Origin of the sequence: Massilia sp. LC238 (assembly GCF_000735635.1) — a bacterium.
In the GTDB taxonomy this organism is placed as follows: domain Bacteria; phylum Pseudomonadota; class Gammaproteobacteria; order Burkholderiales; family Burkholderiaceae_D; genus Telluria; species Telluria varians.
On sequence record NZ_JNNN01000023.1, the window covers coordinates 1 to 46,477 of the forward strand.

At 68.8% G+C, this 46,477-nt stretch carries 33 protein-coding genes; 18 read left to right on the forward strand and 15 right to left on the reverse strand.

The genetic code is table 11. The features are described 5' to 3' along the window. Positions 1–47: 47 nt before the first annotated feature. From FG94_RS04960 to FG94_RS04975, 4 genes are all read left to right on the forward strand, one after another. The gene (locus tag FG94_RS04960; protein ID WP_373964695.1) at positions 48–1,133 is read left to right on the forward strand and encodes an RNA-guided endonuclease InsQ/TnpB family protein; all 1,086 of its coding nucleotides are present in this window, start codon (positions 48–50) and stop codon (positions 1,131–1,133) included. Between the two features lie 307 nt (positions 1,134–1,440). Then, a complete protein-coding gene (locus tag FG94_RS25800; RefSeq protein ID WP_161783939.1) occupies positions 1,441–4,248 on the forward strand; it encodes a PAS domain S-box protein in 2,808 nt (935 codons plus the stop codon). A gap of 91 nt (positions 4,249–4,339) precedes the next feature. Next, positions 4,340–6,598, forward strand: a complete 2,259-nt coding sequence (locus FG94_RS25805) for an ATP-binding protein (RefSeq protein WP_051996206.1) — start codon at positions 4,340–4,342, stop codon at positions 6,596–6,598. Positions 6,599–6,631: 33 nt separating this feature from the next. Then, complete coding sequence (locus FG94_RS04975; RefSeq protein WP_036207892.1) at positions 6,632–7,582, forward strand: 2-hydroxyacid dehydrogenase; 951 nt, start codon at positions 6,632–6,634, stop codon at positions 7,580–7,582. Between the two features lie 3 nt (positions 7,583–7,585). Here the strand turns inward: FG94_RS04975 and FG94_RS04980 are convergent, their stop codons facing one another. From FG94_RS04980 to FG94_RS05010, 7 genes are all read right to left on the reverse strand, one after another. Then, a complete protein-coding gene (locus FG94_RS04980) occupies positions 7,586–8,560 on the reverse strand; it encodes a glycoside hydrolase family 43 protein (protein ID WP_036207894.1) in 975 nt (324 codons plus the stop codon). Positions 8,561–8,569: 9 nt separating this feature from the next. Continuing rightward, a complete protein-coding gene (locus FG94_RS04985; protein WP_161783940.1) occupies positions 8,570–11,371 on the reverse strand; it encodes a TonB-dependent receptor in 2,802 nt (933 codons plus the stop codon). Positions 11,372–11,513: 142 nt separating this feature from the next. Beyond that, on the reverse strand, positions 11,514–12,530 hold the full coding sequence (locus FG94_RS04990; RefSeq protein ID WP_036207900.1) for a LacI family DNA-binding transcriptional regulator: 1,017 nt from the start codon (positions 12,528–12,530) through the stop codon (positions 11,514–11,516). Positions 12,531–12,559: 29 nt separating this feature from the next. After that, positions 12,560–13,666, reverse strand: coding sequence for an ABC transporter ATP-binding protein (locus FG94_RS04995; RefSeq protein ID WP_036207903.1), 1,107 nt, complete (start codon positions 13,664–13,666; stop codon positions 12,560–12,562). A gap of 24 nt (positions 13,667–13,690) precedes the next feature. Further along, positions 13,691–14,524 (reverse strand): carbohydrate ABC transporter permease, encoded by an 834-nt coding sequence (locus FG94_RS05000; RefSeq protein ID WP_051996208.1) that lies wholly within the window; start codon positions 14,522–14,524, stop codon positions 13,691–13,693. Then, positions 14,521–15,405, reverse strand: coding sequence for a carbohydrate ABC transporter permease (locus FG94_RS05005; RefSeq protein ID WP_036207905.1), 885 nt, complete (start codon positions 15,403–15,405; stop codon positions 14,521–14,523). Before FG94_RS05005 ends, FG94_RS05000 begins: the two co-directional genes overlap by 4 nt. Positions 15,406–15,413: 8 nt before the next feature. Further along, positions 15,414–16,709 carry an extracellular solute-binding protein gene (locus tag FG94_RS05010; RefSeq protein ID WP_229445860.1) on the reverse strand — a complete coding sequence of 432 codons (1,296 nt, stop codon included), beginning with the start codon at positions 16,707–16,709 and terminating at the stop codon, positions 15,414–15,416. Between the two features lie 135 nt (positions 16,710–16,844). Between FG94_RS05010 and FG94_RS05015 the strand changes: the two genes are divergently transcribed. Next, positions 16,845–17,846 (forward strand): DMT family transporter, encoded by a 1,002-nt coding sequence (locus tag FG94_RS05015; RefSeq protein ID WP_036207908.1) that lies wholly within the window; start codon positions 16,845–16,847, stop codon positions 17,844–17,846. On the opposite strand, the gene FG94_RS05020 is transcribed toward FG94_RS05015, so the two are convergent. Beyond that, the gene (locus FG94_RS05020) at positions 17,769–19,583 is read right to left on the reverse strand and encodes a family 43 glycosylhydrolase (protein WP_051996210.1); all 1,815 of its coding nucleotides are present in this window, start codon (positions 19,581–19,583) and stop codon (positions 17,769–17,771) included. The genes FG94_RS05015 and FG94_RS05020 overlap by 78 nt on opposite strands. Before the next feature lie 316 nt (positions 19,584–19,899). On the opposite strand from FG94_RS05020, the gene FG94_RS05025 reads away from it, so the two are divergent. Genes FG94_RS05025 through FG94_RS05040 form a run of 4 tightly spaced genes read left to right on the forward strand, consistent with a single transcriptional unit; the run spans position 19,900 to position 30,210 of the window. Next, complete coding sequence (locus tag FG94_RS05025) at positions 19,900–22,164, forward strand: TonB-dependent receptor (protein ID WP_036207911.1); 2,265 nt, start codon at positions 19,900–19,902, stop codon at positions 22,162–22,164. A 56-nt stretch (positions 22,165–22,220) separates the two neighbouring features. Next, positions 22,221–25,766 carry a hybrid sensor histidine kinase/response regulator gene (locus tag FG94_RS05030; protein ID WP_267872326.1) on the forward strand — a complete coding sequence of 1,182 codons (3,546 nt, stop codon included), beginning with the start codon at positions 22,221–22,223 and terminating at the stop codon, positions 25,764–25,766. Further along, on the forward strand, positions 25,763–26,716 hold the full coding sequence (locus tag FG94_RS05035) for a diguanylate cyclase (protein WP_036207914.1): 954 nt from the start codon (positions 25,763–25,765) through the stop codon (positions 26,714–26,716). Before FG94_RS05030 ends, FG94_RS05035 begins: the two co-directional genes overlap by 4 nt. Positions 26,717–26,763: 47 nt before the next feature. Beyond that, positions 26,764–30,210, forward strand: a complete 3,447-nt coding sequence (locus FG94_RS05040) for a hybrid sensor histidine kinase/response regulator (protein ID WP_036207918.1) — start codon at positions 26,764–26,766, stop codon at positions 30,208–30,210. A gap of 13 nt (positions 30,211–30,223) precedes the next feature. Here FG94_RS05040 and FG94_RS05045 read toward each other — a convergent pair whose 3' ends face one another. Both FG94_RS05045 and FG94_RS05050 read right to left on the reverse strand, forming a co-directional pair. Then, entirely contained in the window at positions 30,224–31,291 is a 1,068-nt protein-coding gene (locus tag FG94_RS05045) for a hypothetical protein (RefSeq protein WP_152570850.1), read from the reverse strand. 98 nt (positions 31,292–31,389) lie between these two features. Then, a complete protein-coding gene (locus FG94_RS05050; protein ID WP_036207924.1) occupies positions 31,390–31,992 on the reverse strand; it encodes a DedA family protein in 603 nt (200 codons plus the stop codon). A 161-nt stretch (positions 31,993–32,153) separates the two neighbouring features. On the opposite strand from FG94_RS05050, the gene FG94_RS05055 reads away from it, so the two are divergent. After that, positions 32,154–33,119 carry a LysR substrate-binding domain-containing protein gene (locus FG94_RS05055; RefSeq protein WP_051996212.1) on the forward strand — a complete coding sequence of 322 codons (966 nt, stop codon included), beginning with the start codon at positions 32,154–32,156 and terminating at the stop codon, positions 33,117–33,119. Here FG94_RS05055 and FG94_RS05060 read toward each other — a convergent pair. From FG94_RS05060 to FG94_RS05070, 3 genes are all read right to left on the reverse strand, one after another. Next, complete coding sequence (locus FG94_RS05060) at positions 33,098–34,039, reverse strand: class I SAM-dependent methyltransferase (protein ID WP_051996214.1); 942 nt, start codon at positions 34,037–34,039, stop codon at positions 33,098–33,100. The two genes, FG94_RS05055 and FG94_RS05060, sit on opposite strands and share 22 nt — an antisense overlap. 97 nt (positions 34,040–34,136) lie before the next feature. Further along, positions 34,137–34,520 carry an OsmC family protein gene (locus FG94_RS05065; RefSeq protein ID WP_036207926.1) on the reverse strand — a complete coding sequence of 128 codons (384 nt, stop codon included), beginning with the start codon at positions 34,518–34,520 and terminating at the stop codon, positions 34,137–34,139. 50 nt (positions 34,521–34,570) lie between these two features. Beyond that, on the reverse strand, positions 34,571–35,272 hold the full coding sequence (locus FG94_RS05070) for a pirin family protein (RefSeq protein ID WP_036207968.1): 702 nt from the start codon (positions 35,270–35,272) through the stop codon (positions 34,571–34,573). 240 nt (positions 35,273–35,512) lie between these two features. Here FG94_RS05070 and FG94_RS05075 point away from each other — a divergent pair, with 240 nt between their 5' ends. The 3 genes from FG94_RS05075 (at position 35,513) to FG94_RS05085 (ending at position 38,548) form a co-directional block, all read left to right on the forward strand. Next, a complete protein-coding gene (locus FG94_RS05075) occupies positions 35,513–36,034 on the forward strand; it encodes an ankyrin repeat domain-containing protein (protein ID WP_036207928.1) in 522 nt (173 codons plus the stop codon). Between the two features lie 101 nt (positions 36,035–36,135). Further along, entirely contained in the window at positions 36,136–38,037 is a 1,902-nt protein-coding gene (locus FG94_RS05080) for a bifunctional diguanylate cyclase/phosphodiesterase (RefSeq protein WP_051996216.1), read from the forward strand. A gap of 55 nt (positions 38,038–38,092) precedes the next feature. Beyond that, positions 38,093–38,548, forward strand: a complete 456-nt coding sequence (locus FG94_RS05085) for a hypothetical protein (protein ID WP_036207930.1) — start codon at positions 38,093–38,095, stop codon at positions 38,546–38,548. On the opposite strand, the gene FG94_RS05090 is transcribed toward FG94_RS05085, so the two are convergent. Beyond that, complete coding sequence (locus FG94_RS05090) at positions 38,514–39,056, reverse strand: GNAT family N-acetyltransferase (RefSeq protein ID WP_229445861.1); 543 nt, start codon at positions 39,054–39,056, stop codon at positions 38,514–38,516. The genes FG94_RS05085 and FG94_RS05090 overlap by 35 nt on opposite strands. A gap of 157 nt (positions 39,057–39,213) precedes the next feature. Between FG94_RS05090 and FG94_RS25810 the strand changes: the two genes are divergently transcribed. From FG94_RS25810 to purU, 5 genes are all read left to right on the forward strand, one after another. Next, positions 39,214–40,413, forward strand: coding sequence for a sensor histidine kinase (locus FG94_RS25810; RefSeq protein ID WP_051996218.1), 1,200 nt, complete (start codon positions 39,214–39,216; stop codon positions 40,411–40,413). Beyond that, complete coding sequence (locus FG94_RS05100; protein WP_027863960.1) at positions 40,410–41,156, forward strand: LytTR family DNA-binding domain-containing protein; 747 nt, start codon at positions 40,410–40,412, stop codon at positions 41,154–41,156. The genes FG94_RS25810 and FG94_RS05100 overlap by 4 nt, the downstream gene beginning before the upstream one ends. 106 nt (positions 41,157–41,262) lie before the next feature. Further along, entirely contained in the window at positions 41,263–43,005 is a 1,743-nt protein-coding gene (locus FG94_RS05105; RefSeq protein ID WP_036207935.1) for a histidine kinase famiy protein, read from the forward strand. A 4-nt stretch (positions 43,006–43,009) separates the two neighbouring features. After that, positions 43,010–43,366 carry a response regulator gene (locus FG94_RS05110; protein WP_036207938.1) on the forward strand — a complete coding sequence of 119 codons (357 nt, stop codon included), beginning with the start codon at positions 43,010–43,012 and terminating at the stop codon, positions 43,364–43,366. Between the two features lie 231 nt (positions 43,367–43,597). Further along, the gene (gene purU, locus FG94_RS05115; RefSeq protein ID WP_051996220.1) at positions 43,598–44,506 is read left to right on the forward strand and encodes a formyltetrahydrofolate deformylase; all 909 of its coding nucleotides are present in this window, start codon (positions 43,598–43,600) and stop codon (positions 44,504–44,506) included. A gap of 177 nt (positions 44,507–44,683) precedes the next feature. On the opposite strand, the gene FG94_RS05120 is transcribed toward purU, so the two are convergent. Next, the coding region (locus tag FG94_RS05120; RefSeq protein ID WP_307188113.1) for an ABC transporter ATP-binding protein/permease at positions 44,684–46,477 on the reverse strand (1,794 nt) is incomplete at its 5' end.

A 46,477-nucleotide genomic window follows, 5' to 3' on the forward strand; every position in this document is an offset into this window, starting at 1 on the left:
CGGGAAAGGCTGGTTAGCCTCCTGAAAGACGAACGGCCCGGCCGCAAATGCGACCGGGCCGTCAAGGCAGCGCCGAAGCGCTATGCCGTTCGAAAGGTCAAGAAGCTACCTTAACTGAACGGCATTACCGCTGCCGCGATGCGTTCTACCTGGCCAATGACAAGTTCCGGATCAAGGGAAGCACTGCCGTGCTGCCACGGGTCGGCCAGGTGGCGCTGCGCGAAGCGCTGCGATGGCCCGGGCGCATCCTGGGCGCCAGCGTCGCGCGCCAGGCGGACCACTGGTTCTTGTGCCTCCAGGTCGAGGTGCCCGACCCGGCGGCGCGCCTGCCGCGCACCGGCCACGGTATCACCGGCGTCGACCTCGGCGTGAGCGCCGCCGCCACCCTCGCCAGCGGCGAGAAGATCGCGGCGCCGCGTCCCCTCAAGGCCGCGCTGCGGCGCCTGCGCATCCGCAGCCGGCGCCTGTCGCGCAAGCTGGAGGCCGCAAAGGCACTGGCCGGGATCGCGGGGCGGATCCTGAAAGGCACACGGCTGCCCGTGTCGAAGAACCGCACCAAGGGAGCGAAGGCGCTGGCGCGCCTGCAAGCCCGTATCGCGCGGGTGCGCCAGGATTTCACCCACAAGCTCACGACGCGCCTGTGCCGCGAAAACCAAGCGGTGGCGATCGAGGACCTGAACGTGGGCGGCATGCTGGCCAACGCCAGGCTAGCCCGCGCGATCTCGGATGTCGGCTTTTACGAGGTCCGTCGCCAGCTGCTGTACAAGGCTACGCGCTACGGCACCCTGATCGTGCTGGCCGAGCGCTGGTATCCGTCCAGCAAGCTCTGTTCGGGCTGCGGGGCACGCAACGCCGCCCTGGCCCTGGGCGAGCGCGCCTGGACATGCGCCGGCTGCGGCGCGTACCACGACCGCGACGTCAACGCGGCCATCAATTTGCAACGGCTCGCCACCGGCGCCCTCGCGGCGGCAACGGCGCTACCCGTGGCGAGTCCGGCGGCGACGCCGGGCACTGCCGCCGGCCAGGTGCCGGCGGGAGGCGGGAAAGTCACGCCTGTCAGGCACGAGCACGGTCAGCAGGACGGCTCGGGGCAGGAAGAAAACGCTGCACACTTTTGTGCACGTTTTTGCTAGCAGTGGTTCGACAGCGTGTTCAAGCTCGCTTGGGCGGCCGGCAAGTCAGGCCGACTTGCGGGCAAGCGAGCTTTCGCGGCAGTGGACCGCCAGCAGCGCCCTTGATTACCGCCCTGGCGGCCTGCGCAGATGAACGCGGCCACCGCCGCGGTATCGACTGAACAAGGTCCGGGCGCTGACACGAAAAGTTGTCTATACGAGTGTCGTAATTTCGCTTGGGCTGGGCAGTTTCCGCACGGAAATGGTTATACTCCGCCCGTGGCCAGCAGGCCCGCATCCCACCAGCAGCGGCTGCGCCGCGACATTCTTGACTACCTTGGATAATTCCACCTCCTCGCCGGACGGGCTGGCCGCGCTCGCCGAAGAGAATTCGGCCCTGATCGATAACGCGCTCGACCTGATGGTCGTGTTCGACCCGGACGGGCGCGTGCTGCGCGTGAACGCCGCGGCGCGCGCCCTGCTCGGCTACGAGCCGTGCGAGCTCGTCGGCCTGCATTTCAATGACCTGATCCATCCGGAGCAGCACGCGCAAGCGCTCCATATCGAGGACGGCCTGCGGACCAGGGATCCGGCGCGCCCCGACATCGTGGTGCGCCTGCGGCGCAGGGATGGCCGCGAGATCCAGCTGTCGGTCGCCGCCCGCTGGTCGGAAGCGCACCAGCGCACCTTCGTCATCGCGCGCGACGTCACCGGCCAGCAGGAGGCGCGCGCCGCGCTGGAGCGTTCCGAAGCGGCGCTCAACAGCATGCTGGAGAGCATCGGCGATGCCTTTTTCGCCATCGACAGCGACTGGCGCCTCACCTATGCCAACCAGAAGGCAGGCGACTTCGTCGGCGTCGACGCGGCCGGCGCCATCGGGCATCCCCTGCTGGAGATCGCCCCGGAACTGCTGCAGTCCGACAGCTTGTCACGCTACCAACTGGCGATGGCGACCCGCCAGCCGGATACCTTCGAGACCTTCTGGGTGCCGCGCCAGGTCTGGCTCGAAGTGCGCGTGTATCCGCATGCGGACGGCATCTCGGTCTACTTCCACGAGATCACCGCCAGGCGCGAGGCCGAACACCGGCTGCGCAAGAGCGAGCAGCGGTTCCGCAAGCTGTTCAACCAGGCCGGCGACAGCATCATGATCGTCGACGGCGCGCTGCGCATCGTCGCGGTCAACGACCAGGCCTGCGCCCGCTTCGGTTACCGCCGCGAGGAGTTCCAGGGCATGCTCGCCACCGACATCAACTTCGGCTTCACGGAAGGGCGCGCGCTCCTGGCCGGCCTGCGCGCCGGCCAGGCCCAGTTGCTGCGCACCGACAAGCGCTGCAAGGATGGCAGCGTGTTCCCGGCGGAAGTGCAGATCTCGCGCTTCGACGACGAAGGCGAGGAATTCTTCCTGGCCGTGATCCGCGACCTCAGCGACCGCGCCGAGGCCGAGCGCCAGCTGCGCGAGAGCGAGCAGCGCTTTCGCGAGGTCATCGAGATGACCCCCGCAGGCTACCTGCTGGCCAGCCGCGACGGTCTGCTCCTGGACGTGAACCCGGCACTGTGCGCGCTGTCGGGCTACCCGCGCGAGATGCTGCTCGGCTTGCGCCTGGCCGAGCTGTTCGTGTCCTTTCCGCTGGCCTCCCTGGAAACCGGGGACGAGCGCCCCGCCACGGTGCAGGGCGTGGAGGCCGTGCTGCGGCACCGCCATGGCGTCGACATCCACGTGCTGTTCAACGGTACCATCAAGCGCGACGCCAACGGGCGCGCGCTGTCGCTCACCGGCTTGATGACCGACATCACCGGACGCAAGGCGGCCGAGAGCCGCCTGCAGGAACTGGCCACCCACGACACCCTGACCGGCCTGCCCAACCGCGCCCTGCTCGGCGAGCGCGTCCAGCAGATGCTCGATGCCTGTCCCTACGGGTCGCAGGTCGCGGTGATGTTCCTCGACCTCGACCGCTTCAAGGAAGTCAACGACTCCTTCGGCCACGAGATGGGCGACGTGCTGCTGTGCGAAGTCGCCGCCCGCCTGCGCCGGGTGATCCGACCGACCGACATCATCGCCCGCCTCGGCGGCGACGAGTTCGTGGTGGCCGCGCATTGCGCCAGCGGCCAGAAGGCCGCGGCCAGTATCGCCGACAAGCTGCTCGACCTGCTCACCGCGCCGGTCAAGATCGGTGGCATCGACGTGATCGTCGGCGCCTCGATCGGCATCAGCATGTACCCGCAGGATGCCCAGACCCGCGAAATCCTGTTCCAGACCGCCGATACCGCGATGTACCGCGCCAAGAACGCCGGCCGCAACCGCTACCGCTTCTTCGAGCCGGAAATGACGGTGGCCACCCAGGCGCGCATGGCGCTCGAGGTCTCGCTGCGCCCGGCGCTGGCGCGCGGCGAGTTCGAACTGCACTACCAGCCGCGCTACGCGCTGTGCGCGGCCAGCCCGGGCGGGATCGCCCTGTACGGCATGGAGGCGCTGGTGCGCTGGAACCACCCCGAGCGCGGCCAGGTCCCGCCGCAGCAGTTCATCGGGATCGCCGAGGAGACCGGGCTGATCGTGGGCATCGGACGCTGGGTGCTGGAAGAAGCCTGTCTGCGCACGCGCGAGTTAATGAAAGAAAGCGGGCGCAAGATGGTGGTGTCGGTCAACGTGTCGGCGCGCCAGCTGGCCCAGGCGGCGTTTGCCGCCGAGGTGCGCGAGATCCTGGCGAGAACCGGCCTGAAGCCCGACTGCCTCGAGCTCGAGCTGACCGAAAGCGCCCTGATCGAGGACATTGAGCACACCGCCGCGGTGCTGCGCGAACTCAAGCGTCTCGGCGTCAAGCTCGCGGTCGACGATTTCGGTACCGGCTATTCGAGCCTGGCCTACCTGCGCCGTTTCCCGATCGACGTGCTCAAGCTCGACCGCTCCTTCCTGATGCAGCAGGACGAGAACGTGGCCACGGTCGACTTCGTGAAGGCTTTCGTCGACATGGCGCACGCGCTCGGCATGGCCGTGGTGGCCGAAGGCGTCGAGACCGCCGAGGTGCTGGCCTTCCTGCGCGCGGCGCATTGCGACCAGGCCCAGGGCTACTACCTGGCGCGTCCGATGCCGCTGGCGCGGCTGCGGGCCCTGGTCGGCGGGCACGCCGGCGCCGCATGAACGCACCGGGGCAATTTTCCGGCCAACAAGACGGACAAGGTATGATGGCAATTCCCCACCACTGCTGCTGCGCAGCTCCGGAATCGACGACATGAACAGGACCGCCGGCAGTACCCGGATCTCCACCCAACTGATGCTCGTGTTCGCGGCGCTGGCCCTGGCGATCGTGCTGGTGCTGGCCCTGGTCCTGAACCGGCTCGCGACCGAACGATCGGAAGACGAGCTCGGACACCAGTTCGCGGAAATCGCCCTCCAGACCACCGACAAGCTCGACCGCACCCTGTTCGAGCGCTACCGCGAAGTGCGCCTGCTGTCGATCCAGGCCGGGCTCGCAGGCGGAGGCCTCGACGTGGCAGCCAAGCGCCGCTTCCTCGAGGAGATGCAGAAGACCTATCCCTACTACGCCTGGCTCGGCATCACCGACCCCGACGGCCGGGTGCTGGTCTCCGCCAACCGCCTGCTGGAAGGCGCGGACGTGTCGGCGCGACCCTGGTATGCCAACGCCTTCAAGGGCAAGCACCTGACCGACGTGCACGAGGCTGTGCTGCTCAGCAAACTCCTTCAGCCCGCCGGCGGCGAGCCGATGCGCTTCATCGACATCGCCTTTCCCTACCGCGACGCGGCGGGCCGGGTGGCGGGCGTCCTGGGCGCCCACCTCAGCATCGACTGGGCGCGCGACATCGAGCAGTCGGTCATGCGCCCGCTCCTGACCCGGCGCCGCCTCGAGGCGCTGGTGGTGGGGCCGGAGATGAACGTCATCATCGGTCCCGCGCAAATGGTCGGCACGCGCCTGGTCCCTGGCGGCAAGGGCCTGGCAGGCACCGGGCAGAACGGCTACGCGGTCGAGAGCTTCGGCGACGGCAAGACCTACCTGGTGGGCTACAGCCGCAGCCAGGGCCATAGTTTCGCGCCCGGACTCGACTGGACCGTGCTGGTGCGCCAGGAAGCCAGCGAGGCCTATGCGCCGATCGCCGAGTTCCGGCGCCAGGTGATCGGCATCGGCCTGGTGATCGCGCTGCTGGCGGCGCTGCTCGCCGCGCTGCTGGCGCGGCGCATCTCTCAGCCGCTGGGCGTGCTGGCCGAGACGGCGCGCCGCATCGAAGCCGGCGAGATCCAGGACATCGAGGACGTGCGCGGCGGCTACCGCGAGATCGGCATGCTGCGTATCGCGCTGCGCTCCCTGATCGTCAAGCTGCAGGCCAACGAAGGCGCCATGCGCCAGGCCGCGCGCCGCAAGGACGAATTCCTGGCGACGCTCGCGCACGAACTGCGCAACCCGCTGGCGCCGATCTCGGTCGCCGCCGAACTGCTGTCGCTGGCGCCGCCCGACGCCGCCCAGCAAAAGCGCTACGGCGCCATGATCGGGCGCCAGGTACGCCACATGACCGACATGATCGACGACCTGCTCGACGTCGCGCGCGTCACGCGCGGCGAGATCAAGCTGGACCGGCGCCCCACCAGCCTGCAGGAAGTGGTGGCGGAAGCGGTCGAACAGGTGATGCCGCTGGTGAGCTCCAAGAAGCACCTGCTGGCGCAGGCGATCGCGCCGGCGCCGGTCCTGGTGCCGGGCGACCGCACCCGGCTGGTGCAGGTGGTCGCGAACCTGCTGAACAATGCGGCCAAGTATACGCCCGAGGGCGGGCGCATCGACCTGGTCCTGTCGATCGACGGCGGCCGCGCCCGCCTCAGGGTGCGCGACAACGGCATCGGCATGTCGGCCGACCTGATCGAGCACGCCTTCGAACTGTTTACCCAGGAAACCCGCAAGACCGACCTGAGCCTGGGCGGCCTGGGCGTCGGCCTGGCGCTGTCGAAGCAGCTCGTGACCCTGCACGAAGGCGAACTGACGGTCAGGAGCGCCGGCCAGGGCATGGGCAGCGAATTCACCGTGTCGCTGCCCTTGTTGGACGAATTTGCGCCTCCCTCCACGCCCGGGCAAGCGCGGCCGGCGCCTGCCGAGGCCCCGCCAGGCGGCCTGGTGCTGATCGTGGACGACAATACCGACGCGGCCGACACTCTCGGCCTGCTGGCTTGCTCGCTCGGCCACGAGGTTTTGGTCGAATACGGCCCGCTGGCGGCGCTGGAACGCGCGCGCCTCCGCCCACCCCGGATCTGCCTGCTGGACATCGGGATGCCGGTCATGGACGGCTACGAACTCGCCGGCCGCCTGCGCGCCCTGCCCGGAATGCGCGATGCACTGCTGGTTGCCGTCACCGGCTACAGCCAGGAGGACGACCGCAGGCGTGCGCTGGGGGCGGGCTTCGACGAGCATCTCGCCAAGCCGGTCGACATCGAGCGCCTGAGCGCCCTGCTGGCGGCACGGTCGCGGCCGGCGGCGGAAACGGTGTAGGATGCGCCAGGTGCACATTTGGACAGGAAGGCGATGAAACCGGAAATCGCGGTGCTTGGAAACGTATGGCCAGACGCAGCCTTGTCTGCGCTGGCGCTTGAATTCACTTGCCATGTGATCGGACGCATGTCGCCCGCCGAGCAGGCGCGCTTCTTCGACGGCGCAGCGAGCCGCGTGCGCGCGGTGCTCACCAGCGGCACCGTCGGCATCGATGCAGCCACCGCGGCGCGCTTCCCCGGTCTCGAGATCGTGGCCGTGCACGGGGTCGGGCTGGATGCCGTCGACCTGCCGGCGATGGCGGCGCGCGGCGTCGTCGTCACCAATACGCCGGACGTGCTGACCGAGGACGTGGCCGACCTCGCAGTGACCCTGCTGCTCACGGCGTCGCGGCGCCTGCTCCAGCTCGACCGCTACGTGCGCGCCGGCCACTGGCCGGAGAAACGCCCCTTGCTGCCCTCGCGCAGCCTGCGCGGCAAGACCGCCGGCATCTACGGCTACGGCCGTATCGGCCAGGCCGTCGCCAGCCGCCTGCGTGGCTTCGGCATCGATATCCGCTATTTCCAGCGCAGCGAAGGGCCGGAGCCACGGCTGCGCAGCGCCTCGCTGCGGGAACTGGCCGGCGCCAGCGACTACCTGGTGGTGTGCACGCCGGGCGGGCCTGACACCCGGCATGCCGTCGACGCGGCGGTGCTCGAGGCGCTCGGACCGGAAGGCATCCTGGTCAATATCGCACGCGGCAGCGTGGTCGACGAAGTGGCGCTGGTCGAGGCGCTGTCCTCCGGGCGCCTGGGCGCGGCCGCGCTCGACGTTTTCGAGGACGAGCCGCAGGTGCCGGCGGCCCTGTGCGCCCTCGACAGCACGGTGCTGAGCCCGCACGTCGGCAGCCTCACGGTCGAGGCGCGCCTGGCGATGCGCACGCTGTGCTTCGACAACCTGCGCGCGCACTTCGCGGGTAGGCGAGTCCTGAGCCCGGTGTTGGCCTGAGCGCTACAACACCAGTCCCGCCGGCGCCGGCTGGCGCGTAAAGGTTGGCCCCGCCGTGGTCGGGCGGCCGCCGTCCCACACCAGGCGGTCGATGCACATGCGCCGCCCCGTCATGGCGGTGTCCCAGGCGTGGTACACGATCCAGTCCTGGCTGCCGTCCGGCGAGGTGGTGAAGGAATTGTGGCCCGGGCCGATCACGTTCCCGGGGCGCGAACGCATCAGGAGGGCCTCGTCGCTGCCCTCGGGCCGGGTGAATGGCCCCAGCGGATGGTCCGCCACCACGTAGCTGAGCCCATAGTTTTCCTTTTCCCAGGCGCCGCCGCTGTAGAAGCAGTAGTACTTGCCGCCGTGGATCAGCACCGAGGCGCCCTCCACCGTGTGCCAGTCGTAGACGGCGTCGTACATCGCCCGCTGCTTCTTGAACAGGTGCCAGTCGGCGTGCGGGCGCGCCACCGTGCGCGGCTCGCCCGCCAGGCGGTCCATCCTTGCCAGGCGGTCGACCACGATGCCGGTGCCGATGCGGTGGTCGTCCTCCAGGTCGAGGAAGTCGACGCAGTAGTACAGATACCACTGGCCGTCCTTGTCACGGAACGGATGGGCGTCGATCGAGAATTGCAGGTTCGGCACCAGCAGCACCCCCTGGTCGACGAATGGACCGACCGGATTGTCGGCCACCGCCACCCGTAGCTTCTGGTGCTTGCCCTCGACGTCGCCGCGCGAGTAATACATCCAGAACTTGCCCTCGCTAAAAGCCACTTCCGGCGCCCAGAAGTGGTCATTGCCCGGATCGGCCGGCGCCGAGATCGCATAGCCGGCGCGATGCCAGTCGACCAGGTCGTTCGACACCAGCACCGGAAAGCGCCCGCCGCCGGGGCCGTCGGGGGCGGTGCCGTAGGCGTAGTAGCGGCCTTCGTGCTTGAGCACGAAGGGGTCCGCCATGATCTCCGGATAGACCGGGTTACAGTAAGTCTTCAGCATCGGGCCCCCTTACATTTGATAGCGCAGGCTCAGGCCATAGGTGGTCGGGTTGTAGCGGATGTCGCGCGGACGGATCGGGTCGCCCAGGTAGCTCTCGTAACGCTCTTTAGTGAGGTTGATCGCGTCGAAGTTCAGCGTCAGGTTCGGCGTGATCGCGTAGCCCAGGCTCAGGTCGACGTAGGTCGAGGCCTTGACGATGCGGTCCTGGCCGAAGCGCGGCTCGGCGATCTGCTCGACGTACTTGCCGCGCAGGGTCGCCGCCAGGCGGCCGGTCCAGCCGCCGTATTCGTAGAGCAGCGCGAAGTTGTAGCTGCTCTTCGCCACGTCGATGAGCGGCGTGGTGCGGTACTCCCCGGCCGCGTTGCGGGTCTGGTTCTCGCCGTCGGTCCAGGTGTAGTTGAACTGCGCACCCAGGCCGCTCCAGGCGCCCGGCAGGAAGTCGAAGAATTTCTGGATCCCGAATTCGGCGCCCTTGAGCTTGCCCTTGCCCGAATTCTGCGGACGCGTCACCCGGTAGTTGACGCCGTTGATGGTTTCGTTCCCCTCCATGCGCTGCAGGTAGCCGTCGATATCGCGGTGGAACAGGGCGATCTGGGCGAAGCCGTTGTCCTCGAAATAGTACTCGAGCGTGGCGTCGCTGTTGATCGATTCGGTCGGCGAGAGCTGCGGATTGCCCGCCGAGCCCGTGCCCGGCGCATTCACGGTCGGCGGAATCAGCGACAGCGCAGGGTTCAGGTCGGTGAATGCCGGCCGGGTGATGGTCTTGCCGATGCTGATGTGCGACTGAAGGCGATCGGTCCAGTTCAGCACGGCCGACACGTTCGGCAGGAAATTGGTTTCGTCGCTGTCCTCGTTGATCGGGGTGATGGTGTCGCCCACGCGCAGGTTGCCTTCCAGCTTGCGGTCGACCTTGACCAGGCGCCCGCCGACGTTGCCGGTCACGTCGACCGAGCCCAGCTGCGCCTTCCAGCGCGCGCCCAGGTGCAAGGTGGCGGTCCGCTCGCGCTGCTCGAACAGGCGCATCGGGTCGTCCGCCACGCGGCCGGCCGGCTGGCCATAGAAGGCGCGCACCTGGTCGGCCTGGTCGATCAGGAAGTCGCGCGAGGGGGTGTACCACGGGCCACCCAGGCGGTCCAGGCCCGGCACCAGGCTCTGGAAGGACGGGCCGAGCGCCGCCACCGGCGACGGGCGTACGCCGCCCGGCAGGTCGTTGGCGCGTTCGCCGCCGTGGAAACTCACGTCGCGGTTGGACAAGCGGATGCCGCCGGTCAGCGCGGTGATGAAACCGTCACCCAGGCGGTACACGGCGTCGGTCCGGAACTGGGTCTGCTTGCCGCGCGACTCGCCCCAGTTCTGCACCATGCCGCGCAGGACGAACTGGTTGGGGTCGCGCAGCGCATTGCTGCTGGTGGGGGTGGTGATCGCGTTGTAGCCGCCATGGCCGTCGCGGCCGTAGGTGTAGACCGAGGAGCTGGCGCCCGGGATCTGCTGGTCGACGATCACGGTGTCGTTGACGTAGTCCGAACGGCTGAAGGCCAGGTTGCTGTCCACCGACAGTGGGCCCTCCCGGTACTTGGCGGCGAAATTCAGGTAGTGGGTGGCAGTGTGCTCCTTCACGCCCCAGGTGCTGGTGGCGGTGTACGGGTCCCAATCGTAGGGGCCGCCGAAGCGGGCGGCGGGCGCGCTGGCGGCCTGGATCGGGCAGATCACGCCGGCCGGGGTGTTGCAGTAGTCGCCCTGCGGCGCCAGCACCACGTTGGTCAGGCGCGGCGTCCAGGTCGCGATATTGAGGATGTAGTCGACTTCGTTCCTGGTGCCGTAGCCGGTGCCCAGGTACTGGGCGGACACCTCTGTCTGGGGATTGACTTTCCACTGGAGCGCGGCATGGACGCTGCCGCGCTCGCGGTCGCCCGCGTTGTAGATGCCGCCGATGTTGGGCAGCTCGCCCAGCCGGTCGCCCGGGCGCAGCGGCGCGATCGGCTGGTCGTCGTTCAGGCGGGTGGCGGTGCCGTCCTGGCTGACGGAGAAGATGCGGTCGGGCCGGTCGACCCACTGCACCGGCATGGCCCAGTTTTCCTTGTTGTAGGCGACGTCGACCAGCACGCCGATCTCGCCGACCCCGGTCGCCCAGCGCTTGCTCATCAGGATGCCGCCGCCCGGATTGGTCTTTTCCTTGCGTGCTTCGCTGCCCTCGACATACTGGCGCCGCCCCTCCAGGAAGCCGCTGACGGTATAGCCTTTGAAGTCGAAAGGCGCGCGCAGGCGGACGTTGACGGCGCCGGCGATGCCGCCCTCGAACTGGTTGGCGGTGGCCGACTTGTACACGTCCAGCCCGGCGATCGACTGCACCGGCAGGTCCTGGTAGGACAGGCGCCGGCCGGTGCCGGTAAAGATCTCGTTGCCCTCGAAGGTGGTGGCCACGTCCGGCAGGCCGCGGATGATCACGCTGCTGGTCTCGCCGCGGTCGCGGCCCACCTGCACGCCGGCGATGCGCTGCAGGGCGTCGCCGGCGGCGCGGTCGGGGAACTTGCCGATGTCGTCGGCGTTGATCGAGTCCACCACCTGCTCGCTGTCGCGCTTGATCTGCTCGGCGGAGCGGATGCTGCTGCGGATGCCCGCCACCGTCACCGTGGCGATGCCGCCACCGGCCGGAGCGGGCGCCGCCGCGGTGCTGTCGGCGGTCGGCTGGCTGGCCTGGTCCGACTGGGACTGGTCAGTGTTCCGGGTCGTTTCCTGGGCGGCGGCGAAGCCGATGTGGGCGCTCAACAGCATGACGGCCGCGCAGACTGGCCGGACTTTCAAGGTGCTCATCGAGGTCTCCTGGGTCGATGGCCGTGCCTGCGTCCTGGGGCGGACGGGCCGGCCGATATTCGTGTCGTTATTAGTCATAATTTATGACCAATATGACAAAAGCTATCCGATTTCGCACCGCGATGGCGCACTCGAGACCGCTTCAGAACAGGCCGCGCGAGGCCACCGATTCGCGCGCCACCAGAGGGCAATCCATCTTCATGGAGGTACGCCGGGCGATGCCGCCGTGCAGTTGCGCAATCAAATTTTCTGCTGCCCAGCGCCCCATTTCGTAGTTTGGTAACAACACTGTGGTGAGCGGAGGCTGGGTATAGCGGGCGATATCCTGGTCGTCGTAGCCGACCACCGACACCTGAGCCGGCACGTCCATGCCCAGTTCGCGCACCGCCTCGATGGCGCCGACGGCCATCAGGTCGTTGGCGCAGAACAGCGCGCTCGGCGGATCGGGCAAGGCCAGCAGCGCCTGGGCGTGCGCGTGGCCGCTGCTCACCTGCCAGTCCCCTTCCCGTACCAGTTGCGCGTCGAACGGGATGTCGCGGCTCGACAGGGCCTGGCGGTAGCCTTTCAGGCGTTCGGCGGCGGCCTCGATCCAGCCTTCGCCGTTGATGAAGCCGATGCGCCGGTGGCCGGCCTCGATCAGGTGCATGGTGGCGGCATAGCCGCCCAGTACCTCGCTCGGCACCACCGAGGAGAACTGGCGCTCGCGCCTTTCCTTCTGGTGGCAGTTCAGGAGCACGGTCGGCACCTGCGCCAGCAGCGCCGGCACCGTCACCGCGCGCGTGAAGATGGTGGCGTAGACCACGCCCAGCAGCGCGGGGTCAAGCAGCACGCGGGCCAGGATCGCCCCTTCGTACTCCGGATCGTTGCGGGTGGCGTACACCGAGAGCAGGCAGTCGTGCTCCCAGGCGCCGTCGCGGGCGCCGTCGATGGTGGTCATCGCATGCGGGCTGGTGGACAGTTCGTCGGTGAGGTAGACCACCAGGTTGCGGGCCTGGGCCGGCGCAGGATGGCCCAGGCGCTCCACCGGATAGCCGATTTCGCGCGCGATGCGCAGCACCTTGTTGCGCGTCGCGCTCGATACCTTGGCGCCGCTCATGTGGTTGATCACCAGCGACACGGTGGACTGCGACACCCCGGCCAGCTTGGCGATGTCGGTCATGGTGGGCCGCCGCGTGCGGCTCGGATCGCTCATGCCGGCAGGGGCGCGCGCGGCAGCGCGGCGCCGTCGGCATCGAACAGGTGGCCGTGGCCCGGCTCGAAGGCGAGCGTGACGCGCTCGCCGCGCCCGGGGCACGCGCTGTCGGGGCGGCACTTGAGCGCGACCATCTCCGCCAGGCCCTGGACCTGGGCGTAGACGATGGTGGAGTCGCCCAGGTATTCGACCAGGGCCACCGTGGCGGGAATGCCGCCCCCATCGATTCCTTCCAGGCGCAGGTGTTCGGGGCGCACCCCCAGCGTCACGGGAGCGCCGGGCGCGGCGCGCCCCGCATCCGCTGCCACGTCGACGAGTGTGCCGCCGGCCAGGCGCACGTGCACCGCCGGCCCCTCCTCGCCCGCCAGCATCCCCGGCAGGAAGTTCATGCGCGGCGAGCCGAGGAAACCGGCCACGAACCGGTTGGCTGGACGCTCGTACAGCTCCAGGGGCGTGCCGGCCTGCTCGATGCGGCCGCCGTTGAACACCACGATCTTCTGGCCCAGGGTCATGGCCTCGACCTGGTCGTGGGTCACGTAGATCATGGTGGCGCCCAGTTCCCGGTGCAGGCGCGCCAGTTCGACCCGGGTCTGGCCGCGCAGCGCCGCATCCAGGTTGGACAGCGGCTCGTCGAACAGGAAGACCTCGGGTTTGCGCACGATGGCGCGCCCGATCGCGACGCGCTGGCGCTGGCCGCCCGACAGCGCCTTGGGCCGGCGCTCGAGCAGGTGGCCGATCTGCAGGATCTCGGCCGCGCGCCCGACCCGCTCGGCGATCTCCGCGCGCGGCACGCCGGCCAGCTTGAGGGCGAAGCCCATGTTCTCGGCCACCGTCATGTGCGGGTACAGCGCATAGCTCTGGAACACCATGGCGATGCCGCGCCTGGACGGCTCGACGTCGTTGCAGACCCGTCCGCCGATTTCCACCGTGCCGGAACTGACGTCTTCCAGGCCCGCGACGATGCGCAGCAGGGTCGACTTGCCGCAGCCCGAGGGACCGACCAGCACCACGAACTCGCCGTCGGCGATGTCCAGGTCGACGCCCTTGATGACCAGGTTGTCCTCATACTGTTTCGTGATGCCCTGCAGGCGCACTGATGACATGGATTCTCCGCTTGATTACCAAACCTACCCTTTTAATCCCGTGGCCGCCAGGAAGCCGTGCGTGACGCGGCGCTGGAACAGCACGTACGCGAGCGCCACCGGCAGCGCGCCGATCAGCGCCGCCGCCATCAGCTGGGCGTAGCGCACCCCGAAGGCGTCGTAGGTCTGGGTCAGGCCCAGCGGGATGGTCATCATGTCGTTCGAGGTGACGATGATGAAGGGCCACAGGAAGTTGTTCCAGGCGCCGATGAAGGTGACGATCGCCATCGCCCACACGATGTTCCCCGATACCGGCAGGTACACGCTCCACAGGATGCGCAAGGGGCCGGCGCCGTCCATCACGGCCGCTTCGCGAAAATCGGCGGGAATGGCGTCGAAGAACTGCTTGAACACGTAGATCACCACCGGCGCCACCACCTGGGGCAGCACGATGCCGGCGTAGCTGTTGATCAGGCCGAGCTGGTTCATCATCCGGAACAGCGGCACCAAGAGCGCCTCGAAAGGCACCAGGAAGGCCAGCATGGTGATGGCGAACACCAGGCCGCGCCCCCTGAAGCGCAGCTGGGAAAAGGCATAGGCCGCCATCAGGGACAGCGCCATGGTCACGATCGTCACCAGGAGCGCCACCAGGGCGCTGTTGAACAGCCAGCGCCCGACGTTGCCGGCGGCGAGCACCTTGGCGAAGGCTTCCAGGGTCCAGTCCTGCGGCAGCCAGTGGAATACGGCGGACACCGTTTCGTGCTCGGGCCGCAGCGCGGTGCTCATGGCCCACAATAGCGGCGCCACCCACATCGCCGCCAGCAGCAGCGCCGCAAGCGCCCCGATCACGGTCCACCCCATGTTTCCGCGCGCCTTCATGCATCCCTCCGCGCCAGCCAGCGCACGAAGCCGGCCTGGGCCAGCGACAGCGCGATCACGATCGCCACGAAAGCCACCGCGATGGCGGCCGCGTACCCCGCATCGCTCTGGGTGAAGGCGGTCTCGTACATGTAGTGCAGGGTGACCCGGGTGGTGTTGAACGGTCCGCCGGTGGTCATGATGTAGGTCTGGCCGAAGATCTTCATCGAGGCGATCAGCTGCAGCACCAGCGCCATCCCGACCACCGGGCGCAGCGCCGGCCAGGTGATGGTGCGAAACAGGGTGAAGCCGCGCGCGCCGTCCAGGCTGGCGGCCTCGTACAGTTCGGCCGGGATGTTGCGCAGGCCGGCCAGGAACATCAGCATGTTGAAGCCCACGGTCCACCAGATGGTGCCGATGGCGACCATCGGCATGGCCCAGGTCAGGTCGGCGAACCAGGCGCGCTGCATGCCGAGCACGTAGTTCACTACCCCCGACGACGGCTGCAGCATCCAGTCGGCGATCAGGGTCATGACCGAGATCGGCAGCACATAGGGCAGGAAGAAGGCGCCCTGCAGCCAGCCGCTCGCCCGGGTGAAGCGGTTCACCAGCAGCGCCATGAGCAGGCCGAGGGCGGTCAGCGGAATCACCGTCAGCAGCGCGAAGTAGAAGGTGTTGCCGACCGCGGCCCAGAACGAGGGGTCCTGCACCAGCGTGACGTAGTTGTCGATGCCGATGAAGGCATTGGTGCGCGTCAGGCTGCTCTCCGTCAGGCTCATGTAGAAGGTATCGAGCGCCGGCAGGAAAAAGAACAGCAGGAAGGCGAGCGCGAAGGGTGCCAGCAGCATCGCCGCCGGCAATCCATCGCCGCGCCTGGCCTGGGTCGAACGGGCAGATGCCATGCTGGCTCCTAATAGCGCGGCGGGCGCTTCTTGATCATGCGCGCCGCCTCGGTTTCGAACATGCGCAGGGCCTGCGCTGGCGTGAGCTGCGACGACAGCGCCGCCGGCAGGTACTTCGAGGCCATCGCCTCGAGCGGCCCGGCCGCCCCCATGTACCAGGCGTCCGGGTCATAGATCACGTGGCGCGGCACGTCTGCATACAACCGGTTCGGCATCAGGGCCTGGGCAGCGGGCGACTCCGCCACCGGCCGGTAGGCCAGCACGTGCCCGCCCTCGGCCCAGCCGAACGAGTTCTTGCTCACGAACGCAATGAAGCGCATCACGGCGCGCTCTTTTTCCGGCGACATGGGCCGCCCCTCGTTGGCGGGAATGGCGAAGGCGTGCGAATCGGCCCAGACGCTGTCGTTGCCGTACATGCGCGGCAGCGGGACGATGCCGTATTCGAAGCCGAGGGTGCCGCTTCTCGTTGCGCGCACCATCTCCGGCACCTCCCACACGCCGTTGATCATGAAGCCGGCGTTGCCGCCCATGAACTGGCTGGTGGAGGCCGCGTAGTCCAGGCCCGGCTGGGCGTATCCCTGCTGGAACCAGCGCGCCACGCGCGCCAGCGAATCGGCGCCCACCGGGCCGTAGGCGAAGCGCCCGTTCTGGATCAGAGGCGCGTTGCGCTGCGCCAGCATCGAGATCCACAGGCGCCAGATCGCATAGGAACTCTGGCTGCTTTCCATCGTCATGCCGGGCCGCCCGGTGGCCTGGCGCACCGCGCGGAAGGCGTCGTCCAGCGCGTCGATGCCCTGGATCGGCTTGAGCGCGCCGGACGCGTCGAGCAGGCCGGCCTGTCCGACCAGCGTCTTGTTGTAGTACAGGACCAGCGGATGCAGGTCGAGCGGGATCGCATAGGTGCGGCCCAGGTGCTGGGATTTCTGCCACTGGCGCGGATAGAAGTCGCCCGGGTGCAAGCCGCTTGCCGCCAGCGCCGAGGGAGCGATCGGGCGCAGCACGCCGCCGCCGGCCAGGTTGGTCATGCGCGACAGGTGCACGGTGGCGATGTCCGGCCCGGCGCCGACCACCGACGAGGTGATCAGCTTGGTGTAGAAGGGTTCGCCCCACTTGAGCGTGGTGCTGGTGACGCGCACCTCGCGCTGGCTGGCATTGAAACGCTCGACCAGCGCCGACATGCGCGCGCCGTCGCCGCCGCTCAGCAGCGTCCACATGCGCACCTCGATCTGCGCTTTGGCGGACGTGGGCGCGCACAGGGCGCATGCGATCGCCGCGCCGGCGAGGCGCACCGTGAATGAGGTCAAGCCTGTCTCCTGGGTCGTTCTCGTTGGGGTGCCACTGTTTTTATCATTAATACTAGCAAATAATTATTAACAAGGGCTGTCCTGTAGGCATCAGACCCGAGGGTGTAGAATCCTTGCTTTGCTTGTGGGTCGGGTATGTGGATCGGAGTGTTGTGCGGCCTGCTGGCCGGGGCGATGTGGGGCCTGGTGTTCATCGTGCCGGAGATGCTGGGCGCCTTCTCGCCGCTGGAGCTGGCGGTCGGCCGCTACCTCGCCTATGGCGCGATGGCCTTCGCCCTGCTGCTGCCGCGCCTGAAGTCCCTGTTCGCCACCCTCGTCCCCGCCGACTATGCGGCGCTGGTGCGGCATGCGCTGGCCGGGAACATCGTGTACTACATGCTGCTCGCGGCAGGCGTGAAGTACGCCGGCCTTGCTCCGACCTCGCTCATCATCGGCATGGTGCCGGTGGTGGTGACGCTGCTGGGCCGCAAGGACCACGGCGCCCTGCCGCTTCGGCGCCTGGCGCTGCCGCTGCTGCTGGTGGCCGCGGGCATCGCCTGCATCAATGTCGACAGCTTCCTGCATGCCGGCCCGGCGGCGTCCGCGGGCGAGATCGCGCTGGGCGTGGCCTGCGCCGCCGGCGCCCTCCTGTGCTGGAGCTGGTACGCCCTCGACAACGCGCGCTACCTGAAGCGCAATCCGCAATTCTCCAGCGCCCAGTGGTCGGCGCTGTACGGGCTGTCCACCGGCGTGATCGCCCTCCTCATCGGCGCCGCCAGCTGGCTGTTCTCCGAGCCGGTTCCGGCCACGCCCGCGCGCGACTGGCAGCTGTTCTGGACCTGCAATGCCCTGCTGGCGCTGGGCGCCTCGGTGATCGGCAACCAGCTGTGGAACGTCGCGAGCCGCCGCGTGGCGGTCACCCTGTCCGGCCAGCTGATCCTGTTCGAGACCCTGTTCGCCCTGCTCTACGGCTTCCTGTACCGCGCCCAGGGCCCGCGCGCCCTGGAGCTGGCGGCGATCGTGCTGCTCGTCGCGGGCGTGACCTGGTCGGTGCACGCCCATGCCGGCAAGCGGGACGCGTCAGGGCGGGAGGCGCTCGACCCGGACTTCGCCGAAGATGACGGCATGGCCGGCGCCGCCCATCGCCACCAGACCTAGCCGGAGCTTGCTGCCCAGGCGGTGGGTCCAGGTGCTGCCGCCCACCCAGTTCCCGCCTTCTGCCATCGACCAGGCGGTATAGCGTTCTTCCTTCCCCGCGCGCCGGATGTCGATGCGCAGCCAGGTCCACTCGCCCGGCGTCCCCGCCACCGTGTTGCCGTAGCGTGGATAGCCGCGCTCCACCGGCGCCAGTTCCTTGCCGAATTCCACCTGGCGCAGCCCGTCGTGGGCCAGCTCCACCAGCTTGACGTAGTTGTCGTCGTCGCGCATCACGACCAGGCCGCCCTGTACCGGCCTGGCGCAGCAGTCGAGCGGCGCATCGAGCCGGATGCGCGCCACGATGCGCAGGTCGCCCTCGGGCAGCGCCGTGGCCAGTACCGCAGCGGTGTTGGTGTCCACGTGCAGGTCGGTCTGCCGGGTGGCCATGCGCAGGCCCGGGTGGCCGGTGGACCAGCTGCCGGCGGCCTGCGGACGGATCCAGCTCCAGCGCGGGTCGAGCCGCGCCCCGTCGAAGCGCTCCGTCCAGAGCCGCGTCGCCGCCGTGGGCGATGCGGCCGGCACGGGCGGCGCTGCCGCGGCCTGTCCGGCCACGATGCTTGGCGCGCGCTGCGGCGTGTCCGACGGGCCCGCGCCGCGGTTGATCAGCGGCCAGCCGTCCACCCAGTCGATCCGGTCGAGCAGCAGCGGGCGGCGGGTCAGCTTGTCCTCGACGCTGAAATAGCTCTGGTTGCGGTCGACCGCATGGTAGAAGGTCCACCACTGGCCGGCCGCGTCCTGGAACACGGTATTGTGGCCGGGGCCCACCCAGCGGTTGCCGTTCTGGGCCAGCACCGGCGTGCCGCCCACGCGCGCGGCTGCCATGTCGTTTCCTTCGCGGTCGAGGAAAGGCCCCTCGGGACTGGTGGCGCGGCCGACAAAGAGGGCATAGCCGGTCAAGGGTCCGCGGCAGCAGTCGGTGCTCGAGGCGAACAGGTACCAGTAGTTGCCGGCCTTGACCACCTCGGCGCCCTCGTAGCGGTTGGCGGCGCCGATCCGCACCGGGTCGCCCTCGACCCGCAGGCCGTCCTTCGAGAGGCGCTGCACGAACAGCCCGCCGCCATAGCTGCCGTAGTACAGGAAGCGGTCGCCCTGGTCGTCCTCGACCACGTCGGGGTCGAAGGTCCAGTGGAAGTTGCAGCCGGCGCCGGCGCGGCGCGGCGGCACCACCAGGCGCTCTGCGGGGCGCCAGGGTCCGGCCGGCGAAGCGCTGGTGGCGACCGCGATCCCGCTGTCCGACTCGCAGCCCTTTTCCGGACTGTGGCGGTCGGCCACGTCGGTGACGGTGAAGTACAGGTAATAGCTGCCGTTCTGGTACACCGGCTCCGGCGCCCACAGGCCGGACTTCGGCCCGGCCAGGCCAGGCGGGCGCTGGTCGAAGGAATCGCGCACGAAATACCAGTTGACCAGGTCCACCGAGCGGTAGACCGGCATCATCCGGAACTTCCAGCCGCTGCCCTCGCGCTCCTTGCGGCTGACCGGGTCCATGGTGCAGTACATGTACCACACTGTCGGAGAGGAGGTGCGGTCGCGCAGCAGGGACGGGTCGGCGCAGCTTTCGGCCAGGCTGCCGTCGGCCAGGCGCAGCGGCAAGGGGTTGGTGTAGGTCGCCGGTTGCGTGGCCGGCTGGGCGGCTGCGCCGGCTGCGCCGGCAGCGGCCAGCAGCAGTGCCCCTGCCCATCCTGGAAGGAAGCGTGTCATGCAGTCTCCTCGTCATACGCCGCGCGGAGGGCGCCTATGTTGTTGACCGAAAATTAAGCCAAAACAAGCGTCCTGTGGCGCACGCGTGGCGCCGGGGCCGGGCCCGGCATTGTCGACTTTGCCATGCCCGGTCCCCGAGCGTTGTAGCCGCCTGCTATTTTCGTTCAATTACGTTTTGTAGGACTATTGCCCGTGGTCACTCCCTGCTAGACTTCCGGAGCTGCATCCCTCAGTGCAAAATAAATTGCCATAATAGAACAATAGGGATGCAAGGCGGCATGATCCGCCAACTAGAAAAACCTAGGGGAAGTCCTTCATGACAGTAAAGCAGGTCCGTCCGGCACAGAAGTTGCTGGCCGTCGCAGTATCGGGTATTGCCTGGGGTCTGGGCTATGCCCACGCCGTCCAGGCGCAGGAAGCGCCAGCCATCCAGGAACAGAACAACGCCGTCCCGGAGGTCGTGGTCACGGCGCAGCGCACCGTCTCCACCGCCTCGCGCACCCCGGTCGCCATGAGCGTGCTCCAGGGTGAGCAGCTGCGCGAACTCGGCGCCGACAATCCGGCATCGCTGGGCGCGCGCCTGCCGAACGTGCACGTCGACCAGGCCTTCTCGGGCCTGCGCGTGACCATCCGTGGCATCAGCAACAACGACACCACCGACAAGGGCGACCCGTCGGCCGCCTTCATGCAGGACGGCGTGTACATCGCGCGCCCTGCCGGCCAGGCCGCCAATTTCCTCGACGTCGACCGCATCGAAGTGCTGCGCGGACCGCAGGGCACGCTGTATGGCCGCAACACCACGGCCGGCTTGGTGAACGTGATCTCGAACGCACCGACCGCCCAGCTGGAAGGCCGCGTCGCTCTCGAGGCGGGCAGCTACGGCAACCGCAAGCTCGAAGGCGTGATCAACGTTCCGGTGAACGATGGCCTGGCCCTGCGCGCCGCCGTCAGCACCCGCAAGCAGGACCCCTTCCTGCGCAACGGCCAGGGCACGCGCTTCAAGCCCGGCATGGACCGCGACGACCGCGATGCGCGCCTGAGCGCCAAGCTGGCGCTCGGCCGCGACGCCGCCCTGCTGCTGCGTTATGACCATAGCGAAGCCACCAACAACAACGACCGCTTCGTCCCGGACACCAATTTCTACACCGGTGTCGCCGCCGGCGCCCCAAGCTGGCGCGACACTTCTACCGACGAACGCCTGAGCATAGGCTTTCGCCCGGCGAACATCGCCCCGGTGCAGGGCATGCAGGACCGCCGCGCGCGCGGCCTGCTGGCCGACCTGAGCTGGAACCTGGGCCCGGCCACCCTCTACTACCTCGGTTCGCGCCGCGAACTCGACCAGCAGATGGTGAACAACTATTATTACCGGATCTCCCCGGCCATCGCGCTCGGCGTGATCAACAGCTACGATGGAGCCAACACCCAGGATTCGCACGAGCTGCGCCTGGCCACCAGGGGCAGCGGTCCGCTCAGCGCCCAGGGCGGCCTGTATTACTTCAGCGAAGAATCCGACACCCGCTACGCCTTCCAGGGCCTGCGCCCGGTCGGCCTGCCGCCGTATTACGCCTTCCCGCTGGTGACCGAGGCCGCCAGCCGCGCGGTGTTCGGGCAAGTCACCTGGCGCGCCGGCGAGAGCCTGCGCCTGAGCGCCGGCGCGCGCCGCACCCTCGACCACAAGTGGCGTGTCGGTTCGACCGACTTCCAGCAGGGCCCGGCCTTCAATGCGGCCACCGACCGCCGCTTGCTGAACGCCGCCGACCTGTCGACCGCGCGCACCACCTGGCGCCTGGGCGCGGAATTCGACCTCGCCCCATCCACCCTGGCCTACCTGAGCCTGGCGACCGGCTACAAGGCCGGGGCCTTCAACGACGGCTGCGTGGCCGGCACCTCCGCCCTCGGCATCCCCTGCCCGGCAGCCGCCGCGGTCACGCCCGAGTTCCTGTACTACCAGCCGGAAGAACTGCGTGCCTGGGAAGCCGGCCTGAAGTCGCGCCTGCTCGGCGGCCGCCTGACGGTCAATGCCAGCGCCTTCCACTATGACTACACCAACCTGCAGCTCACCGGCAATGCGATCGTCGCCGGCGCCCCGCGCCTGCTGACCCGCAACGCCGGCGCCGCGCGCAGCCGCGGCATCGAGCTCGACGGCGAGCTGCGCGTCGGCAGCGGCGGCCGCCTCCGGTACGGCCTGACCCTGCTCGACGCCCGTTACGTCAGCTACATGGCGACACCGACCGTGTCCTGGGCCGGGCACAAGCTGGACCGGGCGCCGAGCCATGTGTTCACGCTCGGCTACCAGCAGCGCTTCCCCCTGGCCGGCGGCCAGCTCACCGGCGGCCTGTTCGCACGCGCCAGCGGCGAGTACGTGCTGGCGGTCCCGAGCCAGCTCTTGACCTACCGCGTGCCTTCGCATACCAGCACCGACGCCACGCTGGCGTGGGCGCCGGCGGGCAGCAGCTGGAGCATCCTGGCGCGCGTGCGCAATATCGAGAACAAGGTGCGGCCGTCGATCATCGACAGCTTCGGCATGACCACGCCGACCGCGCCGCGCACCGCCGACCTGCGTCTCGACCTGCGTTTCTGAGGAAAGGCCGGACACCCGTCCGGCCTTTTTTTTGTGAACCACTCGCTGGAGCCTGAATGAAGCGCAACGCTGTGCACCCGACGTCCTCCCTGCTGCGCGTCAGCATGGCCTGGCGCAGGCTCATGCTGCTCGTCTTGCCGGCGCTGGCGGCCCTGGCGCTGGTGCTGTTCGCCCAGGGTGTCCACGCAGCGGGGAGCGAAGCGCTGGTGCTCGGGCCGCACACGCGCAGCATCGATACCTGGTCCGCCACCACGGTGCTGGTCGACGAGGGCGGCAAGCTCGACGCCGCCGCGGCGCTCGCCGCCACCGACCGTTACGCCCGCCCGGACACCGCTCGCGGCGTCCTCGCGCTGATCCAGGATCCGCACTGGGTGCGCATCCCCTTGCGGGTGGCGCCTGGCGCGCCGCATGACTGGGTGGTGCAGATCGACTTCGGCATCCTCGACCAGGTCGAGTTCTACCTGGAAGACGGCGGCCGCCTGCGCAAGCTCGCCAGCAGCGGACGCCGCCTGGCCGAGGATGGCGCGCTCAAGGGCCGGGTTCCCGCCGTCGCCCTCAGGCTCGAGCCGGGCGCCGACTACACGCTGCTGGTGCGGGTGTTCGCCAGGGGGCCGCGCGTGGCCCCGATCAGCATCATGCAGCCGGACGCCTACCAGCGCGCTGCGCTGGGCGAGCAGATGCTGCAGGGCCTGCTGCTCGGCATCGCCCTCTGCCTGATCGCCTACAGCCTCGGTCAATGGTTCACCCTGCGCGAGCCGCTGTACGGCAAGTACGCGATGTACGTGGGCGGCCTGACCCTGTATGGCCTGGTCTGGTTTGGCTTGGGCGAGCAATTCCTGTGGCGCGGCCACGAGTGGTTCAGCAAGCACGTGATGGGGCTGTCCTCGCAGATCGCCTCGGCCGGCGCCTACCTGTTCGTCGAACAGATCCTGGCGCGCCCGGGCATGGACCGGCGCTTTAGCCGCATCATGAAGGGCGGCGCCGCATTGTGCATCCTGGCCGGCCTGCTTTGGTGCCTGGGCCTGCTCGACCACCGCATCCTGATCGTGTTCACCATGACGGTCGGCGCCGCGCCGATGTTCCTCGGCCTGCCCGGCGCCTGGCGCCGCATGCGCGCCGGCGACGAGATCGGATTCTACTTCCTGTTCAGCTGGCTCTTCAGCGCCGGCGGCGCCGTGGTGCAGGCCCAGCTGGCGGCGGGCGTCCTGCCGGCCAACTTCTGGACCCTGCACTCGCTGCAGCTGGGCGTCACCATCGACATGCTGATGTTCATGCGCATGATCAGCCTGCGCAGCAAGGCGACCCAGCAGGCCATGCTGCGCGCCGAAGCGGAAGCGCGCATGAGATCGGAGTTCCTGGCCAACATGAGCCATGAGATCCGCACCCCGATGAACGCCATCATCGGCATGAGCCGCCTGGCCCTGATGGGCGAGGCGCCGCCCAGGCTGCGCAACTACCTGTCCAGGATCCTGGGCGCGGGCGAACACCTGCTGGGTTTGATCAACGACATCCTCGACCACGCCAGGATGGAAGCCGGCAAGCTGGCGATCGAAAAGCTGCCCTTCGACCTGAACGAGATGCTCGAGCACCTGGCGAGCGTCATCAGCGTCAAGAGCGACGCCAAGGGCGTGGAACTGGTCTATCGGGTCGGCGCCGGGGTGCCGCAGCAGCTGGTGGGCGACCCGCTGCGCCTGGGGCAGGTGCTGGTCAACCTCGCCGGCAACGCCGTCAAGTTCACCGAGCGCGGCGAAATCGTCGTGGCGGTCGAACTGCTGGAGCGCCACGACGGCAGCGTGACGCTCGAATTCTCGGTGACCGACACCGGCATCGGCATGAGCCCGGAGCAGATCGGGCGCCTGTTCCAGTCCTTCACCCAGGCCGACAGTTCGACCACCCGCAAGTACGGCGGCAGCGGCCTGGGCCTGTCGATCTCGCGCCAGCTGGTCGAGCTGATGGGCGGCCGGATCGCCGCCGCCAGCACGCCGGGCGCCGGCAGCCGCTTCGCCTTCACGGCGCCGCTCGGCCTCGCGGATGGCCAGGGCGCCGTCGCCGCGCGCCATGCCGCCCTGCCGGGCGTGCGTGCGCTGGTGGTGGACGACAGCGCCACCGCGCGCGCCGCGCTGGCCGAAATGCTGGGCAGCCTGGGCGTGCGCGCCGACACCGTGGCCTCGGGCGAAGCATGCCTGGCCGCGCTGGCGCAGGCCGAGGATGCGGGCCTGCCGTACGGCGTGGTCCTGATGGACTACCTGATGCCGGGCCTGGACGGCGTCGAGACGATCCGCCGCATCCATCAGGGCGGTCGCGGCGCCGGCGGCACCCCGCCCCCGGCCATCCTGATGGTCTCGGTGTGCACCCGCGACACCGTGCTGGAACAGGAAGGCGAGCTGGCGGTCGACGCCTTCCTGCACAAGCCGGTCGGCCCGGCGCTGCTGTACCACAGCCTGCTGCAGGCGCTGCACCCGCAGCTCGGCCTGCCGGATGCGGGCGCCGTGGCCGCGCAAGGCATCCCTTCGCTGGCCGAGCTCCCGCGCCTGGACGGCGCCCGCATCCTGCTGGCCGAGGACAATGCCAATAACCGCGAGGTGGCCCTGGACTTCATGGCCGCGGCGCGCATGCAGGTGGATGTCGCCTTCAATGGCGTGGACGCGGTACGCATGGCCTTGGCGGGCGACTACGACCTGGTGCTGATGGACATCCAGATGCCGGGACTCGACGGCCTGGACGCGACCCGCGCCATCCGCCAGGACCCGCGCATGCGTGACCTGCCGATCGTGGCGATGACCGCACACGCCCTCCCCGGCGACCGCGTGAAGATCCTGGAAACCGGCATGAACGACCACGTCACCAAGCCGATCGATCCCGACCTGCTGTTCTGCACCCTGCTCAAATGGATCGATCCGGCGCGCCTGGCCGGCCGGCCGCTGCCGCTCCAGGCGGCAGCACCGGCCGGGCTGGAAGTGCCGGAGGGCGCGGCGGCGCTGGCGGCCCTGCCCGCCGTGCCGGGACTGGACTGGCGCCAGGCGCTCGACAAGGTCGATGGCCAGCGCGGCCGCCTGGAAAAGCGCGCCAGCAGCTTCGTGCGCGAATACGCCGATGCCCCGCGCATGCTGCGTGAAGCGCTCGGCGCCAGCGACCATCAGGGCCTGCAGTCGCTCGCCCACAACCTGAAGTCGAGCGCCGCCTATGTCGGTGCCTTCGAGCTGGCAGCGGCCGCGCATCGCCTCGAGCAGGACCTGCGCAGCGGCCAGGCCGGGCGCCTCGCGGTCCAGGTCCCGGGCCTGGTGAATGCGGCGGAAACCGTGCTGGCGGCCCTGGCCCGGTTGGCGGAGGCGGCGCAGCCGAGGGCAGCCGATCCGGCCAGGCCGCCGGCCCGGCCGGCGCTGGCCGCGCTGGTGCTGCGCCTGCGCCTGCTGCTGGAGGCCGACGACGCCCGCGCCGAGGACGCGCTGGGCGAACTCGAGCTACTCCTCGCTGGCGGCGCCCACGGCGACACCCTGGCCAGGCTGCGGCGCGCGGTGGAGGACCTGGAATACGAGGCCGCCCTGGCGCCCCTGGCGCAACTGCTTGCCGGCCTTGAACTGAACATGGAGGACGCGGCATGAACGGCGTGGAGATGCAGAAGGTGCTGGTCGCCGACGACGACGCGGTGAACCGCGACGTGCTGGGCGAGCTCCTCAAGCCCGAGTACACCGTGCTGCTCGCGAAGAACGGCGCCCAGACCCTGGAGCGCGCGATGCGCCACCTGCCCGACCTGATCCTGCTCGACGTCCTGATGCCGGACATGGACGGCTACGAGGTGCTGCGCCGGCTGCGCGCCGACCCGCTGACCGAGCACATCGCCGTGATCTTCATCTCCGGCCTGGACCGGCCGGAAGACGAAGCCAACGGCCTCAAGATGGGCGCCTCGGACTACATCACCAAACCCTTCAACCAGACCGTGGTGATGGCGCGCGTGGCCCTGCACCTGCAGGTGGTGCGCCAGCGCCGGATGCTGGAGCGGCTCGCGAACATCGACGGCCTGACCGAACTGGCCAACCGGCGCCGCTTCGACGAGGTCTTCGCGCTCGAATGGCAGCGTGCGCGCAGGTCCGGCCGGCCGCTGTCCCTGGCCCTGCTCGACGTCGACGCCTTCAAGCAGTACAACGACCGCTACGGCCACCCGGCCGGCGACCGTGCGCTGCGCGCCGTGGCGCGGCTGGCTGCCGCTGCGACGCGCCGGCCGGCCGACCTGGCGGCGCGTTACGGCGGCGAGGAGCTGGTCCTGCTGCTGCCCGAAACCGGCGCGGCCGAGGCATGCCAGCTGGTGTCGCAGATGCTGCTTGCCGTGGCCGCCCTGTCGATCGCACACGAAACGTCCGGCGTGGCGCCGGTGCTGACCGCCAGCGCCGGCGGCGCCACCCTCGAGCCCAGTGGCACCGAGACCGCCTCTAGCCTGTTCGACGCCGCCGACGCCGAGCTGTACCGCGCCAAGCAGGCCGGCCGCAACCGCGTCGTCTGGCGCGAGGCCGCACCCGGCGGCGTGCAGTACCCGCTCGATCGCCACCCGCTGTAAGGCCACTTGCCAACAATCTTCGCTTGACCCTTCGCACGTTTATCTTCATGCACGCTGCATACCGCACACTCATCTTCCTGCTGGCGCTATTGCTCTCTACATTGGCGGCGCTCCCCGCGAACGCGGCCACGGTACTGCTCACGCGCGACCTCGCGCGCGCCGAGGCCTGGCCGGCGCTCACCATCCTGCGCGATCCCGGCGGCAAACTGAGCGCTGCCGACGCGCTGGCGCGCGGCAGGGAGTTCGAAGCGCCGCGCACCGCCTACGGCACCCTCGGCATGCAGCCCGGCGCAACCTGGGTGCGCATCCCGCTAAGGGTCGCACCGGACGCTGCCGATGGCTGGGTCATGCAGGTCGACTTCGCCCTGCTGGACGAGGTCGACGTCCACCTGGCGGGTCCGCAGGGATTGCGCCACGTGGCCAGCATGGGCCGGATGCAGCAGGCCGCCGGCGAGAGCCTGAAGGGCCGGGTCCCGAGCGCGGTGCTGCGCCTAGCGCCCGGAAACGAATACACCGTACTGCTGCGGGTCGCCTCGCAAGGCCCGAAGATCCTGCCGATCAGCTTCATGCAGCCGCATGCCATGCTGTCCGACGCGCTCGGCGAGCAGATCCTGCAAGGCTTGCTGCACGGGCTGCGCATCACCCTGTTCCTGTATGCCATCGCCCAGTGGCTGTCGCTGCGCGAGCCCCTGTTCGGCAAGTACGCCCTGCAGGCGGGCGGCGTGACCGTCTATTCGGCCTCCTGGTTCGGCACCGCCGGCCAGTACCTCTGGCCCGGGAACGCCTGGATGCTGGAGCACGGCGCCGGCATCGCGTCCATCCTCGCATCCTGCGGCGCCTACCTGTTCGTCGAGCAGTCGCTGGCCCGCCCCGGACAGGACCGCATCTTCAGCCGGCTGATGAGAACACTCGCCGGCCTGTGCCTGGTCACGGCCGCCGGCTTCGCACTGGGCCTGATCGACCATGAGCGCCTGGTCCTGATCGTCGGCACCCTCGGCATCCTGCCGATGCTGTGCGGCCTGCCCGGCGCCCTGCGCCGCGCCCGCGCCGGGGACCCGGTCGGCGGCTACTTCCTGGTCGGCTGGGGCGTCGCCTTCGTGGCCGCCTTCGTCACCGCGCAGCTCATCAACGGCAAGCTGCCGGCCAACTTCTGGACCATGCACGCCCTGGTGTTCGGCAGCACCTTCGACATGCTGGTGTTCATGCGCATCCTCGGCCTGCGCACCAAGGCCATGCAGACCGCGATGCTGCGCGCCGAGGAAAGCACCCGCATGAAGTCGGAGTTCCTGGCCAACATGAGCCACGAGATCCGCACCCCCATGAACGCGATCATCGGCATGAGCCGCCTGGCCCTGATGCGCGATCCTTCCCCGGCCCTGCGCAACTACCTGGACAAGATCCTGGGCGCGAGCGAGCACCTGATGGGCATCATCAACGACATCCTCGACTTCTCGCGCATCGAGGCCGGCAAGCTGGCGATCGAAAAGGTGCCTTTCGCGCTCGACGACATGCTCGACCAGCTGGCCAGCCTGACCGACGTGAAACTGGAGTCCAAGGGCATCGAGCTGGTGTTCCGGGTCGGCCCCGGAGTGCCGCAGCAGCTGGTGGGCGACCCGCTGCGCCTGGGCCAGGTCCTGATCAACCTGGCCGGCAACGCGGTAAAATTCACCGAACACGGCGAGGTCGTGGTGGCGGTCGAGGTCTTGAAAAGCGGCGCGCAGGGCGTGAGCCTGGCATTTTCCGTCACCGATACCGGCATCGGCATGACGCCGGAACAAACCATGCGCCTGTTCCAGTCCTTCAGCCAGGCCGACAGCTCGACCACCCGCAAGTACGGCGGCACCGGCCTGGGCCTGTCGATCTCACGCCGGCTGGTCGAGCTGATGGGCGGCGAGATCACGGTCAGCAGCACGCCGCAGGTCGGCAGCTGCTTCCGCTTCACGGTGCCCCTGGGCCTGCCCGCGGACCCGGCAGGAACGAACGCGCCGCGCCCGGTCCTGCTGGCGGACATGCGCGCCCTGGTGGTGGACGACAGCGCCAGCGCACGCTCCGCCCTGGCCGAGATGCTCGGCGCCCTCGGCGTGCGCGCCGACACCGCGGCGTCGGGCGAGGAAGCACTGGCCCTGCTGGCGCGCGCCGCGCAGGACCACCGGGCCTACCGTGTCGTGCTGATGGACTACCGGATGCCGGGCCTGGACGGAGTCGAGACCATCCGCCGCATGCGCACGGATGCGCCGTCGGCGCAACTGCCGGCGATCCTGATGATCTCGGCCTATACCCGCGAAGCGGTCATGGAGGAACAGGGCGCCCTGCCGGTCGACGCCTTCCTCCATAAGCCGGTCGGGCCGGCGCTGCTGTACCACAGCCTGCTGCAGGTGCTGGATCCGCAGCCTGGAGCCGGCCCGGTCCAGGGCCGGACGCAGGTCATGGCCGAGCTGCCGCGCCTGGACGGCGCACGCATCCTGCTGGCCGAGGACAATGCCAACAACCGCGAGGTCGCGCTCGACTTCATGGCCGCCGCGCGCATGCAGGTGGATGTCGCCTGCAACGGCGTCGACGCCGTACGCATGGCGCTGGCGGGCGACTATGACCTGGTGCTGATGGACATCCAGATGCCCGAGATGGACGGCCTGAGCGCCGCGCGCGAGATCCGCAGCCATGCGCGCCTGCGCGAGCTGCCGATCGTGGCCATGACCGCGCATGCGCTGCCGAGCGACCGCGCGCTGAGCCGCTCGGCCGGCATGAACGACCACGTCACCAAGCCGATCGATCCGGACCTGCTGTTCTGCACCCTGCTGAAGTGGATCGATCCGGGCCGGCTGCAGGGCCGGCCGCTGCCCCTTCCGGGCGCTCTTGCACCCTTGCCGCCCCACATGCCGCTGACGGAACCGGCCTTGCCGGCCCTTCCCGGCATCGACTGGCGCCTGGCGCTGGAAAGCGTCGGGGGCAGCCGCAGCCGCCTGCAGAAGCGGGCCGGCAGCTTCGTGCGCGAATACGGCACGGCGCCTGCCATCCTGCGCGAATCGCTGGAGCTGGGCGACTACCCGCGCCTGCAGTCGCTGGCGCACAACCTCAAGTCGGGCGCGGCCTATGTGGGCGCGCTCGACCTGGCCGGTAGCGCCAGCCGCCTGGAACAGGACCTGCGCAGCGGCCAGCTCGAGCGCCTCGGGGTGCAGGTGCCGGCACTGGTGGCCGCGACCGAAGCGGTGCTGGCCGGCCTGGCCCGGGTGGCGTCGGCCGCCCTGCCCGGGCGCGCCGGTCCGGCCGCCCTTGCCGCCGTGATCGGCCGCCTGGAAGCCTACCTGCGCAGCGACGATGCCCGCGCCGAGGATGCGCTGGCCGAGCTCGAATCGCTGCTGGCCGCGAACGGCCGCGCGGCGCCGCTTGCCGAGGCGCTGGCGGCGCTGCGCCGTGCGGTGGCGGAGCTAGAGTATGCGGCCGCGCTGGCGCCGCTCGATGTGCTGGCGGTGCAACTGGCGCCGGACGCGGCCTGATGGCGAGGGTGGCTCAGCCGCGGCAGACCAGGCCGAAGCGGGTCGCCTCGCAGCCCCGCTTGAGGCAGGCGGTGGCGTGGTAACCAGCCGCGCGGCATAAACGCAGGGTTTCGGCCAGCGGGCTTTCCGGATCCGGCTGTTCGGCAGACACGGTACGCATGGGCGGGACCGGCGCCGGGGCCGCTACCCGGTCGCGCGCCGGCTTGGGCGGCTGCTTTTTCGGCTCAGGACGTGTCGGTTTTGCGGACGCCGCGGCGGCAACGCGGCGCTCCTGTACGCGCTTGGCCGCCGGCTTTGGCGCAGGCGGCTTGGCGACGGCTTTCGGGGGCGCGGCGGGCGGCGCGACCGCTGCCGGCTCTGAGCTTTCAATCTCTGCGCTGCCCGACGCCACGGCCACCGGCACATTGTCGACCAGGTCGGCAGGTGGCGGCGCCGCTTCGACCGGCGCCGGCGTCAGCAATCTCAGCGGCGGACGGGCGTCGGCTCCCGGTTCGGAGGCGGGAGCGGCAGCCGGCACCGTCAGCGGCCGCGCCGGATTCTCCTGTGCCGGCGTGTGGTCGGCCACGACCGCCAGCGTCGATTCCACGCGGGTTTCCTGCACCATCCACGCCGCCGTACCGGCCACCGCCACCACCGCGGCCAGGCCGACGGTCCAGCCCAGGGCCTTGCGGCCCCAGCGCTCGGTCCAGGGCGGCGATTCCGGCTGCAGCGGTATCGACCAATCCGGCTCGCGGCTGGAGAAAGAGGCGAACTCGGGCGAAACGCGCGGGGCGGCGCGCGGTGGCTCCGGTGCACCCGACGGCGCCATGCTGGGTTCGACGCGGGGCGGCACGAAAATCTGCGCCGGCGCCGCATGGGGCGGCGGTGGCGCAGGTGCTTCGACTGGCGCACGGCTGCGCCAGACGCCGGCGCGCTGGCGAAAGGGCGTCTCCGGCGCGCCGGCCGGCGCTGGGGCATGGGATGGCGCGACCTCGGCCTGTGGCTGCGGCGCCGGCGGCGGCGCAGCCTGGACGCGGCGCACCGGGCGTACCGGCACAGCGGACTGGCTGTCGCCGAAGTCTTCCAACAATCGGTTCTTCATGGGCGGGACCTGCTTGCGAACAGGTCGAGTGTAGCCGAATCACCGGAATCCTGCGTGCTGCGGTGCGGCATGCGCACCACAACCGGCCTGCATGCCGCTCAGGCCTTGGCCGGCCGGTGCGTGACGACGCGGTAGATGTACCAGGCCAGCAGGATGCCGAAGATGCCCTTCGACACCGGATCGACGTACTTGCCCACCTGTTCGTAATTGCTCTCAAGCAGGAAACCGGCCCCGGTCAGGATCCCGGTCCAGGCCAGCGAGCCGATCGTCGAATACAGCAGGAACTGGCCCCAGGACATGCATGCCAGCCCGGCCGGCACCGAGATCAGGGTGCGGATCGCCGGGATCAGGCGCCCGAACAGCACCACCGAGCGGCCGTGGCGATCGAACGCGGCGATCGCCTTGTCGATGTCTTCGCTGCCGACCGTCATCCAGCGCGCGTGCCGGTCGGCGAAGGCCTTCAGGCGTTCCTTGCCGTACTTGCGTGCGCCCCAATACCAGGGCAAGGCCCCTGCGATCGAGCCCGCCGTGCCCGCGACCAGCACGCCGACCAGGTTGAGGTCGCCACGCGCGACGACAAAGCCGGCAAAGGGCATGATCAGCTCGGACGGAATCGGTGGGAAGATGTTTTCGAGGGCCATCAGCAGGAAAACGCCGATGTAGCCGCTCTTCTCCAGGAAGCTGGTGATGAACTCGAACATGGTGGATCGCCGGTTGAGGATACGGATTCCACACTACCATGTTGTCAAGAACACTAGCGCTCGCCTGTGGCGGGCCGATAGTCTATGGCGCTCGCCGCGGCACTCCGCTACCATGCGGAACTTCCCTCTTGGAATTCCGACAACAGGACAAAGGACCGCAATTGCTGAAGCTCAGCCTGGACGCACTCGAAATCGTCGAAACCATTGCCCGCAAGGGCTCCTTCGCCGGCGCCGCGAAAGAACTGTTCCGCGTCCCCTCCACCATTTCCTACACGGTCGCGAAACTCGAAGAAGACCTGGGTGTGCGCCTGTTCGACCGCTTCGGCCCGAAAGTGGCCCTGACGGCGGCCGGCAAGGAGTTGCTCAAGGAAGGCCGCTACCTGCTGCGCGCCGCGGGCGACCTGGAGTCGCGCGTGCGCCGGGTCGCCTCCGGCTGGGAGACCGAGCTGACGATCTGCATGGATTCGATGCTCGCGCCCAGCGGCCTGCAGCCCGACATCGAAGCCTTCTACGAGGTGGCCGACCAGACCCGGCTGCGCCTGGTGAGCGAGGTCCTGTCCGGCACCTGGGACGCCCTGCTCGACCGCCGGGTCGACCTGCTGGTCGGTGCGGCCGGCGAAGGCCCCTCGGGCGGCGGCTACACCGCCGAGCCAATGGGCGCCAGCCGCTTCGTGTTCGCGGTGGCGCCCGGCCACCCGCTGGCCGCCATCGATCGCCCGCTGGAAAAGGCCGACCTGCTGGACTACCGCGCGGTCGCGGTCTCGGATTCGGCGCGCCAGCTCGGTCCGCGCACGGTGGGCCTGCTGTTCGGCCAGGACATGCTGGCAGTGCCGGACATGGAGACCAAGTTCGCCTTCCAGCTGCGCGGCATCGGCTTCGGCTTCCTGCCCGAGTCCTGGGCCCGGCCCGCGATCGAGGCCGGCCTGCTGGTGGAAAAGGAGGTGGTCGAGCCCAAGCCGGACGAGACCTTCTACCTGGCCTGGCGCAGCGGCGAGGAAGGCGCGGCGCTGGCCTGGTGGGTCAAGCGCATGCGCGAGCATTCACCCTTCGCGCGCCTGATCACGCGTCACTGCCACGAGGCGCACCTGAAGGTGCAGCCCGAGGATCAGGCCGGCCGAACAAAATAGACGAAGGTGCTCTTCGGGTACAGGTGGCGGTAGACCGGGCGCGCCAGCGTCTTGAGCGCCGACTTCGGTTCCATCCAGCCGCTGCTGGCGTTGTACAGCTTGCGCAGCGATGGACGCAGCGGCACCAGGCCGGCTTCGCGGCCCAGCGCATTCAAGGAATCGCAGGTGAAGGCATTGATGTGCTCGAAGGGGGCGATGGCCATGATGTCCTCCGGGCTCAAGGCCCCGAAGTCCCTGGCGCCGAGCAGCTTGCGGATCGACTTCGCGGAGTTCGGTACGCTCAGCTTCACCAGGCCGCCCGGCCGCAGGGCGCCGGCAAGCGTTTTCAGCGTGTCGCCGGGCTCGAGCAGGTGCTCGAAGACCTGTTCCGTATTAATGAAATGAAATTCGTCGCGCGGCAGCGCACCGGCATCGACTACCGGGATGCCGACCGACTTGGCATACTCGATCCGCACCTGCGACAGCTCGGCGCCGCACACGTCGACCCCGTAGGCGCCGGCCATCTTCGCCCACTCGGCCCAGCCGAAGCCGAAATCGAGGGCCTTGATGCTGCCCGGGCGCACGCGGAAATGGTCGAGCATGAACTGTACCTGCTCGGCCAGGTAGCGGTAGTCGTCCAGGCCCCAGCGCGCCGCCACCGCTTCGCGTTCGGTGGCCGGCAGCCAGCGGTCGTAGATTTCCTCGAGCAGCTCGGGCGCCGGCACCTGGGCCTGGAAGGCCAGGCCGCAGTGTTCGCACTGGGCCAGTTCGTAGTCGTAGCCAGTGAAGTCGCGCTCGACCCGGCGCCCGTAGTGGTCCTGCATGTAGCGGCTGATGCCGGGGCTATCCAGGGGTTCGCGGTACAGCGTGCGGGTGGACAAGCGCCGGCAACCGGGACATTGGCCGCGCTTGAACAGCAGGGGACGGGATGAATCAAGCATGGCGGCCTCCGCAGTCGATACAGGGCTACTGCTGACAAGCGGATGGTATGCCAAAGGCCCGCGCCCTGCCATGGCGCGTCAATCGTGCGCGGGTAATTCAGGCCGCCTGGGTCTCGATGCGGATGGCGCCGGACAGAGTCTTGTGCACGGGGCACTTGTTGGCGATATCGGTCAGGCGCTGGCGCTCCTCGGGCCCGAGCGCGCCCACATACTCGATGTGGCGCTGGAAGGCGTAGCCGCCGTCTTTCGGACCGTGGGTGATGCGCACCCGCACGTCCTCCAGCGCCAGCCCCTTGCGGCGGGCATACATCGTCACCGTCAGCGTGGTGCACGCGGCCAGCGCCGCGGCCAGCAGGTCGTGCGGTTCGGCGCCGCTGTCCTCGCCGCCGAAGGCCTCCGGTGCGTCGCTCAGCAGCTGGTGCCTGCCGATCGTGATCACCTGCTGCAGCTTGCCCTCGCCTTTTTGTGCAGTCACTTCCATCGCATTCCCCCCGTCTCGGTAATGGCGCGGGCGGTCCCGCGCCTTGTTGCTCAGTTGGGCAGGTCGAACACCAGGATCTCGGCCGCCTCGGCCTGCTCGAGCCGCACCGTATCCTCGTCGGTAATCTTGAGCGCGTCGCCGCCCTGCAGTTGCACGCCGTTGACCGTGGCGCGGCCGCGGATCACGTGAACGTAGGCCTGGCGTCCGGCAGCCAGCGCGTGGCTCAGCGCATCGCCCCCGTTCATGATCGTGGCGTAGATCGAGGCGTCCTGGCGCATCGACACCGAACCTTCACGGCCGTCGTTCGAGGCGATCAGGCGCAGGCGTCCCTGCTTCGAGGCGGCGTCGAAATGCTTTTCCTCGTAGCCCGGCGGCTCGTCGGTGGTGTTCGGCTCGATCCAGATCTGCAGGAAATGCACGCCCTCATCCTTCGAGTGGTTGTACTCGCTGTGGACCACGCCGCTGCCTGCGCTCATGCGCTGGACGTCGCCGTAGCGCAGCACCGAACCGTTGCCCATGCTGTCCTTGTGCTCCAGCGCGCCTTCCAGCACATAGGAGATGATTTCCATGTTGCGGTGGCCGTGCGAGTCGAAACCGCGGCCCGGGGAGACGTGGTCCTCGTTGATGACGCGCAGCGGACCGAAACCCATGTGCTTCAGGTCGTAGTAGTGGCCAAACGAGAAGCTGTGCTGGGATTTGAGCCAGCCGAAGCTGGCGGCGCCGCGTTCATTGCTTTTACGTACGTTCAACATGGTGTTCTCCTTGTGAATTGGGTGACCATCGAAGGTCTTGATCATCGGCGATCTGCTTCCTGTAAGCCGTTGCGCCGCTGCCGTTCGATGCGATGGAGCCATTATGCGCGCCCGGATCAGGATTGGAAAACGAGTAATTTACCGCTGAATCATCGAAATTTTCGAACCTCCCCGGCGAGCGTGCTCCCCGAGTTCTCCCCATATGGTCTAATCGCAGGAGAACAAGCCCTGGAGCCGACCATGCAGACTGCCCGCCCCGACCCGAACACGCTGGACGACGCCACGCTCGTCTTCGTGCGGTCCGTGTTCCAGCACGCGCGCGCCGGCGAAACCGAGGCGCTGGCCACGCTGCTGGCGCAGGGCCTGCCGCCGAACCTGCGTAACGAACGCGGCGACAGCCTCTTGATGCTGGCCTGCTACCATGGCCACGCCGACACGGCGCGCGTCCTGCTCGAGCACGGCGCCGACCCGGAACTGATGAACGACGCCGGCCAGACACCGCTCGCCGGCGCCGCCTTCAAGGGCGACCTGGCGGTGGCTACCCTGCTGCTGAACCATGGCGCGAGCGTTGCCAGCGCCGGCCCGAACGGCAAGAACGCCCTGATGTTCGCCGCCATGTTCAACCGCACCGAGATCGCCCGCCTGCTGCTGGCGCGCGGCGCCGATCCGCATGCGCTGGACGCCGACGGCCTCAGCGCGCTGGCGGCGGCGCAGCGCATGGGCGCACAGGATACCGCTGCTTTGCTGGCCGGCCTGGCCTGAGTATCGAGGCGCGTTCGTTTGGTTGAAGCAACATTGCAAACTGGCTTTGGTTCTGGCGTAATACATTCAAGGAGCCCATCGGTTCAGCAAAGCAGAGACAAATGGAACGACCTCGTATTCCGCTGGATGAAGCCCAACGCCTGGCCGCCCTGCACGCCACCAGGCTGCTCGGCAGCGCGCGCGAAGAGACCTTCGACCGCATCACCCGCACCGCCGCGCGCCTGCTGGGCGTGCCGATCGCCCTGGTGTCCCTGATCGACAAGGATCGCCAGTGGTTCAAGTCGCGCACCGGCCTGGATGCCTGCGAAACCCCGCGCGAGATCTCCTTCTGCGGCCACGCCATCCTCAGCGACGAACCGCTGGTGGTGCCGGACGCGGCCCAGGACGCGCGCTTCGTCGACAATCCGCTGGTCACCGGCGACATGCACCTACGCTTCTACGCCGGCGTGCAGCTGTACTCGGTGGACCGCAAGAAGATCGGCACCCTGTGCGTGATCGACAGCAGGCCGCGCCAGCTCGGTCCCGGCGAGCTCGACGCCCTGCGCGACCTGGCCCGCATGGTCGAGCAGCTGGTCTACCACCGACAGCTGGCGATGGCGGCGCAATCCCTGAGCGAGCGCCTGCAGGACTGCGCGCCGGCCCCGGGCGGCTCCCCGGCCTCGGGCGAACTGGCCTGGTTGGTCGCGCATGACCTGCTCACCGGGCTGCCGAACCGCCAGGCGATGCTGCGCGCCATCCAGGGCAGCATCGCCGGCTGGCGCGCCGACGGCACGCCGGCCCTGGTCGCCTGCATCAACGTCGATCACTTCAAGCGCTTCAACGAGACCCTCGGCCACCGCGCCGGCGACGAGATCCTGGTGGGCCTCGCCACCAGCCTGCAGGCCCTGCTGCGCGAAGGCGACATGCTGGCGCGCGCCGGCAGCGACGAATTCCTGCTCCTGCTGCATGCGCGCGGCGAGCACCCGGAACCGGAACGCGCGTTCGACCGCATCATGGCGGCGGCCAACCGCGCCATCCCGACGCCGGACGGTGAAATCGCCCTCACCTGCAGCATCGGCACCACCCTGCTGCCGCAGGACGGCGACGACGCCGACGCCCTGCTCAACAACGCCGTCACTGCGATGCGCCATGCCAAGGCACAGGGCCGCGGGGAAATCGTCCGTTTCACCCCGGAGCTGCGCACCGAGCACGGCCGCCGCCTCACCCTGGAGAGCCACTTGCGGCGCGCGATCGCCCAGGACGAGCTGTTCCTGCAGTATCAGCCGAAGGTCGACCTGCGCAGCGGCGGGCTGGCCGGCTTCGAGGCCCTGGTGCGCTGGCGCCACCCGGAATACGGCGTCATTCCGCCCGACGAATTCATCCCGATCGCCGAGGAGAGCGGCATGATCGTCCCGATCGGCGAGTGGGTGCTGCGCAGCGCGGTGGGGCAACTGGCCGCCTGGCGCGCGCAAGGCTTGCCGCTGGCGCCGGTGGCGGTCAACCTGTCGGCGCGCCAGTTCCTGCAAAGCGACGTGATCGCCACGGTGGGCGAACTGCTGGAGCAATCGGGCCTCGCGCCCGGACTGCTGGAACTGGAACTGACCGAAAGCGTATCGATGGCCGACCCGGAACGCAGCGTGGTCGTGATGCGCGGGCTGGGCGATCTCGGCGTCATGCTGAGCATCGACGATTTCGGCACCGGCTATTCGAGTTTCGGCTACCTGCGCCGCCTGCCGCTCGACAAACTCAAGATCGACAAGTCCTTTGTGCAGGACATGGCGCACAGCGCCGAGTCGTCCGCCATCGTGCAGGCGATCGTCGCCATGGCGCACCGCCTGCAGCTGGCCGTGATCGCCGAAGGCGTCGAGACGGCGGACCAGGTGGCGGCCCTGCGCAAGGCCGATTGCGACCAGATCCAGGGCTACTATTACTCGCGGCCGCTGGCGGTGGAAGATTGCGCGCCCTTCATCCGCCAGTATGCGGCCGCGCCGGCCGGCGGATCGTCTGTTTCGGCAAAGGCGTGAGCGGCGGGCTTGCCGATATAATCCCACGCTTGCGTAACCACACCGAAGGATGACGATGAAAGCACTGCCCCTGTTCCTGTCCCTGGCATTGAGCTCGCATGCCGCGTTGGCCGACGATGCCGGCATCTTGAAATGCCGCACCCTGACCGACACCGGCGCCCGCCTGGCCTGCTACGACGCCATCCAGGTCGGCGCCCGGCCGCAGGTGGCGACCGCCGCGGCCGCGCCGGCGCGCAGCAAGGAGGAGAACTTCGGCATCGAAGCGAAGAAGCAGCGCGAAGCGGAACCGCAGTCGATCACCTCGACCATTGCCGGCGACTTCCAGGGCTGGGGACCGTCCTCGCAGATCCGCCTCGCCAATGGCCAGGTGTGGCGCATCATCGACGGCAGCGAAGCCGTGCTGGCGCCGATGCGCGACCCAAAGGTCACGATCGAACGGAACATGTTCGGCACCCTGTTCCTGAGGGTCGACGGAACTAACAGTTCCGCGAAAGTACGCCGGGTCCAGTAAGCACGCGTACCATGTAGCGCGCCACGCCCGGATAGCTGGCCAGGGCGGCGCGCGCCGTATCGCAGGACGTCGCCCCGGCTTGGTAGCCGAGCGCTCCCCAGAAGGCGGCGGTATCCTGCACCGACACCAGCGCCGAGGAGGTGAAACCGCGCGCGCGCGCCTGCGCCAGCAGGTGCTCCACCAGCCTGCGCGCCAGCCCGCGGCCATGCGCGCGCGGCGCCACCGCCAGGTCGTGCAGGTAGAGCGTGTCGGCTTCCACGGCGGGTTCGAAGGGCGCGCCGAGCGGCGTTACCTTGCCCAGCCTGCTCGGGTAGGCGAACAGGTAGGCGCAGATCCCCTCCCCATCCTCCGCGACGATGCAGCTTTCCCTGGCCGCGCCCATGCGCGCCAGCACCACCTCGCCCGCTTCCTGCATCGACGGCGGGTAGCAGGCCGCCTGCACGGCGAGGAGGATATCGAGGTCGGCCGGGCGCATGGCGCGGATCCCATGGCGATATGCGTACTGCATGATTCTGGCGAGATAAAAACGCGGGATGGTAGCACGCTGCCGGCTTCCTCGTCGTTCGTCGCACCGCCATCGTCGTTCGTCGCGCCGTACTTTCACGCCGTGATCGGCTTTCCTAGACTTGCCACATTGCCTTATATTGAACAGCAAGGAGAACGACATGTGGCGCAAGATCATCGACTGGTACGAGGAACTCGAACGTGAACACCTGGCCATCCTGGAGCGGCCGGAGCTGGCTGCGCAGGTGGCGCCCGGCTACCGGCGCAAGATGGCGGACAGCCTGGCGACGATGTCGCCGATCGAGCGCCAGCAATTGCGTGACTTCTCGCTGACCTATCGCGGACGGCGCTTCTGGCTGGCGATCGCCAAGTTCGCCCTCGCCTTCACCTGCATCGGCCTCCTGATGGAACTGGCGCTCGACAAGGGCAGCTGGATTGCGCCGGTCGTCGTCGCCAATCTGCTGGGGTTCGGCTTGCTGATGGGCGGGGTCGGCGTCTGGTTCAACGCCACCCAGTCGTTCAGGAACACCCGCAGGTTCGTCGTCGGGATGCTCCTTGGCGTACTGGGCGCCTTCGTCGGCATCGCGCTCGGCGACGGGCGCCCGCTGGTGGAGCAGATGCCCAAGCTCATGCGCATGATTCCCTTCGTCGCCCTGATCGGCGCCCTGGCCGCCGTCCCCTTGATCGTCCTGGCGCTCTACCGCCGCCGCCAGAATGCCGCGCTGATGGAGCAGCTGCAGCGCGATGCCGAGCGCGAGCGCCTGGCGCGCGAGCTGAGCGAATCGCAGCTGCGCATGCTGCGCGCCCAGATCGAACCGCACTTCCTGTTCAACACGCTCGGGGCGGTGCAGCAGCTGGCGGCGGATGGCGCCCCGCGCGCCGCCGCGCTCACGGCCGACCTGATCGCCTTCCTGCGCGCCAGCTTCAGCGACATGCGCTGCGAGCAGGTCAGCCTGAAGTGCGAGTTCGCCACCATCGAATCCTACCTGCGCGTGATGCAGGCCCGCATGGGTGCGCGCCTGCGCTTCGAGATCTCGCTTCCCGATGCGCTGGCTGCGAGCGAGGTGCCGAGCATGATCGTCCTGACCCTGGTCGAAAACGCGATCAAGCATGGCATCGAACCCTCGCTGCGCGGCGGCGAGATCCACGTCGGCGCCGCGGCGCAGGATGCCGGCATCCGCATCTGGGTGCGCGACAGCGGCGTCGGCATGAGCGACACACCCGGCAACGGCGCGGGCCTCGACAACGTGCGGCGCCGCCTGCAGCTGGCCTATGGCGACGCGGCGCGCCTGGTGCTGCGCGAAGCCGAGCCGGGCCTGAGCGCGGAGTTGCATGTGCCGGCGAAGAAGGAGGCGGCATGACGCGGGTCCTGATCGCCGAAGACGAACCGCTGATGCGCGAACGCCTGGCCGGCATGCTGGCGACCTGCTGGCCCGAGGCCGAGGTGGTACTGCAGGCCGAGAACGGCAACGACGCCTGGGATGGATACCTCGAGCACGAACCCGAGGTCGTGTTCCTGGACATCCGCATGCCCGGCCTGTCCGGTCTGGAAGTGGCCGAGCGCATCGGCGACAGCGCCCACGTGGTGTTCGTCACGGCCTACGACCAGTACGCCGTCGAGGCCTTCGACGCCGGCGCGGTCGACTACCTGCTCAAGCCGGTGCAGCTTGACCGGATGGAGCGCGCGTTGGCGCGCATCCGGTCGAAACTCAGCACGCCGCCGGCCGACCTGGGCGAGCTGCTGCGCCACCTGAAGACCGCCCTGCCCGGCGCGCGCACCGAGAAGATGAAGTGGATCAAGGCCACCGTCGGCAAGCAGATCCGCCTGATCGACGTCGACGAGGTGCTGTTCTTCCAGTCCGACAGCAAGTACACGCGGGTGGTGCTCTCCGGTTCCGAAGCGCTGGTGCGGATTCCGCTGAAGGACCTGCTGGGCGGGCTGGACCGCGACCGCTTCTGGCAGATCCACCGCGCCACCCTGGTCAATGTCGGCGCCATCGCGGCGGTCGAACGGCTGGACGCAGAACGCATGCAGGTGCTGCTGCGCGGCTGCAGCGAGAAACTGGCGGTAAGCCGGACTTTCACCCACCTGTTCCGTGATTGAGAAACCGCGAATTCGTCATTTTAAGACTTGTAAAATTGCCTCTGTTATATAATTCACACAAGAAGTCCGGCCTGCGCGTCGTTCTTCTCTTTGAACAGGGGGATGCATGGCAACTGGCAGCAGCAAGGAAGAACGGGATCGCCTTCCGCACGACGACGCGTCCAGCCATGGCCAGAGCGAAGGCGTGCCCAGCGTGGGCCAGCTGGAAGGAAGCGCCTTCAATCCGCTCGGCGACCCGGGCGTGCGCCACTGGCAGGCCAGCCAGATCTCGCGCCCCGGCTTCGAAGAGCGCGGCAACATCTTCTTCGCCGCCATCGAGATGACCCGCATGCCGATGGTGGTGACCGACCCGAACCAGCCGGACAACCCGATCGCGTTCGTGAACCGCGCCTTCCTCGACCTGACCGGCTACGAGGAGGAGCAGGTCCTCGGCCGCAACTGCCGCTTCCTGCAGGGCGAGCAGACCGACCCGCATACCGTCGAAGAGATCCGCAATGCCTTGCGCGAACAGCGCGCTGTGGCGGTCGACGTCCTCAATTACAAGGCCGACGGCCGGCCGTTCTGGAACGGCCTGTTCATCGGCCCGGTGTTCGACGAAGGCGGCAAACTGCTGTACTACTTCGCCTCGCAGATGGACATCACGCGCCGGCGCGTCTCCGAGCAGTCCTACCTGCAGGCCCAGAAGATGGAAGCGATCGGCCAGCTGACCGCCGGCCTGGCGCACGATTTCAACAACCTGCTGCAGGTCGTCGCCGGCAACCTGGAGCTCGCCGCCTCCGATCTCGACGACCGAATCACCGTCGGCCAGGCCATCGACCGCGCGCGCCTGGCCAGCGAAAAGGCCGGCAAGCTCACCCAGCAGCTCCTGACCTTCGCGCGCAAGCAGCGCCTCGAGCCGAAGCGCCTGAACCTGAATTCGCTGGTGGTGGAATTCAGCGAGATGCTGGTGCGTACGCTGGGCGACAAGGTCGACCTGCACCTCGACCTGAAGCCCGGCCTGCCCTCGTGCACGCTCGATCCGACCCACATGGAGATGGCGCTGCTGAATGTCCTGATCAACGCGCGCGACGCCATGCCGGAGGGCGGCAAGGTCACGGTCGCCACCTCGACCATGGACGACCCGGAGAAACTGGAGCGCCTGCACCTGGCGCCTGGCCGCTACGTGGTGATCTGCGTGATCGACCGGGGCGAAGGCATGTCGCCGGAGGTCGCGGCGCGCGCCACCGAGCCCTTCTTCACCACCAAGGGCCCGGGCACCGGCCTGGGACTGGCGATGGTGCACGGTTTCGTGCAGCAATCGCACGGCCGCCTCGAGATCGAAAGCGCGCCGCAGCAAGGAACGACCATCCGCATGGTATTCCCGCAGGCGTCCAAGTCGGCCATGGAGATCATGGGCGAGCGTTCCGGCAACGGTGCCAGGTGGACGCCCGAGGCGATCCTTGGCAAGCGCACCGTGCTGGTGGTGGACGACAGCGAAGAGGTGCGCGAACTGGCCGAGATGCACCTGCGCGCCGGCGGCTACAGGGTGTTGGGCGCCCCGAGCGGCGAGGCGGCCCTCGAGATGATCGAACGCTACGGCAGCATCGACCTGCTGTTCACCGACATCATCATGCCGGGCGGGATGAACGGCCTGCGCCTGGCCGAACTGGTGCGCGAGCGCCAACCCGAGGTGCCGGTGCTGCTGGCCACCGGCTACATCGACGCGTTGCCGGCCGTCAAGGGCGAGGCCGCATCCTTCCCGATCCTGACCAAGCCCTACCGGCTGAACGAACTGGCCGAGCGCATCCGCCAGGCCCTGAAGGTCGACCTGCGCGTGAATCCGGCAGCCGGCTTCACCCACGAGGGCTGACACCATGCACATCCTGCTGGTCGACGACGAAGAGGCCATCGTCTACGTGTTCCAGCGCTACCTGGAGCGGGCCGGCTACCGGGTGACGGCGGTGGTCGATCCGAACGAGGCGCTGGCCATCGGCAGCGCCGGCGGCATCGACATGCTGGTCACGGATTTCCGCATGCCCGGCATGACCGGCGCCGAGCTGATCGCCCGCCTGCGCGAACTTCATCCCGAGCTGCCGGCCCTCGTCGTGACCGCCTTCGGCGCCGAAGTCGGCGTGGCCGCGGCGGATGTGCAGGTGCTGAACAAGCCCTTGCCGCCGCATGACCTGGTCGACGCGGTGGCGCGGGCGCTGGCGCCTGCCCAGCCATCCTGAGCCACGGGCGCCTGCGCTTCGTCGCGTTTGCGCCGCGCGCATCAGTCGTGCGCTCCTTGACGGCGCAGGCCGCATCGGCCATGCTGTTAGAATAACAACGTCTGCATCGTCCACGAGGCTTGCACGGCGGCGCCACCGGCATGCGGCCACCCTTCGCACTGTCCTCCACGCCGCCGGCAACAGCGCAGGCGCCAACCTCACGACCGCTTCATCGCACGCAAGGACGATCGCATGACCCCGAACTCGACCCCAAACGAAGGCGCCAGGGCGCCGCACGCGCCGACCGAATACATCCTCAATGCCAGCTGCCGCGCCGGCATCGGCATCGTGGCCGCCGTCGCCACCTTCCTGGCCGAACGCGACTGCTACATCTGCGCGCTGGAACAGTTCGACGACGATTCCACCGAGCGCTTCTACATGCGCGCCGTATTCCGGCTGCAGGCCGGCTCCCCGAGCATCGAGAACATCCGCGAGCAATTTGGCCAAGGCTGCGGCGCCCGTCTCGACATGCAATGGAAGATCCACGACCCGGCGGACGCTGTCAAGACGGTGATCATGGTGTCGAAGGACGACCACTGCCTCGACGACCTGCTCTACCGCCGCCGCAACGGCGAACTGAACATGTCGATCACGGCGGTGGTGTCGAACCACCTCGACCTGCGCCCGATGGTCGAGCGCGAAGGCATCCGCTTCATCTTCCTGCCGGTGACCAAGGACAACAAGGCCCAGCAGGAAGCCCGCCTGCTGGAAGTGGTCGAGGAGACCCGCGCCGAGCTGGTGATCCTGGCGCGCTACATGCAGATCCTGTCGGACGAGCTGGCGCGCCGCCTGGCGGGCCGCTGCATCAACATCCACCACTCCTTCCTGCCCGGCTTCAAGGGCGCCAAGCCCTACCACCAGGCCTTCGACCGCGGCGTCAAGCTGATCGGCGCCACCGCCCACTACGTGACGCCGGACCTCGACGAAGGCCCGATCATCGAGCAGATGGTCACCCGCGTCGACCACAACTTCCGTCCGGAGCAGCTGGTGCGGGTGGGGCGCGACAACGAATGCATGGCGCTGGCCGCGGCGGTGAAGTTCCACATCGAGCGCAGGGTTTTCCTGCACGGGAACAAGACCATCGTTTTCCGGGGTCCGTGAGCTGCAATCGGTCCGGATTCGAGAGTTGGCAGTAACACGTCGTCCCGGCGCAGGCCGGGACCCAATTCAGTTGCGCAGCGAACTGCTCCACGGGCAGGCGATAACGCACGCAGAACTTGGGCCCCGGCCTTCGCCGGGGCGACGGTCTTGCGGCCGCGGGCTGGTTCCATCGGTATCTCAGCGCCCCGCGTCCTTGTCCATGCGCTGCTGCAGCAGCCATAAGCGGGCGTAGGTCCCCTTGCGGCGCAGCAGTTCGGCATGGCTGCCCTGCTCGACGACGCGGCCGCGGTCCATCACCACGATGGTGTGCGCATTGACGATGGTCGACAGGCGGTGCGCGATCACCAGGGTAGTGCGGTCCTGCGACAGCCGGTCCAGTTCGCGGGTGATCGCATGTTCCGAGTCGGCGTCGAGCGCCGAGGTGGCTTCGTCGAAAATCAGGATAGTCGGATTCTTGAGCACCGCGCGTGCGATCGCGATGCGCTGCTTCTCGCCGCCCGACAGGTTGACGCCACGCTCGCCCACGGGCGTGTCGTACTGGTCCGGTAGCGAGTCGATCACCTCGTGCAGATGGGCGGCGCGGCAGGCCGCCACCACGTCCTCGCGCGTGCTGCCGCTGCGTCCATAGGCGATGTTGTTGCCGATCGTGTCGTTGAACAGCGCCGTCTCCTGCGGCACCACGCCGATCGCGATGCGCACGCTGGCGGCTGCGCACTGGCGGATGTCCTGGCCATCCACCAGGATGCGGCCATTGGCCGGGTCGTAGTAGCGCAGCAGCAGGCGCGCCAGCGTCGACTTGCCAGAGCCGCTGCGCCCGACCACGGCCAGCGTGGTTCCCGGCTCGATGCGCAGGCTGACGTCGACCAGCACCGGACGCGCCGGCTCGTAATGGAAGCTGACGTGCTCGAATACGACCTCGCCCCGGCCCGGCCGCAAGGGCGGCGCCCCGGGCGGATCGAGGATCTCGGGACGCTCGCGCAGCAGCTCGAACAGGCGCTCCGCGTTTACCCAGGCGTCGCGCGCCTCGCGGTAGACGAAGCCGAGCGCATTCAGCGGCAGGCAGACCTGCAGCGCGTAGGCATTGATCAGGACCAGGTCGCCCACGCTCATGCTGCGCGCCAGCACGGCCTGGCCGGCCAGCACCATGATGGCGGCCACGCCCAGTGCGATGACGGCTCTCTGCCCCACGTGCAGGGTGAACAGGGCGCGCTGGTTGGCCCGGCCGGCCTCCTGCCAGTCGCCCATGATGGCGGCGAAGCGCCGGGCCTCGCGCGCCTCGCCGCTGAAGTACTTGACCGTATCGTAGTTGATCAGGCTGTCCGCCAGCCGCCCCTTGGCGGTGGAGTCGAGCTTGTTGACGCGCCGCTGGTAGACCACGCGCCGCGCCGTGAACACCAGCGTGAAGCCGGCGTAGACCAGGAAAGTCACCAGGATGATGCCGGCGAAGCCCGCCGCATAGCGGCTCAGCATGATCGCCAGCACCAGTCCGATCTCGACCAGGGTCGGCACGATCGTGAACAGGCCGACCCCGAGCAGGAAGGCGATGCCGCTGGTGCCGCGATCGATGTCGGGCAGCAGGCTGCCGAGCTTGCGCCGGGCGTGGAAACGCGGTCCCAGCGCGTGCAGGTGCGAGAAGGCCTTCTGCGCATAGGCCGCGACGGCCTCGAGGGTGACCCGCACGAACAGCAGGTCGCGCCACTCGTTGAACAGGGTGGACGAGAAGCGCAGCAGCGCGTAGCCGACCAACAGGTAGAGCGGCAGCGTGGCCGGCAGGCTGGCCTGGGAAAATGCGTCGATGATCCGCTTGAGCAGCAGCGGCACCGCCACCGTGGCGAGCTTGGCCAACAGCAGCAGCACGACCGCCGCGACGATGCGCCAGCGGTGCCGGCCCAGCACCTGCCACAGCTCGGCGCCGGACACGCGCCGCCGCCCCGCCTCCCCCCGCCTTGCTCTTATACACCACCTACCCCG

Excerpts from the sequence above, each read along its gene's own strand:
- FG94_RS05080 (WP_051996216.1), top strand. The coding sequence starts at position 36,136 with ATGGAACGACCTCGTATTCCGCTGGATGAAGCCCAACGCCTGGCCGCC.
- FG94_RS04995 (WP_036207903.1), bottom strand. The coding sequence starts at position 13,666 with ATGTCATCAGTGCGCCTGCAGGGCATCACGAAACAGTATGAGGACAAC.
- FG94_RS05035 (WP_036207914.1), top strand. The coding sequence starts at position 25,763 with ATGAACGGCGTGGAGATGCAGAAGGTGCTGGTCGCCGACGACGACGCG.
- FG94_RS05050 (WP_036207924.1), bottom strand. The coding sequence starts at position 31,992 with ATGTTCGAGTTCATCACCAGCTTCCTGGAGAAGAGCGGCTACATCGGC.
- FG94_RS05085 (WP_036207930.1), top strand. The coding sequence starts at position 38,093 with ATGAAAGCACTGCCCCTGTTCCTGTCCCTGGCATTGAGCTCGCATGCC.
- FG94_RS05065 (WP_036207926.1), bottom strand. The coding sequence starts at position 34,520 with ATGGAAGTGACTGCACAAAAAGGCGAGGGCAAGCTGCAGCAGGTGATC.
- FG94_RS05005 (WP_036207905.1), bottom strand. The coding sequence starts at position 15,405 with ATGGCATCTGCCCGTTCGACCCAGGCCAGGCGCGGCGATGGATTGCCG.
- FG94_RS04985 (WP_161783940.1), bottom strand. The coding sequence starts at position 11,371 with ATGAGCACCTTGAAAGTCCGGCCAGTCTGCGCGGCCGTCATGCTGTTG.
- FG94_RS04980 (WP_036207894.1), bottom strand. The coding sequence starts at position 8,560 with ATGCTGAAGACTTACTGTAACCCGGTCTATCCGGAGATCATGGCGGAC.
- FG94_RS25805 (WP_051996206.1), top strand. The coding sequence starts at position 4,340 with ATGAACAGGACCGCCGGCAGTACCCGGATCTCCACCCAACTGATGCTC.
- FG94_RS05075 (WP_036207928.1), top strand. The coding sequence starts at position 35,513 with ATGCAGACTGCCCGCCCCGACCCGAACACGCTGGACGACGCCACGCTC.
- FG94_RS05105 (WP_036207935.1), top strand. The coding sequence starts at position 41,263 with ATGGCAACTGGCAGCAGCAAGGAAGAACGGGATCGCCTTCCGCACGAC.
- FG94_RS05060 (WP_051996214.1), bottom strand. The coding sequence starts at position 34,039 with ATGCTTGATTCATCCCGTCCCCTGCTGTTCAAGCGCGGCCAATGTCCC.
- FG94_RS05110 (WP_036207938.1), top strand. The coding sequence starts at position 43,010 with ATGCACATCCTGCTGGTCGACGACGAAGAGGCCATCGTCTACGTGTTC.
- FG94_RS05090 (WP_229445861.1), bottom strand. The coding sequence starts at position 39,056 with ATGCAGTACGCATATCGCCATGGGATCCGCGCCATGCGCCCGGCCGAC.
- FG94_RS05100 (WP_027863960.1), top strand. The coding sequence starts at position 40,410 with ATGACGCGGGTCCTGATCGCCGAAGACGAACCGCTGATGCGCGAACGC.
- FG94_RS04975 (WP_036207892.1), top strand. The coding sequence starts at position 6,632 with ATGAAACCGGAAATCGCGGTGCTTGGAAACGTATGGCCAGACGCAGCC.
- purU (WP_051996220.1), top strand. The coding sequence starts at position 43,598 with ATGACCCCGAACTCGACCCCAAACGAAGGCGCCAGGGCGCCGCACGCG.
- FG94_RS05020 (WP_051996210.1), bottom strand. The coding sequence starts at position 19,583 with ATGACACGCTTCCTTCCAGGATGGGCAGGGGCACTGCTGCTGGCCGCT.
- FG94_RS25810 (WP_051996218.1), top strand. The coding sequence starts at position 39,214 with ATGTGGCGCAAGATCATCGACTGGTACGAGGAACTCGAACGTGAACAC.
- FG94_RS05045 (WP_152570850.1), bottom strand. The coding sequence starts at position 31,291 with ATGAAGAACCGATTGTTGGAAGACTTCGGCGACAGCCAGTCCGCTGTG.
- FG94_RS04960 (WP_373964695.1), top strand. The coding sequence starts at position 48 with ATGCGACCGGGCCGTCAAGGCAGCGCCGAAGCGCTATGCCGTTCGAAA.
- FG94_RS04990 (WP_036207900.1), bottom strand. The coding sequence starts at position 12,530 with ATGACCGACATCGCCAAGCTGGCCGGGGTGTCGCAGTCCACCGTGTCG.
- FG94_RS05025 (WP_036207911.1), top strand. The coding sequence starts at position 19,900 with ATGACAGTAAAGCAGGTCCGTCCGGCACAGAAGTTGCTGGCCGTCGCA.
- FG94_RS05040 (WP_036207918.1), top strand. The coding sequence starts at position 26,764 with ATGCACGCTGCATACCGCACACTCATCTTCCTGCTGGCGCTATTGCTC.
- FG94_RS05015 (WP_036207908.1), top strand. The coding sequence starts at position 16,845 with ATGTGGATCGGAGTGTTGTGCGGCCTGCTGGCCGGGGCGATGTGGGGC.
- FG94_RS05070 (WP_036207968.1), bottom strand. The coding sequence starts at position 35,272 with ATGTTGAACGTACGTAAAAGCAATGAACGCGGCGCCGCCAGCTTCGGC.
- FG94_RS05000 (WP_051996208.1), bottom strand. The coding sequence starts at position 14,524 with ATGAAGGCGCGCGGAAACATGGGGTGGACCGTGATCGGGGCGCTTGCG.
- FG94_RS05030 (WP_267872326.1), top strand. The coding sequence starts at position 22,221 with ATGAAGCGCAACGCTGTGCACCCGACGTCCTCCCTGCTGCGCGTCAGC.